We start from the raw sequence: 56,845 nt of genomic DNA, 5'->3' as shown, positions 1-56,845 counted from the left end.
TCGCGCGCTACTCTATTAAAAATCCGGTTAATGTCTGGCTAATGATTTTGGTTTTGTTAGTGGGAGGGATATTTGCACTCGGCTCAATTGGGCGCTTGGAAGACCCCGCATTTACCATCAAACAAGTCCAAGTGGTAACGCAATTTCCGGGAGCCAGTGCGGAAAAGGTTGAGCATGAAATCACCGAGCCACTCGAAATCGCGATTCAGCAAATGTCGCAATTGCATCAATTGGAGGCAATTTCTAAACCAGGGGTATCGGAAATCACTGTAGAGGTGAAGTCTACTTTCGATTCGGATGTGCTTCCGCAGATCTGGGATGAATTGAGGAAACGCCTACGTGATGTCGAGAAGAACCTACCGGTCGGTGCGCAAACCCCCAATGTGTATGATGATTTTGGCGATGTTTATGGCATGTATTACGCGCTAAGTGCGCCAGAGTTCTCGCTAAATGAATTGCGTGAGTTTGCTCGCATAATCAGGCGAGAACTGTTAGTGACTGAAGGGGTTGCGAAGGTTCAGGTAAGTGGCGTGCGTCAAGAACAGCTAGTTGCCTATATTAACCCGTTTGAGTTGGCCGGTTTTGGCATTTCTTTTCCTGACTTGACCAATCTATTGGCTGACAACCTAAAACCGTTTAATGGCGGACGTATTCAGGTTGAAGGGCAAAAAGTGCGCTTGTTGGTCGAAAATCCGGTCGATCGATTAGATGAGATATATAACTTGTCTTTGGTAGTCCCTGGTACCAGCCGTTCTATTAAAATTCGAGATGTCGCTGAATTGCGTTTTGAGCCTCTCGACATTCAACCGGTGCTGATCCGATACCAAGGACATGAAGCGATTACGTTGGCCGTGTCAGCTTTGAATGATGTCAATATTGTAGAAGTTGGTGAGCGTGTAAACGCCAAAGTTGAGCAATTACTCAGTGAACTGCCGGCCGGTATCACATTGGCCCCCATATATGATCAAGCTGCACTGGTAGACGAATCGGTACAAGGTTTTATTAACAACCTCATTTTGTCAGTTACTGTGGTAACACTCACCTTAATGGCATTTATGGGTTGGCGTAGCGGCATGGTAGTGGGTTCTGTATTACTTATTACAGTTATGGGCACCGTGTTGCTGATGTGGTTAATGGGTTTGCAGCTTGAGCGGATTTCATTAGGCGCAATGGTTATCGCCATGGGCATGTTAGTCGACAATGCGATTGTAGTGGCAGAAGGTATGATGCTACGTATGCGTCAGGGTAAGTCTGCGATTGAAGCTGCTAGCTTTATCGTCAAGCGTACTCAGTGGCCATTGCTTGGCGCTACGGTTATCGGCATTGCGGCGTTCTCCGGCATCGGATTGTCAGATGATGCAACAGGTGAGTTTTTGTATTCATTGTTTGCCGTTGTTATGGTTTCTTTGCTACTAAGCTGGGTGCTTGCGGCGACCGTTGTGCCGTTATTTGGTAAGTACTTCTACAAAGTAGGCACTGAAGAAGAGTCTGATACCAGTAATGGCATCGTATATACAGGGTATTTAAAGGTGCTCACGGCAGCGCTGAAATTACGTTGGATCACCGTTGCAGTACTGCTGGCGATTACTTTGGTGGCTTATGCCGGCTTTGGTATGGTTAAGCAAGGCTTCTTCCCAGCATCCAATGCACCACTGTTTTTTGTACATTACTGGGGCCCACAATCTCAGGACATAAGACAAACTGCAGATATTGTGGCAAAAGCTGAATCTCTAATTCTTAACAGTGAACATGTTGTGTCGGTAACTAGTTTCATTGGTCGTGGTGCTGATCGTTTTACACTTACTTATGGTCCGCAGCAGCCCAATGAAAGCTACGGTTTCTTCCTCGTCAGGATGGAGTCACGTGATCAGATTGACGCTTTAATAGAGGACTTATCTGCTCGTTTGCCTAATGTTGATTTGGATGCGCATTTTTATACCGAGCGGATGCAATTTGGACCGGGTGGCGGCGCTAAGATAGCCGCTCGTTTTTCAGGCCCTAACACTGAGGTGCTAAGAGAGTTGGCTGCTAAGGCCGAAGCCGTCATGTTGCAAGATGGGCAGATCCGCGATATTCGTCATAACTGGCGAGAAAAAGGAATGGCGCTGAATGCGCATTTCGATGCGTTTAATGCTGGGATTGCAGGTGTTTCGCGCACAGATTTTACTCAAGCCATTCAATATGCATCTATTGGTGTTGAGCTGGGGCGTTTACAAGACGGTGACTACAGCTACTCTATTCGTGCAAAAATGGCAGGACTCAATGTGCCAGAGGTCGATGCAATAGAGAATAGCCAGGTATGGAGCTCAGGCCAGCGAGAATATATACCCTTCTATCAAGTGTCAGAGGGGCTAGAACTGGTTAACGAAGAAACGCAAATTCACCGTCGTAATCGATTAAGAACGATAACAGTGTTGGCAGAGCCGGGTTTTAATGAAACCGCAGGAAAGGCATTTACACGTATTCAACCGCGCATTGAGGCGATTCCATTACCAGATGGGTATTCACTGGAGTGGGGCGGCGAATACGAGTCCTCTCGAGATGCTCAACAAGCGTTGGGTACTGGTCTTCCGGTTGGCTTTTTGGTCATGCTACTGATTTCAGTGTTGTTGTTTGGTCGAGTACGACAGCCATTGATTATTTGGTTAATCGTGCCGATGGCAGCTGTTGGTGTTGTTAGCGGGCTGCTTGCTACTGATATGCCGTTTGGCTTTATGTCCTTGCTAGGTTTCTTGAGCTTATTTGGCATGTTGATCAAAAACGCCATCGTGCTGTTAGAAGAGATAGATCTGCAAATCGCTGAAGGACGCGCGCCGAATACTGCCATTCTAACGGCAAGTGCATCAAGGTTACGACCTGTAGCGTTAGCAGCAATAACCACTATTTTGGGTATGGCGCCATTGCTGTCTGATGCGTTTTTTGCGGATATGTCGGTAACGATAATGGGGGGACTAGCGTTCGCTACAGTACTGACATTGATAGCAGTACCTGTGTTTTACAGTATTTTCTATCGGGTGAGTTACCGAAAATAATGGTTGGTGTTTACGTTGGGTATACAGCTATGGATGTTGCGAATAAGTCCTACTGCCTGAGAGAATCCACGTCTTTCTCCTGATCGGATCATCCAATGGATCACCAACTCACCTTTGCTGATAGCGAGTTCAATCAAAAACGCCGCAAGACTCGGAAAGAGGTCTTTTTAGGGCGAATGGATAAGTTGATTCCATGGGCTCGTTTGGAATCGATCATAGAGCCGCACTATCCTAAAGCTGGCAATAGTCGCAGACCCTATCCGCTATCGACGATGCTGCGGATCCATTGCATGCAACATTGGTACAACCTAAGCGATCCTGCCATGGAGGATGTCCTCTATGAGATAGCCTCTATGCGCCAGTTTTCAGGACTATCGCTAGATAAGACGATTCCTGACCATACTACGATTATGAACTTTCGACATTTGCTGGAGCGCAAGGGTCTGGCACGAAAGCTATTCGCCGAAGTTAACCAGTGGTTAGTTGAAGCAGGAGTTCTCCTGAAAGAAGGCACCTTGGTTGACGCCACAATTATCGAGGCTCCAACATCAACTAAGAATAAATCAAGAGATCGTGATCCAGAGATGCACCAAACGAAGAAGGGTAATCAATGGCACTTTGGACTCAAAGCGCATATTGGAGTGGACGCTCGTACTGGATTAACTCACAGCCTCACAACAACATCGGCAAACGAGCACGATTTGAATCATGCCGATACCCTTCTTCATGGCGAGGAATCGTTTGTCTTTGCAGACTCTGGCTATCGCGGTGCTCATAAGCGCGAAAGTCTGAAATCTGGGAAGGCTGACTGGCATGTCGCTGAACAGCCTGGGAAGATCCGTGCCTGGAAAAAACACCCAAGGATAAACAAAGAAAAGATCCGCACTGAATATCTGAAAGCCAGCATACGGGCTAAAGTTGAACATCCGTTTCGGATCATCAAATGCCAGTTTGGTTTTGTAAAAGCTCGCTACCGAGGCCTACACAAGAATGATGGTAAGTTGGCGATGCTGTTTACTCTGGCGAACATTGTGCGTGTAGATCAGATGTTACGGGCTCGATAGCAGGGCAAATCCGTCTGGAATCTGCCAATCAGCTTCCAGACAGTGAAATTTAGGGGAGTTCTGGCTCAAATCCAGCGAAAATGGTGGCTAAAAGATCTGATTACCGAAAACTGGATACTTGATCGTAGGTTCCCTAGCCTCACTCAACTGAAGGGGCATTCTGTTGTGGTCTTTGCGCCGAAATGCTGAGTTGTGTTAGATAAAAAGAACTAATCAGGTTTTTATGACAGGAGACGTTGTTGGTGGCAAAAGATTCAAGGTTAGACGAACTGCTTGAACGACTTCGCAAAGCTGAAAACGATGTTTCGGAAGAGGTCGACCGGCTTCTCGAAGAGCACAAACAACGATTTCACTACACCTTTGAGCGAGGTAAGGTTAAGTTTGAAGAGGCCTTTGCAGACCTTCAGCGTCGTTACCGAGTTGGATCATGGCAATATCTTCGCGAAGCAAAATTAAGTTACATACTCTCAGCACCAATCATTTATGGCATGGTCGTCCCGATCGCATTGCTCGATCTTTCGTTAACCATCTACCAACAGATCTGCTTTCGACTATACGGAATACCACGCGTGAAGCGTGCGAAGTACTTTGTGTTCGACCGTCACCTATTGCAATACCTGAATACGATCGAGAAGTTAAACTGCGTTTATTGTGGCTACGGAAATGGGGTAATGGCTTATGGTCGCGAGATCACCGCTAGAACTGAGCAGTTTTGGTGTCCGATAAAGCACGCTAGACGTCCAAGAGGCTGGCATCAGCGTTCTGACAATTTTTTCGAGTATGGCGATGCAGATGCATGGAAGGAGAAATTGAAGCGAATTCGTCAGGAGTGGCGCGACTAGTCTTGGTTGTCCTGATGGGTTAGGAGTCATAAAAAGTACACGATTTAATGGTACGTTTGCGACTACTATGATTCTATTGCTTAACCTTGCTCGGCTTTCCGCATGACCACCGTCTTGATACTTGATAAAAACGATACGAGTTGTGCCATGATTGAGCACTTACTGAATATGTCGGGCTTTAAAGCGCATGCCTGCCTGCGAGCGAGCATCACAGGCGTTTGCTCTGTTGATGAGGTACTTAAATACCGAAGTTTTAGTAGTCGATTACTGGTTAATAGACGAAACGGCCATAGAGTTCTGTTCAAGACTCATTCGCTTTGATCTGAAAATACCGCTCGTAGTGATTTTGAGTGATGATGACAACGAAGCCATCAAACGAGAGTGCGAGAGTGTTGGTGCAGTGTTCTTGTCAAAATCTAAGCTTTACAGCCTTCCCGTAATTCTCAGTTCTAGAATACCCGCAGGTGTCGCCAAACCGTTGGGTCTGTCGTTCAATGGTTGACCGGGTTTGAGGCAGCCTCCCGTTTGAGGGCAGAATTCTTCGGGTTTTCCTGAGATGAGAGTAGGAATAGGATCTCTCTGCAAATGTCGGCTTCAGGGAAATCTATCAGATCGTGTAAGTGCTGCAATGTGCGCTTATCAGCTCTGAGAAAATTGGAAGCTAATGTCTGGTATTGCGCAGTCATTCACAGAGTTATTGGGTTCACTTGTTCACGCGGTTCCAGAGGGTAAAGCACAGCCTTCAATTCCGAGAGGCTAAATACTAATCCCGATACTTGCAGTCACTTGTCACTCTACGTTCGTTAGTTTGGCTAACGTCCGCTTCTGAGGATTCTCTTCAGTAGCCTTTGGGTCGCTGTTTACACTTTGCAACTATTCACCGTTTTGAGGCTAGGGTCCGGAGTGTGCCGACAAGAGACGTCGATGCTAATTTAGCCTGCCACCAAAAATGCTATAATTAACTGTATATTTGAACAGTTAATAGTGTGCCGCCATGGGGTCGAAAAAACCAAATCTAGAACAGTCTATAATCGCTGGTGAAGGTAGTGTGTTCGCTTCTGCAAAGCTCGCTGAAGAGCTTTTTAGTACTGAGGATAAAGCAAACCTAGAGGCTCATAAATTTGTTAATTGGACAGATGATTGTTAATTGGACAGATGATGGTTTGGGTTTTTTAATAGTGGTAGCTCAATTCCAAATGATGTTAGGACAGAATAATTATCAATGAACAAAGCCCTGCGAAAACGACTGATGTCGATTAAAGAGTTTCAGAACTGGAAAATGCGCTCCAACTCTGCTCGGCGGCAACAGTCACCGTTATACCGGCCTTGCTGGACGCTACTCCTTGAAGAGGATGAACAGATGCAGAACGTAGAAATATCAGCAGACGTTTTATCGAACGCGGCCCGCAAAGTATTCTCGCAGGAAGAGTTGCAAGCATTGACGAGGAATCAGCTGATTTCGTTCATGGGAATGACGCGACGCAGAATGGAAGAGTTGAACGCGGAAGTGCCAACACCGGAGCTGGAAGGGTTCAAGGAGATCGTAACAGTTCATCTCTTTCCTCCAGGTTTTACGAAGTAACTGACATTAACAGTCCAGTCCCTACTTGGCTGGGTAGTGGACGATAATTCCGTTTTAGGCAACCCGTTTCATGGGTTAGCAGAAAAACGTCTCAGAACGGCTCTTTGAGGCCTTGCCAAGCCTCTTGCGTAATTAAGCGCCCAATCTAGCTACAGCATTAAGAACGATGGTTTGAAACTGAAGTTTTATGAAGTAGTTTACAAAGCTTCAAGATAAGTCTCTTCAGCTTAGAGGGTGGTCTTGGGATCGCTCCAATCTGACAGATTATGCGGGGAAGAGGTAGGTGCTCACCGTCATCTACCTTTGGTGTAACCTTAGTGTCTTCCATGCTCAATTACCGTATCACAATGTCAAGTTTTGACAAGTTTTGTTGGTTGCAGTGCTTGCTGTAGGTCTGGCAGGTCGATGCCTTTAATTCTTGGTATTGCTTGCTTCAGGTGCGCGTTGTAGAACAGCAAGCTAATGTCTAAATCTAGGTCTTCAGCGAACAAGTCCAGTAACTCGGGAACTGTATCATTATTGATAAACTGTAATCAGATTAAGGATCAGTTTTTGTTGACTTTGTTTTAGAACCCGAAGTCCTTCGAGTACTGCTCTGCTTGCTCTCTTGTAAGGTTTGGATGACTCCGAAGTATAAGATCGATTACGTCACGCGGTGGCGAATATGTTGCGCTTGAGGAACGCGCCTCGCTCTCTGCTAGTAAATCCCTCATTACCTGAATGTTCGGCTTCGAGTCTTTGTTCGCTTCGTCGAACGCTGTTTTCTCGTCCTGTAGCTCCTGGCTGTAGAGTGGGTTGTACATTTTGCTCTCCTACTGATTGAATTGCGCTGTTAATAGCAGCGTTGGCGTAATCAGGTACTTCATGTCAGTGTAGCCTGATACTTCTTCCTATATAGATGAGTATGATAAAACCTGATAACGCAGCCCTAGAGTCAAAGCTATAAGGCCCAATTTAGTCTGGGTGGCTGATTATTTTTTCGTAGTTTGAGGCGAGTGGTTTCGCAAGTAATTGTCCACCCACCATCTAGGGTATAGATGCTCCGTTACTATCTCTCTAATCCCTTCTAACTCCGCTTTATTTAAAATGGGTCCTCTCTCACTTAAAGCATTGTGTATAAGCCTAACTATGCTGTACACCATTGGTTTTGGCATGCTTTGAAGTTCTTCTCTGGAAAACTCACGAAGGGCTTCACGATTAATATCATCACTCGTTACGTTGAGTTTAGGCTTGTTTGAGGGGTATGTGATTTTGGTTGAGCTTGAATAGTTGTCTGACATCTTTGTTACCTCTACTCCCATTGATTGAGATAACCGTGAGGACAGGGAGTAGAGTCTTCGCCGGTTTAGCTGAACTTATATCCCGCCCGCAAGTTGGTTTAAATCGGCGGCTAAATTTAATTATATCAAACTTGGTGACTAGTTTGCTTCTAGCTCTACCCGTTCATTGGTGCAACAGTACCTGAGTACCCGTGCACTCCCGTACAATATACTTTTTATATACTGTTACCTATAAGGGCCTTATTAGTTTGATCACCTTCCTTCTGGTTAAGAGTTCAGTAAGGTCATAACGTTGCACAGGGACTAAAGATGTTGCTAGAGAAAGTGAATCTCCTGCTGTTTTTATTCCTAAACTTTGTAGTGCCGCAAGCTTACACCGACACTAATCTTTGAGCGTAAATAAACGGGCTCTGTATGAAATTTATAAGAACTTTACCCAATGACCCTGCATTTGCATTGCCAGTCTTGATAGCACAGGAAATCCTTAATGCTGAAGCTATATCTAGTATTGAAGCAAAGACGATTGGTCAAAGGCTCTTTGATCTTTTTGAGGAGTGGCGTATTGGTTTGCTTGAAACTGGAAATTACTTCATTGCGTCAGAGCTGAGTGATGAAAATTGTGTAGATTTAAAACCTTGGGAGTTTTGGAGTCAGGGTGTATTTGATCCTCTAGATTTGTATCTTAAGTTGAAACGGCTAGATGATGGATTTTTTACTAGGGTTATATCTCAACATATTGACCGAATTAATTTAGCTAGTCTAATTCTCTATATTGCAAATGATGATAGGGAATACGGCTGGTTGGGAGAGGATGTTAATGTTGAACTGCTTTTGCATAAATGTGTTACCCATATAGTTATTGAGGGTAATCTTGCAAATGTTCACCGTTTACTTGATGACACTCTACCTAAAAAATATAAGCAACTAGAACAATATCAGTCTAAGTTGGCCGATCAAAGGTTGGCTCGTAAGGGGGCTGTAAAAAAATCAGAAAAGCACCAGGATTTGCAGAAGTATGCTGTACAGCTTTTTAATGAGGGTGGGTTTCCTAAAATGGCTGTTGGTGCAAGGCAGATTCTGGATGCTGTGAATGAGTATAACGACCGTTACCTCATGGCTAAGAAAGTACCTGCAAATGAACGCAATATTATATCCTGGCTTAGTGCTGCTAAGGCTAGGGGTGAATTAATCTTCAAATCCGATTAAATTACATTCTGCAGGCATAGTGTGTTTAAACCACATTCTGCCTGCAAGCTGTGATTTTATAATTCTAGTGTACTGGGAAAATAGAGACTTCAAAGTAAAGGAGTCTCAATATGGACAGAGCGAACAAAATTGACCCTAAGGCATTACGATTATCACAGGGTTTTCATCAAGCATCTTGTTTAAGAAAACACATAACTAATATTCCTGTGTGCAAACCTAGTAGACAGGATTTTGTTCGTATCCACCCATCATCCCACTATCACATTGATACAGCCGTTGTCGAGCTCAAAGATGAGAGAGAAACTTTCCTGCTCAGTCCTTCACTTGTAACAGAGTTGCGAGGCCTATGGGTTCCTAAAACACTAATTACCTACATCAATCGTCAGGGGGTTTTGGCACTTTGGCCAATTCGTCTTCCCGGTGAGGATGGACGTTTAGATAGTTGGAATGCATCGGCGACTGAAGCAGCCCACTTGGCTGTTGAGAACTGGGTACGTGTATCTTCAAATATGTCTCAAGGGGCATATGACGTCTACGTTGCCACAGGGGAAATACCAGATCCCGAGTGGCCTGAAATGACCTTTGAAGAGATTCTTAACATTGCTTTTAAGAGCCATATCATCGATGACCTGAAACACCCGGTTATTAAACGGCTACTTGGAGCCGCGTAATGGATGATTTGAGAGCAAGCTTCAAGTCCATCTGGCTGGTTAACTTCGAGTTCATTGCTGAAGGCGGGAACAACCCTGAAGTGGTGTGTTTGGTGGCTCATGAGCTCCATTCTGGGCTTGTTTTGCGACTCTGGAGGGATGAGTTAGGTCTTCTCGTAAATTCGCCTTACGATGTTGGAGAAGAGGTCTTGTTAGTGTCTTACTGTGCATCAGAAGTAGTGAGATGTCATATCACTCTAGGGTGGGACATTCCATCGAATGTCTTAGATCTCTATGTAGAGTTTCGTAATCAAACTAATGGTCTTCCATTACCCTGTGGTACAGCCCTAGTTGGTGCTTTTACTTGGTATGGGTTGGATAGCTTGGGCTGCAGAGAGAAACCATCCGTTCGGAATTTAATCCATACGGGCGGCCCCTGGACAGACACTGAGATCAGAGCAATCCTCGATTACTGTGAGTCAGATGTTATTGCTTCAGAAAAGTTATTACCCAAAGTAGCAGATAAGTTAGATCTTCCAAGAGCACTGCTAAGGGGCTCTTACATGAAGGCTGTAGCCCAGATGGAGTTTTTTGGAGTACCCATTGATACAAAGCTGCTCAACCAATTACAGCGCCATTGGGAGACAATTAAGGAAGAGCTCATTGAACGAATAGATCTGCAATATCACGTCTATCAGGGTACTACGTTTAAGCAAGAGGATTTTTTGGATTATCTCATTGAGAACGATATTCCCTGGCCTCGACTTCCTTCAGGTCAGCTAGATCTTAGCGATGATACCTTCAAGGCGATGGCTAAGTGTTATCCTAGACTAGCTCCATTACGAGAGCTTAGGACCGCATTATCACAAATGCGTCTGGGCCAACTGGCAATTGGAAAGGATGGCCGAAATAGGTGCCATTTAGCGCCTTACAGAGCCCGTACAGGCCGAAATCAACCAAGTACTAACAAGTTTATCTTTGGTCCTTCAGTGTGGCTAAGAGGCCTAATTAAGCCTAGTGAAGGATTTGGCCTGGCGTACATAGATTGGTGTCAGCAAGAGTTTGGTATTGCTGCAGCACTCTCAGGTGATCCGAAGATGAAAGAGGCTTACCAATCGGGAGATCCCTACCTTGCGTTTGCAAAGCAGGCTGGTGCTGTTCCACAAGACGCAACTAAGACAAGTCATAAACCTGAACGAGAACAATTTAAAGCGTGCGTTCTAGCTGTTCAGTATGGGATGGGAGCAGAGTCATTAGCTCAAAACATCAATCAACCGATGTATCGGGCAAAAGAACTGCTTCGGCTACATCGAGAGACCTATAAGGTTTTTTGGTGCTGGTCTGAGGGAGCTGTAGATCATGCCATGCTTTATGGAAAACTTTGGACAACCTTTGGTTGGGCTGTACATGTTGATCAGAATCCTAACCCTCGCTTTCTTCAGAACTTTCCGATGCAAGCAAACGGAGCGGAGATGCTGAGGTTGGCATGTATCCAGTTAATCGAAGCAGGCATTAAAGTCTGTGCGCCAATTCATGATGCTGTTCTTATTGAGGCTCCACTCACAGAGTTAGACGAGATCATTGAGCTTGCTCAGCAAATTATGTCTGATGCGAGTGCCGTGATTCTTGATGGTTTTAGGCTAAACACAGACGTTGATGCAATCCGGTACCCAGATCGTTACTCAGACGACCGTGGTGTGGAGATGTGGGAAACGGTATTGAGATTGTTGGAGACGCTTGAGGGGCAAGGCAATGACTAAGTCCTACAAAACTTCTGAGTTAGCCTTATCCGATAGGAGTGCAATGCCTGATAAAGCTAGACAGCTACGACCAGTGAAAGCGAAAGCGGCAGTGCCATTAATCAATGGGCGGTTTTTAAAAGGACCTATACCACTGAATTGGTTAACCGCTGCAGCTAAGTTGCCAGGTAAAACCCTCGAGGTTTCATGTGCTATTTGGTTTTTAGTAGCAGTTAACAAGAGCCAATGCGTGAAGCTCTCTAATAAATTACTAAAAGAGTTTGGTGTTGATCGGTATGCCAAGAATCGTGCGCTTCAGAGGCTAGAGGAAAGGGGGTTGATAACCTTAGTTCAAAAGACTGGTTGCAGTCCAGAGATAAGTGTCTTGGAGTGTATTGACGATGGCTGAGCCGATCCTTCTTCCACGTTTAATCAGGCTTCGTGATGCTCCCTTTTATTTAGGGATGGATCGTAATCGTTTTGGTGAGGAGGTGCGCCCATATGTTACTGAGATACGTGTTGGGGTGCAGGGAGTTGCATTTGATCGACTTGAATTGGACGCTTGGGCAGAGCAATATAAGGCTCGCAACGGGCGTCCTGGTCAACCGAAAGGAGAGACCACATGGGACGTAAAAAGATACCCGGACTCATCAAAAGAGCCGGTGTATGGCACATCGACAAGCAAATCTCAGGGCGGCGCATTTGCCGCAGCACTGGCACAGATCAACTTGTAGAGGCCGAAAGACTCCTAGCGCGAGTGATAGATGAGGCTCGCCAGGCGGAAATATACGGTGTAAGACCCGAACGCTCATTTGAGCAGGCTGCGGCTAAGTACGTGGTGGAAAACACTCACAAGCGGAGCTTAAAGAATGACATCAGTCGTCTGAAGCTTTTAATGCCGTGGATAGGTGACACATCGATAAGCCGTCTGAATCTAGGATCTCTGCAGCCGTGGATTGACCATAGGCGAGCAGAAGGTGCTGCCGCTGGCACCATAAACCACGGCTTAAAAGTCGTGCGTCGTATACTCAACCTTGCGGCACACGAATGGGTAGATGAGTATGGCCTGAGTTGGCTTCTGACAGCGCCTAGAATTAAGTTGTTGCCGGATGTTGATAAGCGCCAGCCTTATCCACTTAGCTGGGATGAGCAGGAGAAGTTGTTTGAGGCGTTACCTAAGCACCTTAAGCAAATGGCACTGTTTACAGTGAACACGGGTTGTCGAGACGCTGAAGTTTGTAATCTCAGATGGGATTGGGAAGTTCAGGTGCCTCAACTCAAAACCTCAGTATTTATTATCCCCAGCGAGCACGTAAAGAACGGAGATGAGCGCCTCATCGTTCTGAACGACGTGGCTAAGAGTGTTGTAGAGGAACAGCGAGGTTTGAGTAACACCTATGTGTTTCCATACCAAGATAGACCGGTACAACGCATGCTCAATGGTGCTTGGCTTCGTGCTCGAAAATCAGTTGGTTTAGATATGGTGCGGGTACATGACCTTAAACATACTTTTGGTAGACGATTGAGAGCAGCAGGGGTGAGCTTTGAGGATCGGCAGGATCTCTTAGGGCATCGCTCTGGTCGAATAACAACACACTATTCGGCTGCTGAGTTAACGTCACTGATTGAGGCGGCAAATAAGGTCTGCTCTAAGAGCGACAAGCCAGATTTAGTCGTGATGAGAAGGTTGAGGCTAGTGGGGTAGGTCCCGCAAAAGTCCCGCAAGGGAGAAATAAAAAAGGCCCGCTATCTCTGCAAGCCTTTAATATTGGTGCCTCGAGGCGGAATCGAACCACCGACACGAGGATTTTCAATCCTCTGCTCTACCAACTGAGCTATCGAGGCAACTCATTGGAGGCGCGTATTAAACCGAGATCTGCTTTGGGTGTCAACAGTCTGATTTAAAAAATCTTTATTTAGTGGGTACGTAGCCTTCGGCTTTCTCGAAATCTTCTCCAGCGAAGAACTTTTGCATTTCGCCTTGTAAGAATTTGCGCGATTCTGCATCCATCATGTTGAGGTGCTTTTCATTGATCAACATGGTTTGGTGATCGGTCCACTCTTGCCATGCTTTTTTAGAGATGTTGTCGAACACATCTTGGCCGATTGGGCCGGGGTAGGGTGCGCGCTCTAGGCCTTCTAGTTCTTCTTGGTACTTACGACAAAATACAGTGCGTGACATTTAACTCTCCTTGTGTGCGGCGCTGAGTGTATCAATCAGAGTCTTAACAGGCGCCGCTAAGCCAACTTCGCTAGGTTGTACGCTGTTATACCAGAGTGTGGTTCGCTCTTCCATGACGTGTTCGACTTGCAGGTCGTCTGCATTGATGACGACGGGTGTGATCTCTAGGTGGTAGTGCGAGAAGGTGTGTCTAAACGGCTCTAGGATCTCAAGTTTCTCTTGATCAATCGCCCAGTGCATCTCTATATCCCGTAGGTCTGTGACTTCTGGAAAACTCCACAGTCCACCCCATATGCCAGCCGCAGGCCGTTGCTCGAGAAGGAACTTTTCACCCTCTTTTATCAACAACATAAAGGTCTGTTTTGTGGGCTTCTCTTTTTTGGGTTTTGATCCAGGAAAATCTGTAACGCGATCTGCTTTTAGAGCTAAACAACCGTCGCTAATTGGGCAATCTGCACAACGGGGTTTGGAGCGAGTGCAGAGTGTCGCACCAAGATCCATCATCGCTTGGGTGTAGTCGGCATTGCGGCTATTCGGGGTCAATGAATCGGCATGATCCCAAAGCCGATTAGCGACTTGGGTATTGCCGGGCCAACCTTCGACAGCAAAGTATCGTGCTAAGACGCGTTTTACATTGCCATCCAGAATGGCTGCTTTGGTGCCATAAGCAATGGAACTGATCGCGGCAGCGGTTGATCGTCCTACACCTGGAAGTTGCTCGAGCAGGTGAGGGTCTTGCGGGAAGTGACCTTTAAACTCATTAACGACCATGTTGGCTGCTTTGTGCAGGTTTCTGGCGCGGGCGTAGTAACCCAGACCGGTCCAGTGATGCAAAACTTCATCAATCGGTGCTTTGGCTAAGGCTTCGACTGTGGGGAAACGCTCCATAAAGGCGTTGTAGTAAGGAATCACAGTCGCTACTTGGGTCTGCTGCAACATGATTTCAGAGATCCAAGTGTTGTATGCGCTTTTTGTCTGTTGCCAAGGGAGGTGTTTGCGACCGTGTTGATCAAACCATTTCAACACGATCGCAGAGAAGTGACTGTTATCCATTCGGTCTCTTTATTAATTACCGAACAGCCCTTTAATCAGAGATCCGGCGTCTTGGCTTTTCAGCTGTTCGCCCAATTTATCTTTAAGAGAGTCTTGTAGCTTCTCTTTGGCTTGCTGTTCGAGTGCTTCTTTTTTCTTGTCGATCTCTGCTTGCAGCTTCTCGCCAGCTACTTTCTTCAGCATGTCACCAACAAAGCGGGTATCCAGTTTGCAGAGTTTAACAGGGTCGGTGTCGAATGTGCCTCTGCAATTGACGGGGATACGGGTGCCACGCAGTGCTGGATTGATGCCACAGCTCTTCTGGAAGAGGTCCTCTTTTATGGTAAGCCCAAGGGTGTAATCCAGTGACTGTTTGGGCAGGTTAACGGTCCCGTTGGCATCTAGGTTGGCGGCATCGACACTAGCTAGAAGTTCAGGATTGGTCACAACGCCATTTTTAATAATGAAATCGCTGCTCAGGTTAGCAATCGGGGTGGTTTTGTCGACCTGGTCAGGGTTGAAGCCGAACGAAGTGATGTTCTCGATCTTTTGGCAAAGCTCTTGTGCCATATCGATCCCTTTGATTACCCCTTCGTCAGCGGTCAGTGTCATTTTGCCGTTGAGGTTTTCGATGAATGCCTTAACGGATGTCCCCTTAGTGCTCAGCGTTCCTGCTAGGTCGACTTTGGCCGAGAGTATGGGATCTTCCATAGCCAGTGCCATCAGTTGTTCAGCGGCAATGTCTTTAAACCTTGGATTGAACGTTAAGGTTGGCGCTTTGTTATCTGCTCGAATCTCGGCAGTGGCATTTAAAGAGCCACCAAAGGCTTTAGCATCTAACTGATCGACGGTCAGCACGCCCCCTTTGGTTTTGGCGCTGAGTTTTATGTCAGAAATGGTCTGCTTTTTCACGATAAGGGTATCGAGCGATAGCTGGTAAGAAGAGTTATCAGCAATGGGCAGTGATATCTCGATTGGATCTGTTGGCCAGCCTTTTTCGGAAGAACTACTATTTGCTTCAGTGTCGCTTGATGGGAGGTAGCGATCCAAATCGATGCTGTCCCCTGCTAAATTGACTTGCATGGCAAAGCTGTTCAGATCGACGGTTGTTGACCCTTTAAAGCGGCTTTCATCAAATCGTAGATCGATGTTGGAGAGAGTCAAAATCTGCTTCTCGGTATCGAATTGCAGGGCGGTTGTCAGATCGATGGCTAGATCGAGGTTGCCTTGATCTTGATTGGGCATAGAGAGCATCAGCCCTGTGATTTGAATGCTGTCCGCTTCAATTTTGCCGCCCAACAGTGCTGGGATACTAATAACGGCTCGTGCGTTTTCGAGGGTGGCCTGTTGTTGTGAGTCGTTCGTTTGTGCAGAGATGTCGCTCAGCTCAACCGCAAGCGTAGGGTAGAGCGACCAACCGATCGGGCCATTTATTGCCAGTTCAATGCCGGCTTTTTCTTTGGCTTGCTGCTCGATTTCGGCTTTGTATTCGTTGGGATCAAACAGGTAGGCCATGTAGCCTGCCAGTGCACCAACCATTAAAACAGCCAGCAATAGTAGGGCGAAGATTATTCGAATAGCGACTTTCATAGTGTTTTCCAAATTAGGGATTTACATTCAGTGTAGTCGAAAATTAAAAAAAGCCAGTTAACCTGCCGTTTCCAGCGCGATTTCGCTATACTTGCGCTTTGCGCATGACTAGCGGAGAGAAACATGGCTGCACGCACAGCAAACGTATCACGCGATACGCTAGAAACTCAGATCAGTGTTGAGATCAATTTGGACGGTACCGGCGAGTTTAAAGCCGATACTGGCGTCCCTTTTCTTGAACACATGATGGACCAAATTTCGCGTCACGGCTTGATTGATATCAACGTCAAAGCGAATGGCGATACACACATCGATGATCACCACACGGTCGAAGATATCGGCATTACACTGGGCCAAGCGTTTAAGCAGGCTGTTGGTGATAAGAAAGGCATTCGTCGTTACGGCCACGCTTACGTGCCACTTGATGAGGCTTTGTCACGTGTTGTAATCGACTTTTCAGGTCGTCCAGGTCTAGAGATGCACGTCGATTTCGTGCGTGGTTCTGTGGGTGGTTTTGATGTTGATCTGTTTGGCGAATTCTTCCACGGTTTTGTGAATCACGCGGGTGTCACGCTGCACATTGATAACCTGCGCGGTAAGAACACTCACCACCAAGCGGAGACTGTATTCAAAGCCTTTGGCCGCGCTCTGCGTATGGCATTGGAGTTTGACGATCGTGCTGCTGGCATGATGCCTTCAACTAAAGGGTGTCTATAAGTTATGAGCACGATTGCCGTTATTGATTACGGTATGGGTAACCTGCACTCGGTTGCCAAAGCGCTTGAACTGGTTTCCGACGACGGCACTCAGGTCGTGTTGACGGCTGATCCACAGAAGGTTCGCGATGCGGATCGCGTCCTTCTGCCAGGTGTTGGCGCTATTCGCGATTGTGTAGCAGAGATGCGCCGTCTTGGTGTGGATCAAGAGGTGAGCGAAGCGATCAGCTCTGGAAAGCCCTTCCTAGGTATCTGTGTGGGTTACCAAGCACTGACTAACTTCTCTGAAGAGAATGGCGGTGTGGAGTGTTTAGGCGAGTTTGAAGGCCGTGTTAACTTCTTTGGTAAAGATCTTAAAGACGACAACGGCGACAAGCTTAAAGTGCCGCACATGGGTTGGAATCAGGTTCAGCAGAGTATTGATCACCCACTTTGGCAGGGCATAGAAAACGACACACGTTTCTACTTTGTGCACAGCTACTACGTTAAGTTGGCGGAACAAGCATTGGTTGCCGGTACCGCAAATTACGGTGTCGACTTTGATGTGGCTTTGGCTAAGGATAATGTCTTTGCTACGCAGTTCCACCCAGAGAAGAGCTCGAAAGCGGGCCTTCAGCTTCTAAAGAATTTTGTAAATTGGAACGGCCAAGTTTAAGTCGTTCACCCATAGGAAAAGCTTCAATGTTAATTATCCCTGCGATTGATCTTAAAGACGGTAAATGTGTGCGCCTGCGTCAGGGCCGTATGGATGACTCAACCGTATTCTCTGACAACCCCGTTGATATGGCGGCAAAGTGGGTCGATGCGGGATGTCGACGTTTGCACCTTGTCGATTTGAATGGCGCGTTCGCAGGCGAGCCAGTCAATGGTGGTATCGTTCGTGAGATCGCTAAAGCATACCCTGATCTACCGATTCAGATCGGTGGCGGTATCCGTTCTGCAGAGACCATTGAAGCCTACCTAGATGCCGGCGTCTCTTACGTGATTATCGGTACTAAAGCGGTTAAAGAGCCTGAGTTTGTTACCGAGATGTGTAAAGCCTTCCCAGGCAACATCATTGTGGGTCTTGATGCGCAAGATGGCCGCGTTGCGATTGATGGTTGGGCGGAAGTGACTGATGTAATGGCGGTTGATCTGGCTAAACGTTTCCGTGATGACGGTGTCTCTTCAATTGTCTACACCGATATCGCTCGTGACGGCATGATGCAGGGCGTTAACGTAGAGGCTACCGTTGATCTGGCGGTACAGGGCGGTATTCCTGTTGTCGCTTCAGGCGGTGTCACGAACATCGACGATATCCGTGCATTGGCGGAAGTGGCTGACCAAGGCATTTTGGGTGCGATTACTGGCCGAGCTATTTATGAAGGCACACTGGATGTGGCTGAAGCACAGGCTCTTAGCGATCAGCTGACGGCTAAGTAAGGATTTATAGATGGCACTAGCGAAGCGCATTATCCCTTGTCTGGACGTCGAAAACGGACGCGTCGTTAAAGGCGTTAAGTTCCTCGATATTCGTGATGCTGGTGATCCAGTTGAGGTCGCCCGTCGATACGACGAACAGGGGGCTGATGAGATCACCTTTTTGGATATCACAGCCAGCCATGAAGGCCGTGACACGATGGTGCATACGGTTGAGCGTATGGCGTCGCAAGTGTTTATCCCGTTGACCGTTGGCGGTGGTGTTCGTACCTGTGATGATATTCGTACGCTGTTAAATGCTGGCGCTGATAAGGTCTCTATTAATACGGCGGCCGTATTTAACCCCGAGTTTGTCAAAGAGGCCGCGGATCGTTTTGGTAGCCAGTGTATTGTTGTGGCGATTGATGCGAAACGAGTCTCTGCTCCAGATGAAGAAGGCCGCTGGGAGATCTTTACCCACGGTGGTCGCAAGCCTACCGGCCTAGATGCTGTTGAATGGGCGCAAAAGATGGAAGAGCTTGGTGCGGGTGAGATTCTACTGACCTCCATGGACCAAGACGGTGTGAAAAGTGGTTATGACTTAGGCGTGACTCGCGCAGTGTCTGAAGCGGTGACCATTCCTGTCATCGCATCAGGTGGCGTTGGTAACCTAGATCATTTGGTTGATGGCTGCATCGAAGGCAAAGCCGACGCAGTGCTGGCCGCCTCTATTTTCCACTTTAACGAATACACAGTACCCGAAGCGAAAGCGTACATGCGTGAGCGCGGTATTGAAGTACGTCTTTAATCAACGGCAAAGGTAGGCATCGATGCTAGATCCCAATGAACTAGAAACTGAGATTCGTAACCTTGAGCACTGGCAGCAGGTTGCCTTCTCTGCTGCGCTGACCGAGCGTATGTTCAATAACTTCGCGCTGTTCTCCAAGTTGATGGAGTTTGGCGATTTAGATCGCATGCGCACAGTGCTTGATGGCGTATGGGGTGAATTGGCTCAAAACGGCAGCAAGCTAAACTACGACGTTCAGCTTGGCCATGTTGACGATAACCTGGTGGATCTCGATGAGTTCGACACCTTTGGTGCCATTCCTGCCCGCGATGCAATGCTGGCGCTCTACTCAACGCTGATGTGTAAGCTAGAGAAAGAGGCGAGCGACGCGGTTGCGGTATCGAACCTCTCTTACGAGACCGTATCGGCTTACATTGAGTTTGCTGAAGCGGACGATCAGATGTCTGATGAAGAGCTGATCCGCATGATCAACTCACACGACATGATGCTGGATGAAGATGCGTTTCAGAGCGAAGTTCTGGAACAGCTAAACGGCGCTAAACAGAATGCTGCAACCATCACAGCACTGCGTGAGCTTGGTGAAAACCAAGGCATCTCAAACATAGGGATCAGCGACGAAGAGTAATGCTTAGACTGGGTCTTATTCTTCTGATTGTTCCAAGCCTCGCACTGATGGGGGCTTACATGTACGAGCAGCACTTGATCGAGAGCTGCACGGCGACCGGTGGTTTCTACGACTATGCTCTCTCAGAGTGTGATCCACAGACAGAACAACCTTTTTTTCCTTTTATGGTGCGCTACCCACTGTTGGTGAACGGCGGCATGCTGTTGAGTGTGTTGGGTCTTCTGTTAACCATCGTTGGCCTCTATAAACCCAATAAGCGAGACGTTGCGTGATTAAAAAGATCATCTGGGCTCTTATTTTACTGTCAGGCATCGGCTTCTACCTCTGGGCAGAGTTTGCCGGTGATGATTGGCTCGAAGCGTTCAACGCAGAGCGACAACAGGCGGCTGCCGAATTCTTTGCTAAGGGTGAAGAGCAGGGTAGGGTAAAAACGGACGCAGCTTGTTTTGATGATGCCATTGGTCAGATCGCAGAGTGCCTAAGCATCTCCTGTACCGTGGATGCTGGCCAGTATTTGCGCGGTTGTTGGGGCGTTGCCGAACGTGCAGAGAGCTTCTGTGATGGGGTGCCAGAGTTCCAACAAGAGAAGAGCGAAGAGGAGAAAGAGTGGGCCCGTTTTGCCTGCTACGATCTGAACAGCCGCGGTGATGGCTGTCGTCTTCTGATGCGTCAAAAGCAGCAGCACTGCGCAACACAATAAGGACAAGTTAATGAACTACTATTTAGCAGCAATGGAGCCCTTCCTATTCTGGGGTGGCTTGGGCATCTACATCATCTCTCTAGCCATGTATGGAACTCGCAGTGGCGATTGGAAAGCGATCATCCGTTTTTGGGAGCCGCTACTTAAACTTAACCCAACCGAATTTCGTACCAACCGCATCGGTCTTAGCGGCATGATTCTGGCGGTTGTGATTCGAGTCTACCTAAACTTCCTAGCGTAATTTCACTATGCGCACGAACTCGCCTTTCTCAGGTTTGGCCTACCTAGGCCGCGGTTTCAAAATGCTGTCGGAGCCAGGTCTGCGTGCCTTTGTGTTGGTACCGCTGCTGATCAACACAGTTATCTTTGTTGGTGCGATCTATCTTCTGGTGACCAACTTCTCCGCTTGGGTTGATGCTCTAATTGCGCTTTGGCTACCCGATTGGGGGTGGTTGGATTATCTGATCTACTTCTTATGGCCCATTTTCGCGCTGGTCTTGGTGCTGATGGTCTATTACGGCTTCTCGGTCGTTGCGAATTTTATAGCGGCGCCATTTAACGGCATCCTTTCAGAGCGGGTCGAGCAGCGTCTGCGTGGCGATGTGATCAGCAATGAACTCAGCCTTTTGCAGATGATTCCCGGCACCCTCGCACGTGAATTAGCTAAGCTAGCCTACTTTATTCCAAGGGTTTTGCTTCTGTTGATTCTAGGCTTTATACCGCTCATCAACCTAGCGACCCCAGTGCTTTGGTTCATCTTCAGTGCGTGGTTGATGGCGATTCAGTACATCGACTACCCGATGGATAATAACGGCCTGACCTTCAAGCGAATGAAAGGGTTATTGAAAGAGCGCCGTTGGTCTGCGTTAAGTCTAGGCTCGGTGATACAGCTTGGCATGTTGGTACCACTGCTCAATCTGATTTTGATGCCAGCGGCTGTGATTGGCGCGACGATCTTTTGGGTGGAAGAGTATGAAGCTCAGGATGAGCAAAGTCGTTTAGAGTAAGCGCTGTTAAATCTTAACAACTCGACTTTCAGGGAAGGTCACACTAAATCGGCTTCCTTCACCCGGTTTACTGGTAACGCCTAATTTGGCATTGTGCCTAACCAACACGTGTTTCACGATGGCCAGTCCAAGACCTGTACCACCACTGTCGCGTGATCGTCCCTCATCCACTCTGTAGAAGCGTTCTGTGATTCGTGGGATGTGTTCAGCTGGTATACCGACTCCGGTATCGGTCACTGAAAACTGTACGCCGTTGTCCAGTTTCTCCAATGCTATATCAATGACGCCGTTAGCCGGTGTATATCGAACCGCATTGAACACAAGATTGGATAGGGCGCTACGTACCTCACCCTCATTGCCTAGAATGTCAAAACCTTCATCCATATTGAGCGAGATTTGATGCTGTTTAGGTCCAGAGACATCTTTCGCCTCTTCGGTGATTCCATTGAGCATTTCTCTTATGAAAATGGGCTTTCGGCTCTTATTTTCTGAGCTGGTTTCCAAGCGAGAAAGGGTTAGTAGATCAGCAATCAGAGCAGCCATACGACTGCTCTGAGACTGCATAGAGTGGATCGCTTTTTGTATTGGTTTGGGCAGCTCTTGCTCTTGTAGTGTTTCCAGATACCCATGAATCACTGTGATTGGAGTTCTCAGTTCGTGTGACGCATTGGCCAAGAAGGTATGACGCATAAGGCCGACTTTTTCGCTCTCAGAGATATCCCTGACAATTAGAACTTTGTCACCTTCACCAAAGGACTCTACACGGTACTCAAGCACTCTTTTTTGGTCTGCTGAGTCTGCTTTGAATGAAGCGATATGAGACGATTGAGAGTAAAATTCTAAGAAATTAGGTTCAGAAAAGACCTCCTGTACCCTTTTATGTTTCTGCTCAATGGTTATCTCTAATATCTCTTCAGCGGCATTATTCCACCACTCAATATTGTCTTGATTATCAATGATGACGATGGCGTCTTTCATGGCAGAGGTAGCTGCTTGAAACTGATCCATATCGGCATGGATCTCATCGTATTCAGCTTCCGTCTTATTCCGATAGTTGGCTATCGAGCGAACAATACGCCCCTGTTCAAAGGGTAATTTAGGATCTGGCGAGCTGAGATTTTGGTCTAGCCAAGTGACTAACTTTGCGTTCAGCAGCGAACTCAATATCGACCAAAGCAAAGAGCCAAATAATGCACCCAGTATTAGGTTGTGACTTGTAAAAAAACCGAGAACTGCACCAGCAAGAGTAAAGCTGAGAAGGCCAAGTAGTTGGCGTGCTATCGATTCGGTCACAAATCTATCCTAGAGTTTGGTTGAAAAACGGTATCCTGTACCACGAACCGTTTGGATTAAATTACCAAGGTCTGGCCCTAGTGCTTTGCGAAGACGTCGAATGTGCACATCCACTGTTCGCTCCTCCACATAGACATTCCCGCCCCAAACCATATCTAATAATTGGCCCCGGGAATAGGCTCTATCTTGATGTGTCATAAACAGATGAAGCAGTTTGAACTCTGTTGGACCTAGATTGAGCGACTGGCCGGAAGCATCCGAAACCCGATGTGAGACTGGATCTAAAATAATCCCACCGATTGAGATGGCGCCCTCATCACTCTCGGGAAGGCTTCTTCTAAGAACCGCTTTTAAGCGAGCGATCAGCTCTTTGGGTGAAAAAGGCTTAGTAATGTAATCATCTATACCCGCTTCAAGGCCCTGAATTTTATTGTCTTCATCAGCTTTCGCCGTCAGCATGATGATCGGTAGGTCTTTGGTGGTAGGGTCGCTGCGAAGACGCTTGGCTAGCTCTATTCCGCTGGTACCAGGCATCATCCAATCGAGCAGCATCATGTCAGGCTTTTCATCAATGACCATGGCATGGGCTGTTTTTGCATCACAGGCCTCTAGTGTCTCAAAGCCGGCGAGCTCTAGTGCCATTACAATCATTTCACGAATAGCGGATTCATCATCAACGATCAGTATGCGTCTAGAACGACTCATGGTAACTCTCTCATCTGTTTCATTGACCTCATTAAATGATGCTTTCGTTACAAAAAGATGACAATGACGTTTTACAGTGCGTAATCAGCAGCTAATCCCACCAAAACAACTAGTTCAGCATAGTGATTATTTAAAAATGCTTTGAAACAGGGCATGCGTTCACGATCTTTTATCAGCCAGTGCTGGTAGATAAAGAACCCGATTGCGCCAATCAGTCCAAGATAGAAATAGATTCCAAGGGATTCCAGTATTCCAATCCACACCAGTACAGCAAGAGCAGCAAACTGCAGGCCGGCTATAGCCATGCGATCGTATTGGCCAAAAAATACAGCTGTCGATTTGATACCTATCTTTAAATCATCATCCCGATCGACCATGGCGTACATGGTGTCATAAGCGACCGTCCATAAAATTTTAGCAAGGAAGACTAACCAGCCGACTAATGGCACTTCGCCTAAGGTGGCAGCAAAGGCCATAGGAATTCCCCAACCAAACGCCATACCCAAAACGACTTGGGGGAAGTGGGTGTAGCGCTTCATAAAGGGGTAGCTGAAGGCTAATAACAGAGCGATGGGCGACAGCATGATCGCGGCTTTGTTCGTGAACAGCACTAAGATAAACGCAATTAACATTAACCCGACGAATAAGCCAATGGCTTCTTTGCTAGTGATGCGTCCCGTTGGAAGTGGGCGTTCTGAGGTGCGCTTTACATGGCCATCCACTTTACGGTCTGCAAAGTCGTTAATTACGCAGCCGGCTGAACGAGTCACCCATACCCCAAAGGTAAAAATAAACAGTAGATCCCAACTGGGTAAACCGCCTGCGGCGATCCATAAAGCCCAGAGAGTTGGCCATAACAAGAGATAGGTGCCAATCGGTTTGTCTGCTCGCATCAATTGCCATGCGGCATGGAGTTTATCTGCAGTGATCACAAGTGACTCAAGTATCTTTAAATTAAGGTGGTAGTATGAAGTGAGGGAGTGCTTAAAACAACAAAGCCACCTGAAGGTGGCTTTGTTAGAAGCAGAGTCGCAAGCTTACTCGCGAACGATCTTTTTGATCTCTTTGGTCTTCATGTGACGAACATCGGTACCGCTGACTTGGTAGATGACTTGCTCAGCCAAATTGCAGGCATGATCACCGATTCGTTCCAGTGCACGAAGGATCCAGATAATATTTAGCACACCACTGATAGAGCGTGAATCTTCCATCATGAAAGTGATTAAAGCTCGCATGGTCGACTGGTACTCACGATCAACATGTTTATCACTCTTGACCACTTTGTACGCTAATTCGATGTCACGATTTTCAAAAGCGATTAATACTGAGTTGAGCATGTCTGTGACCAGCTCACCAATGTGGCTGACCTCATGAAGACTTTTGCTACTCGATTCATTATTTGACAGATCGATGGCCTGTTTGGCAACGCGAGAGGCTTCATCTCCGATACGCTCCAGATCAACAATGGCACGGTTGATTGACAGAACCAGCCTTAAATCAACGGCTGCTGGCTGGCGAAGCGCAATGATCTGTTCACAGGCTTTATCAATCTGATTTTCGAAGCGATTGGTCTCTCGATCCAGCTCACGAGTTGATTCAGCCAGTGAGATATCTTGATTGAGCAGTGCATGCAAAGAGTCAGTGACTTGCTGCTTAACGGTTCTGCCCATCTCTAAAAATTCGGAACGAAGCCTCTCAAGCTCTTCGTTGAACTTATTTGATGTGTGTTGCGAATAGATCTCGCCACTGTCGCGCATTACAAACCCTCTTTTCAGGTCAAATAGGTCTAATTACCTTTAGTATTTCAAAAGAATGTTAGAGATTTGTGACAGTTTCGTGTCGATTTGGTTAAAGCAAAATATATCTCTAAAGGGTAGGCTTACCTTGCGATAAAACTTATGATTATCAAAGAAATCAGCTTTTTAGGCTGTTGAGATAAGCCCAATGGACACGCAATGCAGTTAATTGAAAAAGAGTTAAGTTGGTTATCGTTCAATGAACGCGTACTGCAGGAAGCTGCGGATGTAAACGTACCCATCATTGAGCGTGTCCGTTTTTTGGGTATTTACTCCAGCAATTTAGATGAGTTTTTCAGAGTTCGGGTTGCAGACTTGCACCGTCGCCTACGTCTTGAGCAACTAGGCAAGGTCGAACCCAAAGGGATGTCGGCTGAAAACCTGTTACATCTAGTGAATGAGAAGGTACAAACTCTCGCAGATCGTTTTAATGACATCCACATAGATGTCATCAAGGGACTCGCCCGTCGCAATATCTTTCTGATCAATAACGATCAGTTGAACGAGAAAGAGGGTGGCTGGTTACGGAAATACTTCCGAGATGAGGTCCTGCACCACATCACACCCATCTTAGTGAATGAGAACACCAAGCTTGCTAACGTCATGAATGATGAAGATGCGTACCTGATGTGTGCCCTAAAAAAAGGGACTTCAGTTCAGTATGCCCTTCTTGAGATTCCTTCAGATAAAACCAATCGATTTATCCAACTACCTCGAATCAAAGGTCAGCGGCGAAAGCCAATTATCGTGCTCGATAACGCCATTCGTTACTGCGTCGACGATATTTTTGACGGTTTTATCGATTTTGACTCAGCAGAGATGTTTGCCGTCAAAGTAACCCGTGATGCGGATTATGACTTAGAGCGAGATGTTGAGTTATCCCTCTTAGAAAAGATGTCTCAAGGGATTAAGCAGCGTGATACCAATAGGCCCGTGCGTCTGGTTTATGACGAAATGATGCCTGATTACATGTTTGATTTCATGTGTGACAACTTGGGGCTGCAACCTGATGCTGAAACCACTGCGAGCGGGCGTTATCGAAATTTTAAAGACTTTATCAATTTCCCTAACGTTGGGCCGCGCTATTTAGAGAACGACAAGCTCTCAGCTCTTAACAGTGCTCAATTTGATAATGCTTCAAATGTGTTTGAAGCGATTACTAATGAGGACATACTGCTCCATTATCCCTACTATAAATTTCGTTATTTGACTGATTTTGTTCGTGCGGCATCCTTCGATCCCGCCGTTAAGCAGATACAGGTCACCGTTTACCGAGTCGCTAACAATAGTCAGATTCTTAAGTCACTGATTGAGGCCGTTAAAAACGGTAAAAAAGTGATTGTCATTGTCGAGCTCAGTGCACGATTCGATGAAGAGGCGAATATTGAATGGGCACGAGAACTTACCGAAGCTGGCGTTGTCGTTGAGTTTGGTGTTGCCTCACTCAAGTGCCACGCAAAAATCATCCACGTCATACGTGAAGAGGCGGGTGAAGAGGTTGCTTATGGTTACATTAGTACCGGTAATTTGAACGAGAAAACTGCCCGAATTTATACCGATTTTGGTCTTTTTACTAAACGACCTGAAATTACAGCAGAGCTCGAAAAAGTCTTTGATTTTATTATCAATCCTTACAAAAATTTCAAGTTCAAATATCTTCAGGTTAGTCCAAACTACAGCCGTGACCCAATCAATCAACTGATTGATGATGAAATTGAGGCTGCACGAAATGGCAATCGTGCCGAGATCTTTTTGAAAGTGAATAATCTAGTCGACGAGGGGCTCTCTAATAAACTTTATGAAGCGAGCCAAGCTGGAGTCAAAATACGTCTAATCGTTCGCGGAATGTGTAACATATTAGCCGGTATACCAGGCGTCAGCGACAATATTAAAATTATAAGTATTGTTGACCGCTATCTTGAGCATGCTCGTGTGTCACTGTTTTATGCCGGTGGTAAACGAAAGATGTTTTTAACTTCCGCAGACTGGATGACCCGCAACATCGACCACCGAATTGAAGTCGGTTGCCCGATATTGGATAAGAATGTTCGTAAGCTCATTAAGGATCAGCTCGATCTACAATGGCGAGACAACACTAAGGCTAGAGCTTTAGATCCCGAACAGAGCAATCAATACGTCACTCGTGGCAATCGCAAGAAAATACGCTCACAGATGGCAATTTACGACTACTTAAAACAGCTGGAGCGCTCTCGTGAACGACAAGCATAACTCCGAATCTGAACCACGACACTTTGCAGCGATTGATCTCGGTTCTAATAGTTTTCACATGTTGGTCGTGCGTCAACTTCACGATGATGTGCAGCCCCTTTTTAAACACAAAGAGCGTGTTCGCTTGGCTGAGGGTTTAGACGCTAAAAATAACCTGTCCGAAGAAGCGATCGAGCGTGGAGTAGCAGTACTTAAGACGTTTTCTGAACAACTGACTCCCTTTCCTAACTGCACGGTTCGTGTGGTCGGTACACACACGTTGCGCATTGCTAAAAATCGCAGTGAATTTCTTGCCTCGGCTAGACAAGTCTTTCCATACCCTATCGAGATTATCAGTGGTCAAGAAGAGGCTCGTCTGGTTCATTTGGGTGTTTCAAGCTCAGAACACCTAGCGGGTAATACCCTGGTTATAGACATTGGAGGCGGGTCCACAGAGGTTGCTCTCGGTCGTGAGAATAGCTTGGAGTTAGGTCGCTCTCATACCATGGGTTCGGTGAGTTTTACTGAGGCCTTCTTCAGTAAAGGCGTTGATAAGGCCTCTTATAAAAAAGCGAAGCTTTATGCGCAACAGCAGTTGGAACGCTTTTCAGCCCTCTTTGCATCCATCGGTTGGAATCAAGTCCGGTGTACTTCAGGTTCAGCTCAAGCGATAGCAACTGCTAGTGAAAACTTGGGCTATGATCCGAAAGAGATCTCGGCTAAATCGATAAAAGCCTTGCGTAAATTAGTCGTCAAAAATGAGTTATCCAGTAAGGTTGTAAAGGGTATTAGTGAGCAGCGGTTGCAGATATTTGCCGGTGGATTGGCGATTTTAGATGCGGTTTTCTCTAGTCTCGAAATTGAGCAAGCTAAATTCTCTTCAGGTGCTTTAAGAGAAGGTTTATTGGGTGAATTTACTGCGTCTTCAGGAGACCAACAGGATACTAGAACGCGTGCGATTCGCTCCTTGATGGCGCGTTACCATGTTGATGTTAAACACGCTGAACGTGTCAGTGATACAGCAACAAAACTTTGGCGACAGTTAGCGCCTGAGTTGCGACTACCGGTTTTTACACGTCGTTACCTGCAATACGCAGCACTGACACATGAGGTGGGACTCAACCTAAATTCAAGTGGTTTGCAGAAGCACTCAGCCTACATCTTAGAGCATTCAAACTTAGCCGGTTTTAGTTTCGATCAGCAAAAGCTAGTCGCTCTAATGGTTCGACTGCACCGTAAAAAGATTAAAAAGTCCCTAGTGACTAACCTTGGCATGCTATCGAAAAAACATGCCATCGCGTTGATTCTTATTTTGCGCCTCTCTGTTATCTGGCACCTAAGCCGGAGCACCGAGTACCCCGAAGTGCCTAAAATAGATTTTGATGGCGAGCGACTCACCCTCTCATTGGATGCAGAGGTCAGTGATGAGTATCCACTGCTGATTGCGGACCTCGAAAGGGAAGAGTCTTTCTGTAAACAGTATGGCATCGATATGCGTATTGAATTTCTGCTTTAACCAAAACGGCCAGTAATGTAGTCCTGAGTTAGCTGGTGTGATGGGTTGGTGAAGATCTGTTCAGTGTTACCCACCTCAATCAGATCACCCAGGTGGAAGTAGGCTGTACGATCAGAGACACGCGCTGCCTGTTGCATTGAGTGCGTGACGATAACGATGGTGTACTGGCTCTTAAGCTCTTCAATCAACTCTTCGACCTTTGCTGTCGCAATCGGGTCCAGTGCGGAACAAGGCTCATCCATAAGAATGACCTCTGGGCTTACCGCAATCGCGCGTGCGATACATAGACGCTGCTGCTGACCGCCCGATAGGCCTGTACCCGGTTGATCTAGACGATCTTTAACTTCGTTCCAAAGGCCCGCTTTCTCTAGTGCCGACTCGACGATGTCGTCCAGCTCGCTTTTGCTTTTAGTTAAGCCATGAATACGAGGGCCGTAAGCGATGTTGTCGTAGATCGATTTAGGGAATGGGTTTGGCTTCTGGAAAACCATACCGACACGCGCACGAAGTGGTACAACGTCCACGGATGGCGCGTAAATATCTTGACCATCCAGTGCGATGGTACCTTCGACTCGACAGATATCGATGGTATCGTTCATACGGTTCAAGGTACGAAGGAAGGTTGATTTACCACAGCCGGATGGGCCGATGAAAGCAATGACTTCCTGCTCACCAATATTGATGGTGACATCTTTGATGGCATGTTTGTCGCCGTAGTAAACGTCAACATTACGAGCAGTCATGCGCGGGTTTTCAACAAACACATTACCCGTCGTTTTGATATTACTGTTTTCCATCTTCTTGTCCGTTGAATTGTTTAAGTCTTTAGATTCGTTCATGTGATTGCTTACCAACGACGCTCTAGCTTCTTACGAAGCATGATTGCAGCCGCGTTCATCGAGATAAGGAAGGCCAGTAGTACGATGATTGCAGCACTGGTTTTCTGAATAAACATTCGCTCTGCAAAGTCAGCCCACATAAAGATTTGAACCGGTAGTACCGTCGCAGGGTCGGTAAAGCCACCAGGAATATCAACAATGAAGGCCACCATACCAATCATCAACAGTGGTGCCGTCTCACCTAGAGCTTGCGCCATACCAATGATGGTACCCGTCAGCATGCCTGGCATCGCAAGTGGGATAACGTGGTGGAAAATGGTCTGCATTTTCGATGCGCCAATACCCAATGCGGCATCACGAATACTCGGTGGTACTGCACGAATCGCCGCGCGCGAGGAGATGATAATCGTCGGCAGAGTCATCAGTGCCAGTACGATACCACCTACGAGTGGGATTGATCGTGGCATGCCGAAGGTGACAATGAAGATCGCCAAGCCCATGATGCCGAATACCACTGAGGGTACCGCTGCTAGGTTGTTGATATTGATCTCAATGATCTCAGTCCAACGGTTTTTTGGAGCTATCTCTTCAAGATAAACCGCTGCCGCAACACCCAAAGGAAAGGCGATGCTGACACAGATAGCCAGCGTCAGAAGCGAACCGAAAAGAGCCCCTTTAATACCGGCCATCTCTGCATCACGCGATGCCGAACCGAAGAATAGGTAGTCGCTTAGCTCGTAGCTGATTAAACCGGCCTCTTGCCACTTGTCTACGATCTCGATTGTGAAGTCGTTGATACGGCGATCTTTCTCAGGGGTTTCACGTTTAATGAATCCACGCAGGAACGAGTCGATATCATCATCCACAGCAAACTTAATGGTTTGCGTTGTGCCCATCAATTCAGGGTTAGCCTTTACGAAATCGATCAGGCGCTGTGAGCCACCCGAAGAGACCATCTTACGAAGGGCCTTCTTAGTTTTACGGCCTCCCTCTTCACCAATAGAGGCGAGTGAGGCTTCCAAAATAATTTTGTCGGCATCACCCGAGAAGAGCGAGGCATCTGACATATCACCCTGTGGGTCAAGACGCGCTTTATCCAATACCACATCCAGCTGAACGTAGTGCTGGAACATGCCTGGCAGGCCTTTGGTTAAGATGCCCGAGAACAGAACGACTAGGAAGGTTAACGCTAGACCGACAGCCGATAAGCCCATCAGACGAAAGCGTTTCTCTTTCTTGCGACGTTGTTTCAGTGACGCTTCAACGCGCGCAGTCGCCTCTTGAGGTGAGAGGCCCTTGAATGCCTTGTTAGTCATATTGTTCCCTGTACTTCTTAACAATTTGAAGGGCGAAGAAGTTTAGACCCAAGGTCAAAATAATCAGCATTGTAGATAGCGCAAATGCTGATAGTGTTTTCGCCGACTCAAACTCTTGGTCACCGACCAGAATTGTAACGATCTGAGATGTCACGGTTGTGACAGCATCGAGAGGGTTGAATGAAAGGTTGGCCGCTAGGCCTGCAGCCATTACTACGATCATGGTCTCACCGACTGCACGAGACACCGCAAGAATGACGGCCGCAACAATACCTGGCAGTGCCGCAGGAAGGACCACTTGGCGGGTGGTTTCGCTCTTAGTCGAGCCTAATCCGTAAGCCGCATCACGGAGTGATTGAGGCACCGCATTGATCACGTCATCTGAAAGTGATGAGACGAATGGAATGATCATAACTCCCATGACGAGACCTGCCGCGAGTGCTGATTCAGACGCAACAGTAAGGCCTAATGATTCACCAAACCCTTTGATAGCAGGCGCAACGGTTAAGGCTGCGAAGAAGCCGTAAACCACAGTGGGTACGCCGGCAAGAATCTCAAGCAGCGGTTTAACGGTCGAACGCACTTTTGGCGAAGCATATTCGGCTAGGTAGACCGCACTGGCAAGACCAACTGGCACTGCAACGATGATCGCGATAGAGGAGATCAACAGGGTGCCCGCAAACATCGGTAGCATGCCGTATTTCGCTTCGCCGCCACCTGATCCAGCGCGCTCTGCACCTTCAAATTGAGGGTTCCATTCGGTACCAAATATGAAGTCAGTAGGAGGAACCAGTTGGAAGAATCGAATGGTTTCAAACAGTACAGACAGTACGATACCAATGGTCGTAAGAATGGCGATGGTTGATGCTGCAATCAGACCGTATGAGATCAGTTTTTCTACACCGTTACGTGCACGAAAATCGGAATCGATCTGACGGTAAGCGATCAAACCACAGGCCGTTGCTAGTCCTAAAACCACGGCGGATTTCAGCATCGTAGAGGTTGCAGCCCAGCCAATCCAAGCTTCTCCTGCTTGTAGTACCCAGGCTTCAGGTTCACCAAAACGGATGCCTGCGACAATGTTTTCTACCTTGGCGAGCGCCACAATGGCTTGTGAACCGCCTGCAGCAAGGATTTCAGGAGGATAGAAATCACGCACCCAGCTTTGGAACAGCTGAATATCAATGATAGACCAGAGAATCAGTACGACGACCGCTGGGAAGAAGGCTAACGAGCCAGCCCAAAGGCCATAGTAGTTTGGAAGCGAGTGGAAGGTTTGCCCATTTGATCGAGCGATAAGAACCGTCCTTTTAGCTATGAAGTAAAAGGCGAGACTGATGACTGTTAAAATAATTAGCAACGAAGTCAGTGTCATTTCAGTATCTCAAATGCTGAAAAATCCGACCTGTAAGACAGGCCGGATTAATTTCAATCTAGGGTTGGGTTACTTAAGAGCATCAGCAGTAAGAACTGGCAGTGCTGTCATACGAGCAGCCATCTCTTCACGTTCTGCAGTTGGCATTGGGATCATGCCAGCGTCCGCTAGGATGCCATCTTCGTCCCAGTGTTTAGTCCACTCAGTCATGTACTCAGCAATGCCTGGTACAACACCAATGTGCTGGTGCTTAACGTACATGAACAGTGCGCGTGATGCTTTGTAAGAACCGTCAGCAATCGCTTCGAATGTAGGAGCTACACCGTCTAGTTTCGCACCCTGTAGAGTGTCAGAGTTCTGGTCTAGGTAAGAGAAACCGAAGATACCGAAAGTTTCTGAGTCTTCTTGTAGCTTCTGAACGATCAGGTTGTCCTGCTCGCCAGCTTCGATGTATGCACCGTCAGTACGCATTGCACGGCAAGATTTTGCTTTTTTGCCTGCTGCTTTTAGCGCTGCTTTCATCTCGTCGTCTTTCTTACAGAACGCTTTTTCGTTGATGATTTCAGCGAATGATGCACGAGTACCAGAAGTCGTTGGTGGGCCGTAGACACGGATGGCAACATTTGGAAGCGCTGGGTTAACGTCTTTCCAAGTTTTGAATGGGTTATCAACTAGCTCACCGTTAACGGCTACTTTAGCTGTTAGCGCTTTACCAAGATCTGAGCGAGAGATCTCAAGTTGAGCAGCGTCTTTAGAGTTAGCAAATACGATACCGTCGTAGCCGACTTTGATCTCAGTAATCTTTACTCCGTTTGCGTCGCAGTACTCTAGTTCGCCACTCTTCATGCGTGAAGAAGCGTTACCGATATCGATGAATTCAGTACCGATGCCGTCACAAACACCTTTTTTACCAACAGAAGAACCGCCTGATTCAACAACAGGTGTGTTGAACGCTGGGTTACGACCTAGACGCTCAGCAACGATTGTTGCGAATGGAAGAACGGTTGATGAACCAGCAATGCTCACGTTATCACGAGCCATTGCTGGAGTGCTCATTAGAGCGGTTAAAGTAGCAGCTGTTGTTGCGAGTCGTAGGAACATTTCAAACTCCTTAGTTTTTAAATCAGTCGGTAGGCTGTCGCTTACCTCTTTGATAACTATTAGACGTTTGCTTTGTTACAACTCTGTGAAGCGTTTATGACAATTTAATGATAGATATAAGACGCAAAAAAGCCCCACGAAGGGGCTTTTTGATGAATAGTTTGGCGTTTATTAGACCATGATTCCACGGATTACGTAGAACAGAATCGCAGCCAATGTACCTGATGCTGGAACTGTAATAATCCATGCAGCGGCAATTTTGTAAACAGCTGAACGCTTAACCAACTCCTGTTTGTAAGCTTTCTTAAGCTGCTTGCGCTCTTTTTTGCTTAGCTCTGCAGAGGCTGTTTTCTTCTTAAGTTGCTTAAGCATTTTAGCTTTGTCATCGATTGATGCACTTTCAAACTTAGCAAGAAACTCTTCTACTTCCTCTTGATCGGCGCCTTGGTGGTGCGATTTGATCTCGTTGATCATGCGTGCGTGGCTTGATTTCAAGTACTCACGAAGGAAGCCCACACCGAATACACCGCCCACAGCAATATGAGTTGAAGAGACTGGAAGACCTAGCTGAGAAGCGATGATAACCGTGATCGCTGCCGCCATAGCGATAGAGAATGCACGTGTCTGATCCAACTCAGTAATCTCAGAACCAACAGTTTTGATCAGTTTTGGACCAAATAGTGCTAGACCCAACGCGATACCTAGAGCACCGATCATCATGACCCAAAGTGGGATTGCTGCTTTCGTTGAAATGCCGTGGTTAACGATCGCATCGTTGATCGCCGCTAGTGGACCAATGGCGTTTGCAACGTCGTTTGCACCGTGTGCGAAACTTAGTAGTGCTGCAGCGAAGATTAGAGGAATGGTGAACAGTTTGTTAACACCCGCTTTGTCGTTATCCAAGCGGTCAGCTGCTTTAGCAACCAGACCTTTAACAATGAAGTAGATAACAACCGCAATGGCTAGACCGATTAGAAGAGCTGTCACAAAATCGAGTTTGATCAGCTTCTTAACGCCTTTAAGTGCTAGGTAAGTCGAGAATGCCCAAGCCATCAACATGATCAGCAGAGGTACCATCTTCTTAGCTGCAACACGCATGTCCGACTTATAAGTAATGGTGCGTTTGATTAGGTATAGGAAACCAGCTGCAATCAGACCGCCAAGTACAGGTGAGATCACCCAGCTTGCTGCGATCGCGCCCATCTTGTCCCAGTTAGCAATACCAAAACCGCCTGCAGCGATACCAGCACCCAATACACCACCAACAATAGAGTGAGTAGTAGAGACAGGAGCACCAACAGCCGTTGCTAGGTTAAGCCATAACGCACCCGCTAGTAGTGCGGCTAACATCAACCAAATAAAAGTATCGGCATCGCCAATCACTTCAGGGTTGATGATCCCTTTTTTAATTGTGCTGACTACGTCACCGCCTGCAATTAAAGCACCAGATGCTTCAAAGATAGCCGCGATAATAATAGCGCCTGTTAGGGTAAGCGCCTTTGAACCTACTGCTGGGCCGACGTTATTGGCTACGTCGTTAGCGCCGATGTTCATTGCCATGTAACCACCGATCATTGCGGCAATGACAAGGATGTAACTTCCTGGGATATCCCCAACTTGTGCTGAGATAAAGAGAACAATACCTACTAGGAAGAGTAGGGCGTAACCGATGCGCATAACATCGCCACGGTTAGATGCTGTCGCTTTATCAAGCTTGTTCATATCTTTGATTTCCAAGAGAAGCTCCTCTTGCTTGGTTCATTGATTTACCACTACTTAAAGTAGTCGCTAATTTAAGTTGACGCTATTTAAATACACTTTTGTTACAAGAATGTTACACAGGTGTAATTTTTCTTTAAACAAACTGAAATGTTTTATTCACAGCGTTGTTAGATTAGCAAAACCAACAACCAGCCACTTCGTGCCTTCATAATCGAAGTTCACTTGCACTCGGGCTTTCGGGCCGGACCCCTCAAAGTTTATGACCATGCCGTCACCGAATTTAGGGTGGTTAACCCTCTGGCCTAGACTGAGCTGAGTATCGGGTACTTCACTGGCAAAAGCGGATTGTGGCGTGAAGCTGACCTCCATATCCGAACCACTAGACAGCGGTCGGCGAACGCTGGCATTCAGGCGCACCTCTTCAATCAACTCCAATGGAATCTCTTGAATGAAGCGTGAAGGGCGGTTGTAGTTGTCTTGGCCATGAAGGCGGCGGGACTCAGCGTAGGTCATGTAGAGTTTCTGCATGGCACGCGTAATACCTACATAACAGAGGCGGCGCTCCTCTTCTAAACGTCCGGGCTCTTCGGCCGACATGCTGTGCGGGAATAGCCCCTCTTCCATACCGCATAGGAAGACCAGCGGGAACTCCAAGCCTTTCGCTGAGTGCAGTGTCATCAATTGTACGCTGTCGGTATTGGGGTCCGCCTGTGATTCACCAGCATCCAGTGCAGCTTGATCAAGGAAGGCAGACAACACAGAAGGGAACTCAGGGTTCTCCTCCTGGGACCACTGCTGCTCAAATTGACGTGCAGCAGTCACTAGCTCTTCCAAGTTTTCGATGCGTGATTGTGCTTTTTCACCTTTCTCTTTTTCATGGTGAGCAATCAGTCCAGAGAAGCGAATGGTATGTTCTGTGCGCTCCTGCAGGGATGCCTCTTCTGTATCAACCGACAATTGATTGACCAGATCTAAGAAGGCCTGCAGTGCATTGCCGGCACGTGCTGGCAGCCTCTTATGCTCGATAATCTCGTTCGAGGCACGCCACATTGAGATGCCTTGGCTTCGTGCGTAATCGCGTACCTCTTCAATGGTGCGCGTTCCGATGCCTCGGGTTGGCACGTTAATGACGCGCTCCATCGCCGTATCGTCATCGCGGTTGGCTATTAGGCGCAGGTAGGCGAGGGCATTTTTAATCTCTAAACGCTCATAGAATCGTTGGCCGCCATAGATGCGATAGGGAATAGCGGCACGGATCAGCATCTCCTCAAGCACACGGGATTGTGCATTGGAACGGTAGAGAATGGCGCTCTCGTCACGACGATTACCATCCGATACCCACTGTGCGATGCGATCGACAATGAATCGCGCTTCATCCTGTTCATTGAATGCCGCATAGAGGCTGATTGGATCGCCCTGATTGCCCTCTGTCCACAGCTCTTTACCCAGACGTCCAAAGTTATTGCGTATCACAGCGTTGGCCGCCGACAGTATGTTGTCGGTAGAGCGGTAGTTCTGCTCTAGCTTGATGGTCTTCAGCCCACCAAAGTGTGCCTCTAGGTTTTGAATGTTCTCAATACGAGCACCGCGCCAGCCATAAATCGACTGATCGTCATCACCCACCGCCATCAGTTTGTGTTCACCCTGACAGAGCAGGCGCAACCAGGCGTATTGAATGGCGTTGGTATCCTGGAACTCGTCTACTAAGACGTATCGGAAGCGCTCTTTATAGTGTTGCAGCAGTTGAGGGTTCTTATCGCGCAGTAGCTCAAGGCAGCGCAGTAGGAGCTCACCAAAATCGATCATACCGCCACGGTCACAGGCCTGTTCAAAGGCCTCATAGACGCGTATTAGCGTGTCTTGAACCAAGTCACCGGTGCGCTCTAGATGTTTGCTGCGCAGCCCTTCATCTTTCTGTGCATTGATGTACCACTGAATCTGTTTCGGCGGCCAGCGTGAATCATCTAATCCCATCTCCTTAGAGATGCGTTTAACCAAACGTAACTGGTCATCGGAGTCCATGATCTGGAAGTTCTCACGCAGTCCGGCCTCTTGCCAGTGCGAGCGAAGCAGTCGGTGCGCCAAGCCGTGGAAGGTGCCAACCCACATACCATGAACGTTGACGTTGAGCAGGGTCTCGATACGTCCACGCATCTCTTTAGCCGCTTTATTGGTAAAGGTAACCGCCAATATCGAATAGGGTGAAATCTGCTCGGCTTCGATTAACCAAGCGATTCGGTGAACCAAGACACGCGTCTTGCCCGATCCTGCGCCGGCCAGCACCAGAAGGTTGCTGATATCCGCGGTAACCGCTTCACGCTGCGCATCGTTGAGGGAGTCGATAATGTGAGTTACATCCATAGTGTCGCACTGCTCAAAAAGAGAAATTACTGAATGGGCGTACAGTATACGCATAATTATTATGGGAGTCTTGGCATTCCTACGCAGCAAACTTACACTGGGATGATCAATCCACCATCATAGAGTAGTGAATGCCCCTATCTGCTGACCATACGACTGCCCGTTTGGCTGAGTATCAAGCCAACCCTGAAACCGGGCCTAAGCTGCTCTTTTTCAGCGGTGGCACTGCGTTGAATGGCTTTTCCCAGATACTCAAACGCTATACCCATAACTCTATTCATTTAGTGACCCCCTATGACTCTGGCGGTAGCTCCGCTGTGTTGCGAAAAGCATTTGATATGCCTGCCGTGGGCGATTTACGTTCCCGAATGATGGCGTTAGCTGACGCCTCACTCGCCGGTCACCCTGAGGTGACCGAGCTATTTGCTTACCGCCTTCCGACCGATGAATCGCAATCGGTATTGCGTGCAAGGGTCGAGGCGATGCAACAACGCAACGACAGGCGAGTTCAGTCCATTCCCGAGCCCGTGCAGAGCATTATTTGTGATTTTTTAAACTACTTTCTTGAGTCAGCCCCCAAGGATTTTCACTTCAGGCGAGCCAGTATTGGTAATCTGATATTGGCGGGGGGCTACCTGAGCCATAATCGTTCATTAGATCCTATTGCCCTGCTGTTCAGTCGTCTGGTTCATGTCAGAGGCCAGGTACGCACCGTCACGGACGAGTGCGGTGAACTGAAAGTGACCACAGAGAGTGGGCGAGAGATCATCGGACAGCATCGGATGACAGGAAAAGAGTCCCAGCCATTAAATGAGCGTATCGCCTCGCTTGATCTGCACTTGCCGCAGGGCTCGGAATCGCATCTGGCCGATCAAGAGAGAGGTTGGATCAATTCAGCAGATCTTCTCGTCTTCCCGCCAGGCAGTTTCTACAGCAGTATTCTGGCTAACTTACTCCCGAAAGGGGTGGGTAAAGCGATTATGGATAACCCTGCCAGAAAAGTGTATGTCCCCAATTTAGGTAATGATCCTGAACAATTTGGTATGACGTTGCAGGAGCAGATTGAGCAGTTGGAACGATTTGTTGCTCGAGATGCAGGCGGTGTTCTTCAAGGTAGAGCGGAGCGCTGTATCGATATTCTGCTGACCGATTCCACACTGTTGAGTGGCATTGATGCAGAGTTTCTAAACTGGCTAGATAAGCGTGGCATTCAACTTGTGGATGTTGATCTGGCGAATACTGAGCACACAGATCGCTACGATGAGACTAAGTTGGCGGAAGCTTTATTATCACTGGCATAGATAGCTGGGTCAGACCAGAGGTCAGACCCACTGGTTCCGCACAGGTGTCCGACCTCTGGTCTGACACCACTCTCTTAACTGTAGAAATTCGTTCCTACAGCTGACTCGGTGATTTAATTCGGTGCATCAGCACCTGTTTAAACTCATCAGGGTCTTTCAGTGTCTTATCGCTGCCATTGCCTTGCTGGGCATCAACCCAAGGCTCCAGGCGTGATAGCCAAAAACGCATTGCGGCGGTACGAGTCAGCTGCGGCCAAACCTCATGCTCTTCTGCAGTAAAGGGGCGAATGGCTGAGTAGGCTTTTAATAGGGCCTGCTCTCGCACCGAATCAATCTTCAGGTTTTCATCCAGACACCAATCATTGGCAACAATCGCTAGGTCATAGAGCCAGTAGGCGGTTGCCGCATTATAGATATCCAGAATCGCCGTCAGCTTATCCTCATGGAACAGCGCGTTGTCATGGAAAAGATCCCCATGCGTAATGCCCATCGGCAGGTTGGTGTAGGTGTCGCGCAGCTCATCAAACCGAGCGACCTCTTCGGACAGCAGATCACGCGACTCTGAATCGATAAAAGGCGCGAGTCGTTCACTCTCTCTGCGCCACCAAAATACTCCACGGTGTGCCTGACGCTTAAGGTAAAAATCGTTAGAGGCTTGGTGGTAGTGTGCAAGGGCCGTGCCGATTTGAGCACAGTGATTGGCCGTCAGAAGCTCGCGTTTTAGGTGTGCACCGGGGTAGCGCGGCTGAATAATAGCCGGTTTTTTTGAGATCTGTTTCAAGCCAATGCCGTTGCGATCTTCGATGGCATAAGAGACGGGAACATTGCGCTTCGCTAGCCAACTACCCAGCTCAACAAAGAAGGGCACTTCATCTCTATCAAGCTCTTCAAAGAGAGTGAGTACATACTCCGCCTGTTGGCCACTCTTTTCAGTTGTTAAGAAAAAGTTGGTGTTTTCGATGCCACCGTCAATGCCTTTCAGTGCCACGGCCTGGCCAAGATCAAAATCAGCGAGCAGTTTGTCGAGGTCGGTGTCAGACACCTGAGTATATACAGCCATGGTTGGTTCTCAATGATCGGGGGCTATCTGCTGCTAAAGCTTGGGTGCAGCAGCGCTTTTGTCTATGATTGTGTGCCTTGCTTAAAAATACAATAGATATCTTATTATGACCGACACAAAAGCCCCTGTAGTTCTCGTTGATGGCTCCTCTTATCTGTTCCGTGCCTTCTTTGCGTCACAACAGGCTGATTTAAGAACATCCGACGGACGTCCAAGCGGTGCGGTGCGACTGGTCACCTCAATGATGCGCAGTCTGCTAAAGAGTTATCCCAACTCTCCAGTGGCGGTCATCTTCGATGCTAAGGGTAAAACCTTTCGTGATGAGATCTATCCTGAATACAAAGCACAGCGTCCCCCGATGCCCGATGATCTGCGTGAGCAAATTGAACCGGTTCATAACATTATTAAAGCGATGGGATTGCCACTTTTAGTGGAAGAGGGCGTCGAAGCGGATGATGTGATCGGTACTCTGGCGCGCCAAGCCGAAGCGCACAACTTAGAGGTTGTGATCTCAACGGGCGATAAAGATATGGCGCAATTGGTCGATGATAAGGTCACCCTAATCAACACCATGACTGACACTAAGATGGATCGTGATGGTGTGGTCGAAAAGTTTGGTATTCCCCCAGAATTGATCATCGACTATCTGGCGCTGATGGGCGATAAGGTCGACAACATTCCAGGTGTGCCAGGGGTGGGCGAGAAGACGGCATTGGCGCTTCTGCAAGGTATTGGCGGTATCAGTGACCTCTACCAAAATCTCGATAAGATTGCCGATCTAACCTTCCGCGGCTCTAAAACCATGGCCAAGAAGCTTGAAGAGCATCGCGAAGCGGCTGAGCTCTCCTATCTGTTGGCCACGATTAAAACCGATGTTGAGCTGTCGATCTCTCTGTCGGATGTGCACCTTCCTCAACCTGATAACGCTTCGTTGATTGAGCTATTTAAGGATTACGAGTTCCGCTCTTGGGTGGCACTATTAGAGGGCCCCGATGGGCAAGCGACGCAAGATTCCGTAGCTACAAACGAGCCCGTTGCTCCTAAGCCCAGTGTTGAACGCCACTACGAAACCATTTTGGATCAGGCGACGGCCTCTGCGTGGTTTGCCAAACTGCGTGCTGCGGGCACCTTTGCCTTTGATACTGAGACGACCAGCCTAAACTACATGCAAGCGCAGTTGGTCGGTGTCTCATTCTGTTGTGAAGCGGGCAAAGCGGCATATCTGCCACTAGGCCATGATTACGTTGGTGTCCCCGAGCAAGTTAACTTTGACTGGGCGTTGGCTGAGCTTAAAGTCCTGCTCGAGGATGCGTCCCTCAATAAAGTGGGTCAGCACATTAAGTACGACATGAATGTGCTGGCGCGATATGGCATCAATGTTCAAGGCGTATCAGCGGATACCATGCTGGAATCCTATGTGCTCAACAGCACTGCGACACGCCATGATATGGACAGTTTGGCTAAGTTCTATCTAGATGAGAGTACCATCAGCTTTGAATCCTTGGCCGGTAAAGGCAAGAAGCAACTGACCTTTAATCAGATCGAGATAGAGCAGGCCGCCCCTTATGCCGCTGAAGATGCCGATATTACCTGGCGTCTGCATGAGACATTGCAGCAGGCTCTAAATGATGTGCCTTCGGTGAAACCGATTCTGGACGAGATCGAAATCCCACTGATTCCGGTTCTGTCACGCATTGAACGCAACGGTGCGCTGATTAAATCAGTGATGCTGGCGCAACAGAGTGCTGAGATTGAGCAGCGCCTTAAGGTGTTAGAGAACGATGCGTTTGAAGCAGCGGGTGAGCCCTTCAATCTATCCTCACCTAAGCAGCTGCAGACCATTCTGTTTGAAAAGCAGGGTTTGCCGGTGATTAAGAAGACGCCGAAAGGGGCCCCGTCGACGGCAGAAGAGGTGCTGCAAGAGCTGGCGCTGGAGTACCCGCTGCCCAAGCTGATTATTGAGCACCGCGGTCTAACCAAATTGAAATCGACCTACACGGACAAACTGCCGACGATGGTTGATCCCAATACGGGTCGTCTGCACACCTCGTATCACCAAGCGGTGACGGCTACCGGACGCCTCTCTTCGACCGACCCTAACCTGCAGAACATTCCGGTTAGAACGGCCGAAGGTCGACGCATTCGACACGCCTTTGTCGCTCCAGAGGGCTACCGCATGGTGGCAGCAGACTATTCACAGATCGAACTGCGCATTATGGCGCACCTCTCTGGCGATGCTGGGTTGGTCAACGCCTTTGCCAATGGCGATGACATCCACAAAGCGACGGCTGCAGAGGTCTTTAAGGTCTCACCTGATGAGGTCAGCACCGATCAGCGCCGCAGTGCCAAAGCGATCAACTTCGGCTTGATCTACGGTATGTCTGCGTTTGGTTTGGCCAAGCAGTTGGGTACGTCGCGTAAAGAGGCGCAAACCTACATTGAGCACTATTTCGAAACCTACCCAGGTGTCCAAAACTACATGGAGAGCACCCGCGACATGGCGCGCGAGCAGGGGTACGTTGAGACCATCTTTGGTCGCCGTCTCTACTTGCCAGAGATTAATGCCCGTAACCCAATGTTGCGCCAGGGGGCTGAACGGACTGCGATCAACGCTCCGATGCAGGGTACCGCCGCCGATATCATTAAGCGCGCCATGTTGGCGGTGGATGCGTGGCTAACAGAGAGCGGCTTTGACGCCAGAATGATCATGCAGGTGCACGATGAATTGGTTTTTGAAGTGGCTGAAGATCAGATTGAAGCGTTTAATGCTGAGATTAAACGTCTGATGGAGTCGGCCGCTGAATTAAGTGTACCGCTGTTGGTCGAAGTGGGTGTCGGTGATAACTGGGAGCAAGCCCACTAAGCTTGCCCCCATTCACACAATTAGCTCTATTCTGCGTCGTACTGCTCAGGCAGTAGCCAGCTGTCTAAGCGGTTACGTAGCTGATCGACGCCCGTTTTCTTCAGTGCCGAAAAGACCTGTACGCTGACTTTGTCGGCCAGACGCTCTTTGGTCTCTTTCTTAATTTTCAACAACGTAGCCTGAGCTGGGCCGCGTTTTAGCTTGTCGGCTTTGGTGAGCAGGATATGTAGTGGCACGCCCGTTGATTCACACCAGTCGATCATCATCTCATCAAACTCTTTCATCGGATGGCGGATATCCATCACCAGTACCACCCCGCGCAGACATTGACGGCGCTGTAGGTAGTCATCGAGATGCTTTTGCCAGTGCTCTTTCATCGCGATGGGCACTTTCGCATAGCCATACCCTGGAAGGTCGACAATGCGCACACCTTCGACATTCAGATCGAAAAAGTTGATCAGCTGGGTGCGACCTGGTGTTTTTGAGGTGCGCGCTAAACTGTTCTGATTGGTTAGCGAGTTAATGGCACTCGACTTGCCGGCATTGGAGCGCCCAGCGAAAGCAACTTCTGCACCGACATCCTCTGGACATTGACTGAGTTTTGCCGCGCTTATAAGAAAACGTGCTGTGTTGTAATGAATTTGTTCTAACTCTTCAGTCATATCTGGCCTTTAGTACTATATAAGTACGGGGTTTATCGGTTTTCGTTATAGATGATTAGGTTTATAATGCACCGCAATTTTAGCGCTGTCGTCAACTCGTAACCACCAAAAGTGAAAAAAACGAGCGCGTTGAACGGATTCGACGAAGCCAGCACCACTGGTTTCAAACTTTTCAAAGATGAAATGTGGGTAGAGAGCCATGAAAAAAGTATTACTCGGAATGTTGATCAGCGTTGGTCTGGTTAGCGGATCGAATGCGGCAGATGTCGCTCAACTAACGGCTGTTTGTGCTGGCTGTCACGGTGCTGATGGTAACAGCATGGTGGGTAACTTTCCTAAGATTGCCGGCCAAGGTCAGCCATACCTGCTAAAGCAGCTTAAAGAGATCAAATCAGGTGCACGTGCGATTCCTGAAATGACTGGTCTTCTTGATGCGATGAGCGATGATGAGCTTGCTGCGATTGCCGCTCACTACGCAGGTAAAACGATGGTTGGTGGTCAGGCAGATCCAGCACTGGTTGAGCTTGGTCAGAAGATCTACCGCGCAGGTAACCCAGAGAGTGGTGTTGCAGCTTGTACTGCCTGTCACGGTCCTGCAGGCAAAGGAATCACTTCAGCAGGCTACCCAGCTCTAGCGGGTCAGCACGCTCAATACACTGAGAGCACACTTAAGAAGTTCTACTCAGGTGAGCGTAACAACGATCCAAACGCGATGATGCGTACGATCGCTGCGAAGATGAAAGAGAACGAAATGAAAGCGGTAGCCGCTTACATCCAGGGTCTGTACGAGTAATCGTAGACTCCCATAAAGAGGCAGCTTCGGCTGCCTTTTTTGATTTCAGCTTCAATTCAGCCATGACCATTACTTTAGTTATTAAAGATAAATTCCAAGGAACTAAACCATGTTAAGACGTTCATTCAATCTGTTTGCTGTTGCCGTTTTATCGCTTAGCGCCACACTTGCTCATGCGACAGAGTGGAAGGCGGGTGAGCACTACACCGTTCTTAAACAGCCTGTACCGACAGCGGATTCGAGCAAAATCGAGGTGGTTGAGGCCTTTGGTTACTCTTGTCCGCACTGTAATGCCTTTGAGCCGATGCTTCACGCTTGGAGCCAGAAGCTTGCAGACGACGTGACGTTTGAAAATATGCCAGTTGTGTTTGGCCGCAGTTGGGAGCCGCTCGCTCGTGCATACTACGTAGGTAAGCTACTGGGCGTTAAAGATAAGGTTCACCAAGCGATGTTTGATGCGATTCATGTTGAACGTCGTCGTTTTCGCAGCCCAGAAGATATCGCTGAAGTATTTGAAGAGCATGGCGTGTCGAAGCAGGACTTCCTTAAGACCTACAACTCCTTTGCGGTTGGCATGCAGTTGAAGCAGAGTGATGCGCGTGTCCGTGGATACCAGATTCAGGGTGTACCAAGCATCATCGTTAACGGTAAATACTTAGTGACCTCTACTCTAACGGGTTCACACGCCAACATGTTGAAAGTGGCAGAACACCTAATCGAGAAAGAGCGCAACGCTCAATAAAGGCGCAATAACCTTCTAACAGCTGCTCCTTTTGGAGCAGTTGTTTTTTGTACTCCTCTAAGGTGGCATAATAGCCGCTTCATTATCGATCAGTGCTGGCGGCCGTTTCGTGCAAAGCATTCTTAGAATCATCAAAATTTATTGGGTTATCGCCCGTTTTCGTCTTGATACCTTCATCATCACGACCCGCTTGCCTTGGTACCTTCGCCTTGTGGTTACGCTGTTGCCTTGGCGTCTCTTCTTCCGTGCCAACGGCAGCTCTGAGGCCCGTTTACGCGGTGCATTGATCGCTTTAGGTCCTGTATTTATTAAGTTTGGACAGACCCTATCAACCCGACGTGACTTGCTGCCGCCAGATCTCGCCGATGAATTAGCACTGCTGCAGGACCGAGTGCCTCCGTTCGAAGGCGCACAAGCGCGACAATTGATAGAGAAACAACTGGGTGCCAGTGTCGATGAGCTTTTTGCAGAGTTCGATGCTGAGCCCTTAGCCTCGGCATCCGTTGCCCAAGTTCATCCAGCCCGACTGAAAGATGGTCGAGCTGTCGTTGTCAAAGTGATTCGCCCTGGCATTGAACGCGTGATCCGCCAAGACGTAGCGCTGCTCTATGTCATGGCACGCATGGTGCAAAATCTTTGGTCCGAAGGTAAGCGCCTGCGTCCCGTTGAGGTGGTTGAAGAGTACGAGCAGACCATCTTTGATGAGCTCGATCTGCGCAAAGAGGCGGCCAATGCGACTCAGCTAAGACGTAATTTTGCCGACTCAGATATGCTTTATGTGCCCGAGGTTTATTGGGACTTTACTCGTCAAAGTGTCATGGTGATGGAGCGTATCTCCGGAATTCCTGTGGCCGATGTTGAAGCGTTAAAAGCCCAGGGTACCAATATGGAGAAGCTGGCTGAACGTGGCGTCGAGATCTTCTTTACGCAGGTCTTCCGTGACAGTTTTTTCCATGCTGATATGCACCCAGGTAACATCTTTGTATCGCGTGAAAACCCTGACGATCCGCAATATATAGCCGTTGATTTTGGTATTGTGGGATCGCTTTCACCTGAAGATCAGAGCTACCTGGCGCGTAATATTTTAGCCTTCTTCCAGCGCGACTACCGTTTGGTGGCACAGCTACACATCGACTCCGGTTGGGTGCCTGCTGATACCAATGTTCACGCTTTTGAAACCGCGATTCGCAGTGTCTGCGAGCCGATTTTTGAAAAGCCATTGAAGGATATCTCATTTGGAATGGTGCTGTTAGGGCTGTTCCAGACGGCGCGTCGCTTTAATATGGTTGTGCAACCTCAGCTTATTCTTCTGCAAAAAACTTTGCTCAATATTGAAGGGCTGGGTCGGCAGCTCTATCCAGAATTGGATCTTTGGAAAACGGGTAAACCCTATCTAGAGAACTGGATGAAAGAGCGTATGGGTGTCAAAGCGATGATTAAGAACATTAAGCAGCAGGCACCGGATTGGATTGAGAAGTTACCGCAAATTCCACAACTGGTCTTTGATAACTTGCAACAAAACCGTCAAGCGGGTGAGTTAGAGTTCCAACGCATGCTGGCTTTGCAGCAAGCGCAAGAGCAGCGATCACGCAATACTCGCCGTACTCTGCTGCTGGCAGCCACTTTAGCAGCTGCGACAGCATTGGCAGAACCGGCCGTATTGGCTTGGGTAGAATCCCTACCCGGTTATGCTTGGCTGCCAGCCGGTTTGGCTTGGCTGCTTGTGTGGCGGGCATAGGAAAGAGAGATGTCTTGGTTAGATGAAATTAAGTGGGATGATCGCGGCTTAGTACCGGCGATCGCTCAAGATTACAAAACCGGTGAAAACCTAATGGTCGCTTGGATGAACCGCGAGTCATTAGAGTTGAGTGTGGCCGAAGGGCGTGCAATTTATTGGTCGCGTTCGCGTCAAAAGCTTTGGCGTAAAGGTGAAGAGTCGGGTAATGTTCAGCAGCTGCACGCGATCCGCTTGGACTGTGATGCAGATGTCATTCAGTTGAGCGTTGAACAAATTGGCGAAGTGGCTTGTCATACAGGTCGCCGCAGCTGTTTTTACCGTAAGCTCAACAGTGAGACCGGCGAATGGCAAGTTGAAACGGACGTGCTGAAGGATCCAGCGCTGCTGTATGCGAAAGAGGATACCAAAGGTGAATAACGTTATTGGCGAACTGTCCGCTATTCTTGAAGAACGTAAAGGGGCGTCAGCTGACTCGAGTTATGTAGCCAGTCTTTACTCTAAAGGGTTAAATAAAATCTTAGAGAAAGTGGGTGAAGAGGCGACTGAAACCATCCTTGCGGCTAAAGATGCAGAAAAGAGTGGTGACAATTCGGAGCTAATCTACGAAACTGCTGATCTTTGGTTCCATACCATGGTGGCGTTAAAGCACTTAGATGTGTCACCGGAACAGGTTTTAGAGGAGCTGGCACGACGTTTTGGTCTGTCAGGCCTTGAAGAAAAAGCAAATCGCACCAAATAATAGGTGTATAACAAACTAAAACAGAACAACAACGCGTTAGGAGAACTGTAATGGGTTTTGGTGGTATCAGCATTTGGCAATTGGTTATCGTACTCGGCATTATCATTCTGCTGTTCGGTACTAAGAAACTTCGTAACCTGGGTGGTGACGTAGGTTCCGCTGTAAAAGGCTTCAAAAAAGCAATGTCTGATGAAGGCGCAAAAGAAGAGCCTAAATCAATCGCTCAAGAGAGTGATGCAGAGTTTAAAGCTGCAGACGCTGAAAAAACTGAAGATAAAACCGAATCTAAGTCTTAATTTAAGATGTTTGATATCGGTTTTGCCGAGCTGCTCATTGTTGGTGTAGTAGGTCTGGTCGTACTTGGTCCAGAGAAACTGCCGACAGCAGCTCGCACGGTTGGCCTATGGGTAGGTCGTATTCGCCGCTCTATCGGCTCGATTCAACGCGAGATCAATGAAGAGTTGCGCGTTGACGAGCTAAAACGCACCACGGCGATGAGCAAAGATCAGCTAGAGAAAGAGCTTGGTGATGTTACCGAATCTTTCCAGCGTCCTTTTGGTGAGGATTCGCCTGCAGAAAAAGCGGCACCTGACGCCCCCAAAACCGACTTTGACCCTACTTCATTTACCAGTGACCCTTCCGTTCACGAAGCTTACAAGCCAACCGCCATAGCTGAAGAGAACGCTCAAGAAGAGAGCGCTGCCCAAGTCGCTGAATCAGATGTTGCCGAGCCGGTAACTGCTGAACCAGCTGAGCAGCTAGCGGACAATACAGAGCAGAATGAGCCAAACAAACACAGCTGATAAAGAGCAGCCATTAATTGCCCACCTAATCGAGTTACGCCAGCGCGTCATGCGCATCGTGTTGTTCGTGCTGGTGATTTTTGCGGGGCTTTTCTACTTCGCGAATGATCTTTATGCCTACCTATCGGCACCGCTGACGGCGCTGCTGCCTGAAGGGACCAGCATGATTGCGACGGACGTCACGTCGCCGTTCTTTGCGCCCTTTAAATTGGCACTGGTGTTAGCGGTATTCATCGGTATTCCTTACATTTTGCATCAGATCTGGAGCTTCATCGCACCGGGTCTTTACGAAAATGAGAAGCACCTTGCCGTGCCTCTTCTGATCTCATCGATCTTCCTCTTCTACGCCGGTATTGCCTTTGCCTACTTCGTGGTCTTCCCACTAGTATTTGGTTTCTTTACCAGCGTAGGTCCAGAGAACGTTGCGGTGATGACGGACATCAGCAGCTATTTGAACTTCGTACTAAAACTGTTCTTCGCTTTTGGTGTGGTCTTCGAGATCCCTATCGCGACGCTGTTATTGATCTGGTCAGGCGCGACAACGGCGCAATCACTGGGTGAAAAACGTGCCTATGTGATCGTTGGCTGTTTTGTTGTCGGCATGCTGCTGACACCGCCAGATATCATCTCTCAATCTCTGCTCGCACTGCCAATGTGGCTGCTGTTCGAAGTGGGTCTGATTATGGGCCGTATCTTTGTCCGCAACACGGATGAGGAGGAGTTTGAAGATGAGTTCGCTGCGGCTGAAGCGGAAGACGACGCAAACCGTTCAGACTCAGAAGAGACTGATAGCAGCGCTAAAAGCTAAGTTTTAACGCTGCTCAATGCCTCAGGTCGACAATCCCCCTCGTAAACCCTTTGTTACGCGTGGTGCTAATGTAAAGCGCTGTGAACAGTGCCGTCTGCCAATCACCGCCTGTATCTGTGAGTACCGATCTGAAGTGGAATCACAGGTTGAATTTGTGGTGTTGATGCATCGTTACGAAACCTATAAACCCACCAATACCGGTAGGCTAATCGCCGACAGCATCGCTAAAACCCGCGTCATAGAGTGGCAAGGCCGCAAACAACCCGGTGACGAGTTAACGGCTTTGCTGAACGACCCCAGTTACCAGCCTATCATTGTATTCCCACCCGCAGAGGACTACCTCGAGCGAATGACAACGCCCGTTCAGGTCCAACAGAATTCGGCTAAGCCCCTTTTAATTCTGCTGGATGGTACCTGGCGACAAGCGCGCAGAATCTTCCGCCACTCTGACTACCTACAACATCTTCCAGTGATCAGTCTGGATGAAGTGCGCGAGTCGAGTTATGGATTGCGCAAAGCGATTCATGAAGGACAACTCTGCACCGCCGAAGTGGCCATCGCGCTGCTTGAGCAGCTTGGCGATGAACCTGCCGCTAATCACCTCAATGCCTATTTCAAACTCTTTAATCAGCACTACGTTGCAAGTCGTGGTCGATTAGCCAAGCGTGATCGTGACACAGGCGAACTGGTTTAAGTTCTTTTTTCGCCAAGGTCTTCGATGACCAAAATAGATATAATTTATCAAGGCCATAAACATAATAAAATTTATTATGTATTTTTGTTATGTAACTATAACCATATCGACTGAAAACAAGTCGAAATTAAATTAACAATGGAGATAAACCATGGCTTTACGTATTAATGATACTGTTCCAAATCTTGATCTTGTCACTGATCAGGGTGAATTCAAGCTTCATGATTTCATTGGTGATAGCTGGACTATCCTTTTCAGCCATCCGAAAGACTTTACTCCAGTATGTACAACTGAATTTGGCGCAGTTGCTCAACTGGCTGATGAATGGGCTAAGCGCAACACGAAAGTGATCGGTCTATCGGTTGACGGTGTTGATGAGCACAAAGAGTGGAAGTGCGATATCGAGAGCTTTGCCAATGCAAAGGCTAATTTCCCAATCATTGCTGATGAGTCGCTAGAGGTTTCTAAAGCACTGGATATGTTGCCAGCGGAAGCATACCTTCCTGATGGCAGAACAGCAGCTGATTCTGCTAGTGTTCGAGTTGTTTTCATTTTTAGCCCAGATAAAAAGTTACAGCTTTCGATGACGTACCCTATGTCTGTAGGTCGTAATTTTGCTGAGGTTTTGCGTGCCCTAGATGCACTTCAAGCTTCTTACGGTGTGCCAATTGCGATGCCAGCAAACTGGGTGCCCGGTGAGGACGTCATCGTAGCTCTATCACTTAACGATGAAGAGGCTAAAGAGCGTTTTGGTGATGTAGACATCAAGCTGCCTTACCTACGAACTACTAAACAGCCATCGTAAGATTGGTAATGTAACAAGACCCAGCCCTATGCTGGGTTTTTTATTGCTTGATGCAGTGCACAATGCGATAGTTGAGTGAGTCCCAATTGCTGGAGCCTTGTTGATGAAGCTAGTCATTGCCCCTGATTCGTTTAAAGAGAGCTTAGATGCAGAGAGTGTTGCGCGTGCGATTGCCAAAGGTATTGAGTCAACGCTAGCGGATGTCGACATTTACTGCGTACCTGTGGCGGACGGTGGCGAGGGTACGACGGAAGCGCTGATTGCAGCAACCTCTGGACAGCAACACACGGCTGAAGTGACGGGTCCATTAGGGCAGCCCCTCAATGCTATCTGGGGCGTACTGGGTCACCAAGAGGGTGTGCCACTGACCGCTGTTGTCGAAACAGCTGCTGCCTCGGGGTTGGATAAGATACTGCCTGAACAGCGAGATGCCCTAACGGCTTCAACCTATGGTACGGGTGAGCTGATCCTTAAAGCCCTGGATCAAGGGGCGCGTCGCATCATTATGGGCTTAGGAGGCAGTGCCACCAATGATGGTGGAACGGGGCTTTTAAGGGCCCTGGGCGCTAAGTTTCTTGATGCGGCAGGTCAAGAGCTTGCTGAAGGGGGTGCGGCACTGGCTCATCTGGGCTGTGTAGATCTAACCGGATTTGATCCACGTTTAGCCGAGACAGAGTTTCTAGTCGCCTGTGATGTTGATAATCCGCTGTTAGGTGAGCGGGGGGCTTCTGCTATTTTTGGCCCGCAAAAGGGAGCGACACCTGAACAGGTTCAACAGTTGGATGACGCCCTAGCTCGATTGGCCGACGTGAGTGCTGACCTGTTGGGTAAGGATTTACGAGATCGTGCGGGCGCGGGCGCAGCCGGTGGTCTTGGCTATGCGCTGGTTCAGTTCTTAGATGCTCGCTTAGCACCAGGTATCGATCTGGTTCTGGAGGCGGTCGATTTCCATAAAACACTTAAGGGTGCCGATCTGGTGATTACCGGTGAAGGACGAATGGACGGTCAAAGTCTAAGTGGTAAAACCCCCGTGGGCGTTGCACGTTGGGCTAAACAGCACGACCTGCCTGTGATTGCACTCTGTGGCTCAATTGGTGAGGGGGCAGAGGGCGTGCATGAAGTTGGGATAGATGCACTTTTCTCAGTGGTTCCAGGTGTTTGTAGCTTGGAAGAGGCGCTTGCTAATGGCGCTGAAAATTTAGAAAGAACTGGCGCCCAAATTGGACGCCTGTTGAGTCTGAAGACTATTCAGCTTTAGCTGCGGCTTGTTGCTCAATCTCTGCACGAACGGCATCCATATCAAGTTCAGCCGCTTTGGTCAGTAGTTCGCGAAGCTGTCCCGCTTGCAGTGCACCGCCTTCGTTGTAGATCAGAATGTTGTCGCGGAAGATCATCAGTGTTGGAATCGAGCGAATGCGGAACTCTGCTGCAATTTGCTGTTCAACCTCAGTATTCACCTTGCCAAAGACGACGTCTGGGAACTCTTCAGAGACGGTATCAAAGGTTGGGCCAAAGGCTTTACAAGGACCGCACCAAGGCGCCCAATAATCGACAATCACAAAGTTGTTTTGCGTAATGGTCGATTCAAAATTCTCTTGGTTTAGCTCAATAACCGCCATGCTGCTCTCCTAATGATTAGCTTATATTAGAAATAGCTTATCAATGATCGTTGCAAGATAACATGAGTTTTTTCAATTTGTGACATCTGTTTAGGGAAGTCTGTCGTAAATGTGAAAAACATTGGAGTTTCTATGATTACCCCCATCTTTGCTGCTTTTGCGGCCTGTTTCCTTGTCTATCTCTCGTATCGTGTCATTAAAATCCGTAAAGCACACAGTATTAGTGTTGGCACGGCAGATGATCCCGCTTTGGAGAGGGCTGTTCGCAATCATGGGAATTTTATTGAGTACGCCCCTCTGACTCTGCTTATGTTAGCGATGGTCGAGTACGTTGGCCTTGCTGCATGGGCTGTCTGGGTTCTGGGTTTTATGTTTGTAGCATCACGCTTGATTCATTTTGCCGGTTTTCGATCTAAAGAGGCTCCGGGTATTCTCAGAGTTGCGGGTATGGCGTTAACCTTCACCACGCTAATATCTCTAGCGGTTATATCTGTTTCTCAATTTCTAGTCTCTGTAGGGTAGAGCTTTAACGGAAGAGGACTAGAGTGAAGCGGCAGCGTTAAATCTGTGATAAAACTCTCATAAATAAAAAAGAGTCTAACAGTATGAATCGTGTTGTGATTGTTACAGGTGGTGCGAGGGGGATTGGTTCAGCTACCTGCCTTAGACTGGCCGCTGAGGGATACCAGGTATGCGTTAACTATCGCTCTAATCTGATCGCCGCAGAGACGGTTGTCAAAGCCATTTTAGATGGACAAGGTGAAGCCTTTTGCTATCAGGCGGATGTATCCAAGGAGCAGGATGTCATTGAGTTGTTTGATGCCGTTGAAGAGAAATACGGCCAGGTACAGTACCTAGTCAACAACGCCGGTCAGCTGATGAAACAGTCGAGGTTTATCGATCTAGAGCTGAACAGGTTCGATACAATCCTTCGAAATAATTTAACCAGTTGCTTTCTTTGTTGCCGTGAGTTCATTCGTCGCTCACCTACCTCAGGTTCCATTGTGAATGTCTCTTCAGTGGCGGCTCGAACCGGTTCTCCCAATGAGTACATAGATTATGCAACGGCAAAAGGAGGGATGGATACGCTGACTCGTGGTTTAGCGATGGAGTTAGCCAGTCAGCCGATTAGAGTTAACGCAGTTAGACCTGGATTTATTTATACAGAGATGCATGCCGATGGCGGGGAGCCTGGGCGTGTAGATCGATTAGCCCCAAATATTCCTATGCAACGAGGTGGCAGTGCTGAAGAAGTAGCCAATACCATCGCTTGGTTATTATCTGACGACGCGTCATACGTTACCGGATCCTTTATCGATGTGGCCGGAGGGCGTTAGGCTGGGCTCGTAAATCACCGATCTTAAGACAACAAAAAAGGAGGCTGTTGCCTCCTTTTTACGTTGATTACAGTGCGAGCTTATTCAGCCGCTTCAGCTTCGCCTTGCTCTGCTTTCTGCTGTTCCATAACTTGCTGAACTTTCTGAGCGTACAAAGCATCGAAGTTCACCTGTGCAAGCATCAGTGCAGGGAAGCTAGCTTTAGTCGCTAGATTGTCTACTGCTTCACGAGCGTATGGGAATAGAAGCGTTGGGCAGTATGCACCTAGAGTGTGGTGCAGTTGTGCTGGTTCAAAGCCGCTGATCTGGAAGATAGCAGCTTGCTGTACTTCGATCAGAAAGGCTGTTTCGTCTTCTGTCTTAACGGTCACAGTCAGTGTTAGGTTTACTTCGTAGTGATCATCGCCCAGTACACGGCTAGCCGAATTAACATCTAGACCAACCTGTGGCTGCCAAGCTTTGTTGAAAATTTCTGGGCCAGCAGGTGTTTCAAGTGATGCGTCTTTTAAGTAGACGCGCTTCATACCAAACTGAGGTGCTGGTTGCTGATTCTCTTCAGACATGTTGCTTCCTTACTTTTAATCGTTCTAATTATTCGCCGGCGTTGTTCGCCAGCAGTCCGTCCAGTTCACCATTGCGCTCAAGTGCGAACAGATCGTCGCATCCGCCAACGTGGTGCTCGCCGATAAAGATTTGAGGAACGGTACGTCGACCACTGCGTTCCATCATTTCAGCGCGTTTTGTTGGATCCTGATCTACGCTGATCTCGTTAAATGAAACACCTTTGTGATCAAGTAACATCTTTGCACGTGTGCAAAAACCGCATAGAGCTGAGCTGTAAATTTCTACTGTCATTTTGTTACCACTGGCATGCTTTGGTGGCGCCACTCAGAGATGCCTCCCGTAAGACGCATCGCCTGGGTGAATCCAGCCGATTTCATTTTGCGACACGCGGTGCCCGCTGTCTGACCCATGTTACACACTACAATGATCGGCTTCTCTTTGTACTGATCCAACTCAGTCATGCGGCGATCGAAATCAGCCAGTGGAATGTTGATCGAGTTAGTCAGGTGGCCAGTGCTGAAATCTTTGTGCGCTCGGATATCAAGAACAACAGCATCTTCTTTGTTAATAAGGCGTGTTGCTTCAGCGGCCGTCACTGATTTACCGCCTTTCATACGCTCAGTAAAGATCAGCATGGCTAGGGTAAATGCCCAAGCAACAACCATCATGGTGTGATTGCCGATAAATTCGATTACGTTTTCCATTTCAGACCTGTGTATGCAATAAAAATTAATGCGCGAAAGTATACATTGCAGAGCCTCAAGGGATAAGGGGGCTGACTGAAAAATCACCAATGTTTAATGGTTTTAACGGGCCTCAACGGTTAAAATCTCTATCAATCTAAAGTCTTATAACCGGAATATTCATAACTATGAGTGATATGCGCACCCCAAGAGCGCTTCTTATCCTAGATGGGTACGGAGTCGAAGCCACTGAATCATCAGCTGTAGCCGCTGCTAATACGCCTGTTTGGGATGGTCTATTGGCCAATAATCCAAACTCACGTATTCAAACATCGGGCATGGCCGTGGGCCTTCCAGATGGTCAGATGGGTAACTCTGAAGTAGGGCACATGAATATCGGTGCAGGCCGAACGGTTTACCAAAACCTGACGCGTATTACCAAAGCGATTGCCGATGGTGATTTCTTCGAGAACAGCGCACTCGTTAGCGCGATGGATGCCGCGATTACAAAGGGTAAAGCGGTGCACATTACTGGCCTATTATCCCCTGGCGGTGTTCACAGCCACGAAGAGCATATTGTTGCGTTGGCTAAAATGGCCGTTCAGCGTGGTGCGAAGCAGGTTTATCTGCACGCTATTTTGGATGGTCGTGATATGCCGCCTCGCTCTGCAGAGCCGTCGATTGCCCTTGCTGAGAAGGCTTTTGCAGATCTGGGCGTAGGCGCCATTGCCACTGTTGTCGGCCGTTACTACGCGATGGATCGTGATAACCGTTGGGATCGAGTTCAGACGGCTTACGATGCCATGACCTTGGGTCAAGGTGTTCAGACTGCAACATCCGCTCAAGAGGCGCTCTCTGCTGCTTACGCTCGTGATGAGAACGATGAATTTGTCGCGGCGACTGTAATTACTGATGCATCAGGTGCGCCAGTGGGTACGATCAATGATGGCGATATCCTGATCTGCGCTAATTTCCGCCCGGACCGTGCTCGTGAAATTACGCGTGCCTTTGTTCTGGATGATTCATTCGACGGTTTTGAACGTGCTAAACGCCCAGCGCTTGCTGACTTTGTCATGCTGACCGAATATGCAGCGGATATCGCAGCCTCTTGTGCCTACCCGCCACAAAAGATCAGTAACGATTTAGGTGAGTACCTCTCGGGTATGGGTAAAACGCAGCTGCGCATCTCTGAAACCGAGAAGTATGCACACGTTACCTTCTTCTTTAACGGTGGTCAGGAAGAGGTCTACCCAGGTGAAGAGCGCATCTTGGTGCCTTCTCCCGATGTGGCCACTTACGACCTGAAGCCTGAGATGAGCTTGCCAGAGGTCAGTGAAAAACTTTGTGAAGCGATTCGCAGTCGCAAATATGATCTGATTGTCTGCAACTTTGCCAATGGCGATATGGTCGGTCATACCGGTAAATTTGATGCAGCGGTTAAAGCCTGTGAAGCGGTCGACGAAGCACTGGCTAAGGTGCTGGCGGCGATGGCAGAAGTGGGCGGCGAGACACTGATCACAGCCGATCACGGTAACGTTGAGTTGATGGTCGATCCAAACTCAGGACAGCCTCATACATCCCACACCAACTGGCCAGTCGCTTTGATCTACGATGGTCCTCGTAAAGCGTCGCTAACCCTAGCGGATGGCGCGCTATGTGATCTGGCACCGACGCTGCTGGATCTAATGGATATTGATAAGCCGTCTGAAATGACCGGCTCTAGCCTGGCGTCACGCTAATCCGTGTTGCGCCACTGGCTCCTTCTAGGTCTCTTCTGTTGCTCCCCAGCATTAGCGGGAACGGCTGAAGAGACTGAGCAGAAAATCAAACAGCTGACTGCACAGATGCAGTCACTGCAAAAAAGTGTCGCTAAAAAACAGGGCGACCAGCAAGCGCTCCAGAAAAAACTTCGTGAAGATGAGCGTAAAATTGCTGAAATTTCCTCTAAA

The 56,845-nt window shown here is 48.1% G+C and carries 59 protein-coding genes and 1 tRNA gene (2 of these 60 cut by a window edge); 39 read left to right on the top strand and 21 right to left on the bottom strand.

Annotated elements, in window-relative coordinates; genetic code table 11:
* The 5 genes from XMG59_RS05810 to XMG59_RS05790 all read left to right on the top strand — a co-directional run.
* Window positions 1-3,032 carry the 3' portion of an efflux RND transporter permease subunit gene (locus XMG59_RS05810; RefSeq protein ID WP_173498370.1) on the top strand. It extends 7 nt beyond the left edge of the window, so only the last 3,032 of its 3,039 coding nucleotides appear in the window; the start codon falls outside the window, past its left edge; its stop codon occupies window positions 3,030-3,032.
* A gap of 95 nt (window positions 3,033-3,127) precedes the next feature.
* A complete protein-coding gene (locus XMG59_RS05805) occupies window positions 3,128-4,096 on the top strand; it encodes an IS5 family transposase (RefSeq protein ID WP_173494980.1) in 969 nt (322 codons plus the stop codon).
* Window positions 4,097-4,338: 242 nt separating this feature from the next.
* Window positions 4,339-4,938 (top strand): hypothetical protein, encoded by a 600-nt coding sequence (locus XMG59_RS05800; protein WP_173482836.1) that lies wholly within the window; start codon window positions 4,339-4,341, stop codon window positions 4,936-4,938.
* Between the two features lie 226 nt (window positions 4,939-5,164).
* The gene (locus XMG59_RS05795) at window positions 5,165-5,440 is read left to right on the top strand and encodes a hypothetical protein (RefSeq protein WP_173498369.1); all 276 of its coding nucleotides are present in this window, start codon (window positions 5,165-5,167) and stop codon (window positions 5,438-5,440) included.
* A gap of 720 nt (window positions 5,441-6,160) precedes the next feature.
* Window positions 6,161-6,520 (top strand): hypothetical protein, encoded by a 360-nt coding sequence (locus tag XMG59_RS05790; RefSeq protein ID WP_173498368.1) that lies wholly within the window; start codon window positions 6,161-6,163, stop codon window positions 6,518-6,520.
* A 566-nt stretch (window positions 6,521-7,086) separates the two neighbouring features.
* Here the strand turns inward: XMG59_RS05790 and XMG59_RS05785 are convergent.
* Window positions 7,087-7,323, bottom strand: coding sequence for a hypothetical protein (locus tag XMG59_RS05785; protein WP_173498367.1), 237 nt, complete (start codon window positions 7,321-7,323; stop codon window positions 7,087-7,089).
* 891 nt (window positions 7,324-8,214) lie between these two features.
* Here XMG59_RS05785 and XMG59_RS05780 point away from each other — a divergent pair.
* From XMG59_RS05780 to XMG59_RS05755, 6 genes are all read left to right on the top strand, one after another.
* The gene (locus tag XMG59_RS05780) at window positions 8,215-9,006 is read left to right on the top strand and encodes a hypothetical protein (protein WP_173498366.1); all 792 of its coding nucleotides are present in this window, start codon (window positions 8,215-8,217) and stop codon (window positions 9,004-9,006) included.
* A gap of 110 nt (window positions 9,007-9,116) precedes the next feature.
* Window positions 9,117-9,677: a hypothetical protein gene (locus XMG59_RS05775; protein WP_173498365.1), complete on the top strand. Its 561-nt coding sequence runs from the start codon at window positions 9,117-9,119 to the stop codon at window positions 9,675-9,677.
* On the top strand, window positions 9,677-11,416 hold the full coding sequence (locus XMG59_RS05770; protein WP_173498364.1) for a DNA polymerase: 1,740 nt from the start codon (window positions 9,677-9,679) through the stop codon (window positions 11,414-11,416). The genes XMG59_RS05775 and XMG59_RS05770 overlap by 1 nt, the downstream gene beginning before the upstream one ends.
* A 43-nt stretch (window positions 11,417-11,459) precedes the next feature.
* Window positions 11,460-11,804 carry a hypothetical protein gene (locus tag XMG59_RS05765; RefSeq protein ID WP_173498363.1) on the top strand — a complete coding sequence of 115 codons (345 nt, stop codon included), beginning with the start codon at window positions 11,460-11,462 and terminating at the stop codon, window positions 11,802-11,804.
* A complete protein-coding gene (locus XMG59_RS05760) occupies window positions 11,797-12,129 on the top strand; it encodes a hypothetical protein (RefSeq protein WP_217363696.1) in 333 nt (110 codons plus the stop codon). The genes XMG59_RS05765 and XMG59_RS05760 overlap by 8 nt, the downstream gene beginning before the upstream one ends.
* Window positions 12,018-13,100 (top strand): site-specific integrase, encoded by a 1,083-nt coding sequence (locus tag XMG59_RS05755; RefSeq protein WP_173498362.1) that lies wholly within the window; start codon window positions 12,018-12,020, stop codon window positions 13,098-13,100. The genes XMG59_RS05760 and XMG59_RS05755 overlap by 112 nt, the downstream gene beginning before the upstream one ends.
* A 64-nt stretch (window positions 13,101-13,164) precedes the next feature.
* Here XMG59_RS05755 and XMG59_RS05750 read toward each other — a convergent pair.
* From XMG59_RS05750 to XMG59_RS05735, 4 genes are all read right to left on the bottom strand, one after another.
* A tRNA-Phe gene (locus tag XMG59_RS05750) sits at window positions 13,165-13,240 on the bottom strand.
* Between the two features lie 67 nt (window positions 13,241-13,307).
* Window positions 13,308-13,577: an oxidative damage protection protein gene (locus XMG59_RS05745; RefSeq protein WP_173481822.1), complete on the bottom strand. Its 270-nt coding sequence runs from the start codon at window positions 13,575-13,577 to the stop codon at window positions 13,308-13,310.
* The gene (gene mutY, locus XMG59_RS05740; RefSeq protein WP_173495360.1) at window positions 13,578-14,630 is read right to left on the bottom strand and encodes an A/G-specific adenine glycosylase; all 1,053 of its coding nucleotides are present in this window, start codon (window positions 14,628-14,630) and stop codon (window positions 13,578-13,580) included. It abuts the gene before it with no gap.
* 12 nt (window positions 14,631-14,642) lie between these two features.
* Window positions 14,643-16,199, bottom strand: coding sequence for an AsmA family protein (locus XMG59_RS05735; RefSeq protein WP_173498361.1), 1,557 nt, complete (start codon window positions 16,197-16,199; stop codon window positions 14,643-14,645).
* A gap of 123 nt (window positions 16,200-16,322) precedes the next feature.
* Here XMG59_RS05735 and hisB point away from each other — a divergent pair, with 123 nt between their 5' ends.
* The 9 genes from hisB to cysZ are packed head-to-tail and all read left to right on the top strand — an operon-like array spanning window position 16,323 to window position 21,453.
* A complete protein-coding gene (hisB, locus tag XMG59_RS05730) occupies window positions 16,323-16,916 on the top strand; it encodes an imidazoleglycerol-phosphate dehydratase HisB (RefSeq protein ID WP_173481825.1) in 594 nt (197 codons plus the stop codon).
* A gap of 3 nt (window positions 16,917-16,919) precedes the next feature.
* Window positions 16,920-17,570 (top strand): imidazole glycerol phosphate synthase subunit HisH, encoded by a 651-nt coding sequence (gene hisH, locus XMG59_RS05725; protein ID WP_173482644.1) that lies wholly within the window; start codon window positions 16,920-16,922, stop codon window positions 17,568-17,570.
* Between the two features lie 26 nt (window positions 17,571-17,596).
* Window positions 17,597-18,337, top strand: a complete 741-nt coding sequence (hisA, locus tag XMG59_RS05720) for a 1-(5-phosphoribosyl)-5-[(5-phosphoribosylamino)methylideneamino]imidazole-4-carboxamide isomerase (RefSeq protein WP_173481827.1) — start codon at window positions 17,597-17,599, stop codon at window positions 18,335-18,337.
* Between the two features lie 10 nt (window positions 18,338-18,347).
* Entirely contained in the window at window positions 18,348-19,121 is a 774-nt protein-coding gene (gene hisF / locus XMG59_RS05715) for an imidazole glycerol phosphate synthase subunit HisF (RefSeq protein ID WP_173481828.1), read from the top strand.
* Between the two features lie 22 nt (window positions 19,122-19,143).
* Window positions 19,144-19,746 (top strand): DUF416 family protein, encoded by a 603-nt coding sequence (locus XMG59_RS05710; RefSeq protein WP_173494594.1) that lies wholly within the window; start codon window positions 19,144-19,146, stop codon window positions 19,744-19,746.
* Complete coding sequence (locus tag XMG59_RS05705; RefSeq protein ID WP_173498360.1) at window positions 19,746-20,018, top strand: hypothetical protein; 273 nt, start codon at window positions 19,746-19,748, stop codon at window positions 20,016-20,018. The genes XMG59_RS05710 and XMG59_RS05705 overlap by 1 nt, the downstream gene beginning before the upstream one ends.
* Window positions 20,015-20,446, top strand: coding sequence for a hypothetical protein (locus tag XMG59_RS05700; RefSeq protein WP_173498359.1), 432 nt, complete (start codon window positions 20,015-20,017; stop codon window positions 20,444-20,446). Before XMG59_RS05705 ends, XMG59_RS05700 begins: the two co-directional genes overlap by 4 nt.
* A 10-nt stretch (window positions 20,447-20,456) precedes the next feature.
* Window positions 20,457-20,687 (top strand): hypothetical protein, encoded by a 231-nt coding sequence (locus tag XMG59_RS05695; RefSeq protein WP_173498358.1) that lies wholly within the window; start codon window positions 20,457-20,459, stop codon window positions 20,685-20,687.
* A 7-nt stretch (window positions 20,688-20,694) separates the two neighbouring features.
* Window positions 20,695-21,453 carry a sulfate transporter CysZ gene (cysZ, locus tag XMG59_RS05690; RefSeq protein ID WP_173498357.1) on the top strand — a complete coding sequence of 253 codons (759 nt, stop codon included), beginning with the start codon at window positions 20,695-20,697 and terminating at the stop codon, window positions 21,451-21,453.
* Window positions 21,454-21,459: 6 nt separating this feature from the next.
* Here cysZ and phoR read toward each other — a convergent pair whose 3' ends face one another.
* From phoR to phoU, 4 genes are all read right to left on the bottom strand, one after another.
* Complete coding sequence (phoR, locus tag XMG59_RS05685; RefSeq protein ID WP_173498356.1) at window positions 21,460-22,746, bottom strand: phosphate regulon sensor histidine kinase PhoR; 1,287 nt, start codon at window positions 22,744-22,746, stop codon at window positions 21,460-21,462.
* A 9-nt stretch (window positions 22,747-22,755) separates the two neighbouring features.
* A complete protein-coding gene (gene phoB / locus XMG59_RS05680; RefSeq protein WP_173481835.1) occupies window positions 22,756-23,451 on the bottom strand; it encodes a phosphate regulon transcriptional regulator PhoB in 696 nt (231 codons plus the stop codon).
* 71 nt (window positions 23,452-23,522) lie between these two features.
* Entirely contained in the window at window positions 23,523-24,383 is an 861-nt protein-coding gene (ubiA, locus tag XMG59_RS05675; protein WP_173498355.1) for a 4-hydroxybenzoate octaprenyltransferase, read from the bottom strand.
* A gap of 105 nt (window positions 24,384-24,488) precedes the next feature.
* Entirely contained in the window at window positions 24,489-25,208 is a 720-nt protein-coding gene (gene phoU, locus XMG59_RS05670) for a phosphate signaling complex protein PhoU (protein WP_173498354.1), read from the bottom strand.
* A 198-nt stretch (window positions 25,209-25,406) separates the two neighbouring features.
* Here phoU and ppk1 point away from each other — a divergent pair, with 198 nt between their 5' ends.
* Complete coding sequence (gene ppk1, locus XMG59_RS05665) at window positions 25,407-27,476, top strand: polyphosphate kinase 1 (RefSeq protein WP_173498353.1); 2,070 nt, start codon at window positions 25,407-25,409, stop codon at window positions 27,474-27,476.
* Window positions 27,460-28,971, top strand: coding sequence for an exopolyphosphatase (locus XMG59_RS05660; RefSeq protein ID WP_173498352.1), 1,512 nt, complete (start codon window positions 27,460-27,462; stop codon window positions 28,969-28,971). Before ppk1 ends, XMG59_RS05660 begins: the two co-directional genes overlap by 17 nt.
* On the opposite strand, the gene pstB is transcribed toward XMG59_RS05660, so the two are convergent.
* The 6 genes from pstB to uvrD form a co-directional block, all read right to left on the bottom strand.
* Window positions 28,968-29,810: a phosphate ABC transporter ATP-binding protein PstB gene (gene pstB, locus XMG59_RS05655; protein WP_173498351.1), complete on the bottom strand. Its 843-nt coding sequence runs from the start codon at window positions 29,808-29,810 to the stop codon at window positions 28,968-28,970. The genes XMG59_RS05660 and pstB overlap by 4 nt on opposite strands.
* Window positions 29,811-29,818: 8 nt before the next feature.
* Complete coding sequence (gene pstA / locus XMG59_RS05650; RefSeq protein WP_173498350.1) at window positions 29,819-31,126, bottom strand: phosphate ABC transporter permease PstA; 1,308 nt, start codon at window positions 31,124-31,126, stop codon at window positions 29,819-29,821.
* Window positions 31,119-32,501 carry a phosphate ABC transporter permease subunit PstC gene (gene pstC, locus XMG59_RS05645; RefSeq protein WP_173498349.1) on the bottom strand — a complete coding sequence of 461 codons (1,383 nt, stop codon included), beginning with the start codon at window positions 32,499-32,501 and terminating at the stop codon, window positions 31,119-31,121. The genes pstA and pstC overlap by 8 nt, the downstream gene beginning before the upstream one ends.
* Before the next feature lie 69 nt (window positions 32,502-32,570).
* On the bottom strand, window positions 32,571-33,602 hold the full coding sequence (locus XMG59_RS05640; protein WP_173498348.1) for a substrate-binding domain-containing protein: 1,032 nt from the start codon (window positions 33,600-33,602) through the stop codon (window positions 32,571-32,573).
* A gap of 171 nt (window positions 33,603-33,773) precedes the next feature.
* Window positions 33,774-35,339, bottom strand: coding sequence for an inorganic phosphate transporter (locus XMG59_RS05635; RefSeq protein WP_173488762.1), 1,566 nt, complete (start codon window positions 35,337-35,339; stop codon window positions 33,774-33,776).
* A 141-nt stretch (window positions 35,340-35,480) separates the two neighbouring features.
* Entirely contained in the window at window positions 35,481-37,685 is a 2,205-nt protein-coding gene (gene uvrD, locus XMG59_RS05630; protein ID WP_173498347.1) for a DNA helicase II, read from the bottom strand.
* Window positions 37,686-37,816: 131 nt separating this feature from the next.
* On the opposite strand from uvrD, the gene XMG59_RS05625 reads away from it, so the two are divergent.
* Window positions 37,817-38,986: a GAK system CofD-like protein gene (locus XMG59_RS05625; RefSeq protein WP_173498346.1), complete on the top strand. Its 1,170-nt coding sequence runs from the start codon at window positions 37,817-37,819 to the stop codon at window positions 38,984-38,986.
* Between the two features lie 94 nt (window positions 38,987-39,080).
* Here XMG59_RS05625 and XMG59_RS05620 read toward each other — a convergent pair whose 3' ends face one another.
* The gene (locus XMG59_RS05620) at window positions 39,081-40,046 is read right to left on the bottom strand and encodes a homoserine kinase (protein ID WP_173498345.1); all 966 of its coding nucleotides are present in this window, start codon (window positions 40,044-40,046) and stop codon (window positions 39,081-39,083) included.
* Window positions 40,047-40,152: 106 nt separating this feature from the next.
* Here XMG59_RS05620 and polA point away from each other — a divergent pair, with 106 nt between their 5' ends.
* Window positions 40,153-42,909, top strand: coding sequence for a DNA polymerase I (gene polA, locus XMG59_RS05615; RefSeq protein ID WP_173498344.1), 2,757 nt, complete (start codon window positions 40,153-40,155; stop codon window positions 42,907-42,909).
* A gap of 26 nt (window positions 42,910-42,935) precedes the next feature.
* Here the strand turns inward: polA and yihA are convergent, their stop codons facing one another.
* Entirely contained in the window at window positions 42,936-43,571 is a 636-nt protein-coding gene (gene yihA, locus XMG59_RS05610) for a ribosome biogenesis GTP-binding protein YihA/YsxC (protein WP_173498343.1), read from the bottom strand.
* Between the two features lie 199 nt (window positions 43,572-43,770).
* Between yihA and XMG59_RS05605 the strand changes: the two genes are divergently transcribed.
* The 11 genes from XMG59_RS05605 (at window position 43,771) to XMG59_RS05555 (ending at window position 51,951) form a co-directional block, all read left to right on the top strand.
* Complete coding sequence (locus tag XMG59_RS05605; RefSeq protein ID WP_173484178.1) at window positions 43,771-44,364, top strand: cytochrome c; 594 nt, start codon at window positions 43,771-43,773, stop codon at window positions 44,362-44,364.
* 109 nt (window positions 44,365-44,473) lie between these two features.
* Window positions 44,474-45,106: a thiol:disulfide interchange protein DsbA/DsbL gene (locus XMG59_RS05600; protein ID WP_173498342.1), complete on the top strand. Its 633-nt coding sequence runs from the start codon at window positions 44,474-44,476 to the stop codon at window positions 45,104-45,106.
* Window positions 45,107-45,215: 109 nt separating this feature from the next.
* Window positions 45,216-46,844, top strand: coding sequence for a ubiquinone biosynthesis regulatory protein kinase UbiB (ubiB, locus tag XMG59_RS05595; protein WP_173498341.1), 1,629 nt, complete (start codon window positions 45,216-45,218; stop codon window positions 46,842-46,844).
* Window positions 46,845-46,853: 9 nt separating this feature from the next.
* Window positions 46,854-47,261 carry a phosphoribosyl-AMP cyclohydrolase gene (hisI, locus tag XMG59_RS05590; protein WP_173481852.1) on the top strand — a complete coding sequence of 136 codons (408 nt, stop codon included), beginning with the start codon at window positions 46,854-46,856 and terminating at the stop codon, window positions 47,259-47,261.
* Window positions 47,254-47,583, top strand: coding sequence for a phosphoribosyl-ATP diphosphatase (locus XMG59_RS05585; RefSeq protein WP_173481853.1), 330 nt, complete (start codon window positions 47,254-47,256; stop codon window positions 47,581-47,583). Before hisI ends, XMG59_RS05585 begins: the two co-directional genes overlap by 8 nt.
* 50 nt (window positions 47,584-47,633) lie before the next feature.
* A complete protein-coding gene (gene tatA, locus XMG59_RS05580; protein ID WP_173481854.1) occupies window positions 47,634-47,879 on the top strand; it encodes a twin-arginine translocase TatA/TatE family subunit in 246 nt (81 codons plus the stop codon).
* A gap of 6 nt (window positions 47,880-47,885) precedes the next feature.
* On the top strand, window positions 47,886-48,386 hold the full coding sequence (gene tatB, locus XMG59_RS12280; protein WP_173498340.1) for a Sec-independent protein translocase protein TatB: 501 nt from the start codon (window positions 47,886-47,888) through the stop codon (window positions 48,384-48,386).
* Window positions 48,364-49,194, top strand: coding sequence for a twin-arginine translocase subunit TatC (gene tatC, locus XMG59_RS05570; protein ID WP_173481856.1), 831 nt, complete (start codon window positions 48,364-48,366; stop codon window positions 49,192-49,194). Before tatB ends, tatC begins: the two co-directional genes overlap by 23 nt.
* Before the next feature lie 16 nt (window positions 49,195-49,210).
* Window positions 49,211-49,888, top strand: coding sequence for a tRNA-uridine aminocarboxypropyltransferase (locus XMG59_RS05565; protein ID WP_173498339.1), 678 nt, complete (start codon window positions 49,211-49,213; stop codon window positions 49,886-49,888).
* 151 nt (window positions 49,889-50,039) lie between these two features.
* Window positions 50,040-50,693: a peroxiredoxin gene (locus tag XMG59_RS05560; protein ID WP_173481858.1), complete on the top strand. Its 654-nt coding sequence runs from the start codon at window positions 50,040-50,042 to the stop codon at window positions 50,691-50,693.
* A 103-nt stretch (window positions 50,694-50,796) separates the two neighbouring features.
* Complete coding sequence (locus XMG59_RS05555; RefSeq protein WP_173498338.1) at window positions 50,797-51,951, top strand: glycerate kinase; 1,155 nt, start codon at window positions 50,797-50,799, stop codon at window positions 51,949-51,951.
* Here the strand turns inward: XMG59_RS05555 and trxA are convergent.
* Window positions 51,938-52,312 carry a thioredoxin gene (gene trxA, locus XMG59_RS05550; RefSeq protein ID WP_173498337.1) on the bottom strand — a complete coding sequence of 125 codons (375 nt, stop codon included), beginning with the start codon at window positions 52,310-52,312 and terminating at the stop codon, window positions 51,938-51,940. The two genes, XMG59_RS05555 and trxA, sit on opposite strands and share 14 nt — an antisense overlap.
* A 132-nt stretch (window positions 52,313-52,444) precedes the next feature.
* Between trxA and XMG59_RS05545 the strand changes: the two genes are divergently transcribed.
* Together XMG59_RS05545 and XMG59_RS05540 are read left to right on the top strand one after the other, a co-directional pair.
* Window positions 52,445-52,834, top strand: a complete 390-nt coding sequence (locus XMG59_RS05545) for an MAPEG family protein (protein ID WP_173498336.1) — start codon at window positions 52,445-52,447, stop codon at window positions 52,832-52,834.
* 83 nt (window positions 52,835-52,917) lie between these two features.
* Window positions 52,918-53,649, top strand: coding sequence for an SDR family oxidoreductase (locus XMG59_RS05540; RefSeq protein ID WP_173498335.1), 732 nt, complete (start codon window positions 52,918-52,920; stop codon window positions 53,647-53,649).
* A gap of 80 nt (window positions 53,650-53,729) precedes the next feature.
* On the opposite strand, the gene secB is transcribed toward XMG59_RS05540, so the two are convergent.
* From secB to XMG59_RS05525, 3 genes are read right to left on the bottom strand one after another with little or no spacing between them, the layout of a single operon-like run.
* The gene (gene secB / locus XMG59_RS05535; protein ID WP_173481862.1) at window positions 53,730-54,212 is read right to left on the bottom strand and encodes a protein-export chaperone SecB; all 483 of its coding nucleotides are present in this window, start codon (window positions 54,210-54,212) and stop codon (window positions 53,730-53,732) included.
* A gap of 28 nt (window positions 54,213-54,240) precedes the next feature.
* Window positions 54,241-54,504 carry a glutaredoxin 3 gene (gene grxC / locus XMG59_RS05530; protein ID WP_173481863.1) on the bottom strand — a complete coding sequence of 88 codons (264 nt, stop codon included), beginning with the start codon at window positions 54,502-54,504 and terminating at the stop codon, window positions 54,241-54,243.
* Window positions 54,501-54,917, bottom strand: coding sequence for a rhodanese-like domain-containing protein (locus XMG59_RS05525; protein WP_173481864.1), 417 nt, complete (start codon window positions 54,915-54,917; stop codon window positions 54,501-54,503). Before XMG59_RS05525 ends, grxC begins: the two co-directional genes overlap by 4 nt.
* A gap of 167 nt (window positions 54,918-55,084) precedes the next feature.
* Here XMG59_RS05525 and gpmI point away from each other — a divergent pair, with 167 nt between their 5' ends.
* Together gpmI and XMG59_RS05515 are read left to right on the top strand one after the other, a co-directional pair.
* Window positions 55,085-56,635 carry a 2,3-bisphosphoglycerate-independent phosphoglycerate mutase gene (gene gpmI, locus XMG59_RS05520; protein WP_173498334.1) on the top strand — a complete coding sequence of 517 codons (1,551 nt, stop codon included), beginning with the start codon at window positions 55,085-55,087 and terminating at the stop codon, window positions 56,633-56,635.
* A gap of 3 nt (window positions 56,636-56,638) precedes the next feature.
* Window positions 56,639-56,845, top strand: the 5' portion of a protein-coding gene (locus tag XMG59_RS05515) for a peptidoglycan DD-metalloendopeptidase family protein (RefSeq protein ID WP_173498333.1). Its footprint extends 924 nt past the window's final position; only the first 207 of its 1,131 coding nucleotides appear in the window; the start codon lies at window positions 56,639-56,641; its stop codon lies beyond the right edge, outside the window.

This window comes from Marinobacterium sp. xm-g-59 (assembly GCF_013283315.1).
GTDB lineage: Bacteria > Pseudomonadota > Gammaproteobacteria > Pseudomonadales > Balneatricaceae > Marinobacterium_E.
This window is presented reverse-complemented; position numbering and strand designations above follow the sequence as displayed.

Excerpts from the sequence above, each read along its gene's own strand:
- XMG59_RS05805 (WP_173494980.1), top strand. The coding sequence starts at position 3,128 with ATGGATCACCAACTCACCTTTGCTGATAGCGAGTTCAATCAAAAACGC.
- XMG59_RS05790 (WP_173498368.1), top strand. The coding sequence starts at position 6,161 with ATGAACAAAGCCCTGCGAAAACGACTGATGTCGATTAAAGAGTTTCAG.
- XMG59_RS05785 (WP_173498367.1), bottom strand. The coding sequence starts at position 7,323 with ATGTACAACCCACTCTACAGCCAGGAGCTACAGGACGAGAAAACAGCG.
- XMG59_RS05780 (WP_173498366.1), top strand. The coding sequence starts at position 8,215 with ATGAAATTTATAAGAACTTTACCCAATGACCCTGCATTTGCATTGCCA.
- XMG59_RS05775 (WP_173498365.1), top strand. The coding sequence starts at position 9,117 with ATGGACAGAGCGAACAAAATTGACCCTAAGGCATTACGATTATCACAG.
- XMG59_RS05770 (WP_173498364.1), top strand. The coding sequence starts at position 9,677 with ATGGATGATTTGAGAGCAAGCTTCAAGTCCATCTGGCTGGTTAACTTC.
- XMG59_RS05765 (WP_173498363.1), top strand. The coding sequence starts at position 11,460 with ATGCCTGATAAAGCTAGACAGCTACGACCAGTGAAAGCGAAAGCGGCA.
- XMG59_RS05760 (WP_217363696.1), top strand. The coding sequence starts at position 11,797 with ATGGCTGAGCCGATCCTTCTTCCACGTTTAATCAGGCTTCGTGATGCT.
- XMG59_RS05755 (WP_173498362.1), top strand. The coding sequence starts at position 12,018 with ATGGGACGTAAAAAGATACCCGGACTCATCAAAAGAGCCGGTGTATGG.
- XMG59_RS05745 (WP_173481822.1), bottom strand. The coding sequence starts at position 13,577 with ATGTCACGCACTGTATTTTGTCGTAAGTACCAAGAAGAACTAGAAGGC.
- mutY (WP_173495360.1), bottom strand. The coding sequence starts at position 14,630 with ATGGATAACAGTCACTTCTCTGCGATCGTGTTGAAATGGTTTGATCAA.
- XMG59_RS05735 (WP_173498361.1), bottom strand. The coding sequence starts at position 16,199 with ATGAAAGTCGCTATTCGAATAATCTTCGCCCTACTATTGCTGGCTGTT.
- hisB (WP_173481825.1), top strand. The coding sequence starts at position 16,323 with ATGGCTGCACGCACAGCAAACGTATCACGCGATACGCTAGAAACTCAG.
- hisH (WP_173482644.1), top strand. The coding sequence starts at position 16,920 with ATGAGCACGATTGCCGTTATTGATTACGGTATGGGTAACCTGCACTCG.
- hisA (WP_173481827.1), top strand. The coding sequence starts at position 17,597 with ATGTTAATTATCCCTGCGATTGATCTTAAAGACGGTAAATGTGTGCGC.
- hisF (WP_173481828.1), top strand. The coding sequence starts at position 18,348 with ATGGCACTAGCGAAGCGCATTATCCCTTGTCTGGACGTCGAAAACGGA.
- XMG59_RS05710 (WP_173494594.1), top strand. The coding sequence starts at position 19,144 with ATGCTAGATCCCAATGAACTAGAAACTGAGATTCGTAACCTTGAGCAC.
- XMG59_RS05705 (WP_173498360.1), top strand. The coding sequence starts at position 19,746 with ATGCTTAGACTGGGTCTTATTCTTCTGATTGTTCCAAGCCTCGCACTG.
- XMG59_RS05695 (WP_173498358.1), top strand. The coding sequence starts at position 20,457 with ATGAACTACTATTTAGCAGCAATGGAGCCCTTCCTATTCTGGGGTGGC.
- cysZ (WP_173498357.1), top strand. The coding sequence starts at position 20,695 with ATGCGCACGAACTCGCCTTTCTCAGGTTTGGCCTACCTAGGCCGCGGT.
- phoB (WP_173481835.1), bottom strand. The coding sequence starts at position 23,451 with ATGAGTCGTTCTAGACGCATACTGATCGTTGATGATGAATCCGCTATT.
- phoU (WP_173498354.1), bottom strand. The coding sequence starts at position 25,208 with ATGCGCGACAGTGGCGAGATCTATTCGCAACACACATCAAATAAGTTC.
- ppk1 (WP_173498353.1), top strand. The coding sequence starts at position 25,407 with ATGCAGTTAATTGAAAAAGAGTTAAGTTGGTTATCGTTCAATGAACGC.
- pstB (WP_173498351.1), bottom strand. The coding sequence starts at position 29,810 with ATGAACGAATCTAAAGACTTAAACAATTCAACGGACAAGAAGATGGAA.
- pstA (WP_173498350.1), bottom strand. The coding sequence starts at position 31,126 with ATGACTAACAAGGCATTCAAGGGCCTCTCACCTCAAGAGGCGACTGCG.
- pstC (WP_173498349.1), bottom strand. The coding sequence starts at position 32,501 with ATGACACTGACTTCGTTGCTAATTATTTTAACAGTCATCAGTCTCGCC.
- XMG59_RS05640 (WP_173498348.1), bottom strand. The coding sequence starts at position 33,602 with ATGTTCCTACGACTCGCAACAACAGCTGCTACTTTAACCGCTCTAATG.
- uvrD (WP_173498347.1), bottom strand. The coding sequence starts at position 37,685 with ATGGATGTAACTCACATTATCGACTCCCTCAACGATGCGCAGCGTGAA.
- XMG59_RS05625 (WP_173498346.1), top strand. The coding sequence starts at position 37,817 with ATGCCCCTATCTGCTGACCATACGACTGCCCGTTTGGCTGAGTATCAA.
- XMG59_RS05620 (WP_173498345.1), bottom strand. The coding sequence starts at position 40,046 with ATGGCTGTATATACTCAGGTGTCTGACACCGACCTCGACAAACTGCTC.
- polA (WP_173498344.1), top strand. The coding sequence starts at position 40,153 with ATGACCGACACAAAAGCCCCTGTAGTTCTCGTTGATGGCTCCTCTTAT.
- yihA (WP_173498343.1), bottom strand. The coding sequence starts at position 43,571 with ATGACTGAAGAGTTAGAACAAATTCATTACAACACAGCACGTTTTCTT.
- XMG59_RS05605 (WP_173484178.1), top strand. The coding sequence starts at position 43,771 with ATGAAAAAAGTATTACTCGGAATGTTGATCAGCGTTGGTCTGGTTAGC.
- XMG59_RS05600 (WP_173498342.1), top strand. The coding sequence starts at position 44,474 with ATGTTAAGACGTTCATTCAATCTGTTTGCTGTTGCCGTTTTATCGCTT.
- hisI (WP_173481852.1), top strand. The coding sequence starts at position 46,854 with ATGTCTTGGTTAGATGAAATTAAGTGGGATGATCGCGGCTTAGTACCG.
- tatA (WP_173481854.1), top strand. The coding sequence starts at position 47,634 with ATGGGTTTTGGTGGTATCAGCATTTGGCAATTGGTTATCGTACTCGGC.
- tatB (WP_173498340.1), top strand. The coding sequence starts at position 47,886 with ATGTTTGATATCGGTTTTGCCGAGCTGCTCATTGTTGGTGTAGTAGGT.
- tatC (WP_173481856.1), top strand. The coding sequence starts at position 48,364 with ATGAGCCAAACAAACACAGCTGATAAAGAGCAGCCATTAATTGCCCAC.
- XMG59_RS05565 (WP_173498339.1), top strand. The coding sequence starts at position 49,211 with ATGCCTCAGGTCGACAATCCCCCTCGTAAACCCTTTGTTACGCGTGGT.
- XMG59_RS05560 (WP_173481858.1), top strand. The coding sequence starts at position 50,040 with ATGGCTTTACGTATTAATGATACTGTTCCAAATCTTGATCTTGTCACT.
- XMG59_RS05555 (WP_173498338.1), top strand. The coding sequence starts at position 50,797 with ATGAAGCTAGTCATTGCCCCTGATTCGTTTAAAGAGAGCTTAGATGCA.
- trxA (WP_173498337.1), bottom strand. The coding sequence starts at position 52,312 with ATGGCGGTTATTGAGCTAAACCAAGAGAATTTTGAATCGACCATTACG.
- XMG59_RS05545 (WP_173498336.1), top strand. The coding sequence starts at position 52,445 with ATGATTACCCCCATCTTTGCTGCTTTTGCGGCCTGTTTCCTTGTCTAT.
- XMG59_RS05540 (WP_173498335.1), top strand. The coding sequence starts at position 52,918 with ATGAATCGTGTTGTGATTGTTACAGGTGGTGCGAGGGGGATTGGTTCA.
- secB (WP_173481862.1), bottom strand. The coding sequence starts at position 54,212 with ATGTCTGAAGAGAATCAGCAACCAGCACCTCAGTTTGGTATGAAGCGC.
- grxC (WP_173481863.1), bottom strand. The coding sequence starts at position 54,504 with ATGACAGTAGAAATTTACAGCTCAGCTCTATGCGGTTTTTGCACACGT.
- XMG59_RS05525 (WP_173481864.1), bottom strand. The coding sequence starts at position 54,917 with ATGGAAAACGTAATCGAATTTATCGGCAATCACACCATGATGGTTGTT.
- gpmI (WP_173498334.1), top strand. The coding sequence starts at position 55,085 with ATGAGTGATATGCGCACCCCAAGAGCGCTTCTTATCCTAGATGGGTAC.